Source organism: Pontivivens nitratireducens, from assembly GCF_011290545.1.
GTDB lineage: Bacteria > Pseudomonadota > Alphaproteobacteria > Rhodobacterales > Rhodobacteraceae > Pontivivens > Pontivivens nitratireducens.
On sequence record NZ_CP049811.1, the window covers coordinates 453,836 to 511,506 of the forward strand.

The following is a 57,671-nucleotide window of genomic DNA, read 5'->3' on the forward strand; positions in this document are numbered from 1 at the left end:
GGTCAGGAACTGTGGCAGTACGACGCCCGCCTGCCCGAGGGCATCCTGCCTTGCTGTGACGTGGTGAACCGGGGCGCCGCGATTTATGGCGACAACGTCTATTTCGGCACGCTGGACGCGCGCATCGTGGCGCTGAACCGCATGACCGGCGACGTGGTGTGGAACAAGAAGATCGCGGATTACCGCGCGGGCTACAGCTATACCGCCGCCCCGCTGATCGTGGACGGGCTGATCATCACCGGAAATTCCGGCGGTGAGTTCGGCATCGTCGGAGAGGTGCAGGCCCGCGACGCGGAGACCGGCGATCTGGTCTGGACCCGCCCGGTGATCGAGGGTCACATGGGCACGCTGAACGGCGAAGAAAGCACCATGACAGGTGAGCTGAACGCGACCTGGCCCGGTGACATGTGGCAGACAGGTGGCGGTGCAACCTGGCTGGGCGGCTCCTACGATGCGAGCACGGACACGCTGGTCTTCGGCACGGGCAACCCGGCCCCATGGAACAGCCATCTGCGCAACGCGGGAACCCCGGTCGAGGGCAATGCGGGCGACAACCTGTACGCGGCCTCCCGCCTCGGCATTGATCCGGCAACGGGTGAGATCAAGTGGCATTACCAGACCACCCCGCGTGAGGGATGGGACTATGACGGCGTGAACGAAGTCGTCGCCTATACCGACCGTGAGGGCAACGACCGCTTCGCCACGGCGGATCGGAACGGCTTTTTCTACGTTCTGAACCGTGAGGACGGGGCATTCGTATCCGCCACACCGTTCGTCAAGGACATCACCTGGGCCGAGGGCATCGACGAAACCGGCCGTCCGATCTTCAACGAGGATGCCCGCCCCGGCGATCCGAGCGAGACAGCGGACGGCGCACGGGGCGAGGTCGTCTTCGCCTCCCCGTCCTTCCTGGGCGGCAAGAACTGGATGCCGATGGCGCATTCCCCCTCCACCGGACTGTTCTACGTCCCGTCCAACGAATGGGGCATGGATATCTGGAACGAACCGATCACCTATCGTCAGGGCGCGGCCTATCTCGGCTCCGGCTTCACGATCAAGCCGAACTACGAGGACCATATCGGCAGCCTAAAGGCGATCGACCCGGATACCGGCGAAATCGTCTGGGAATTCCAGAACCCCGCACCGCTATGGGGTGGCGTCATGACCACGGGCGGCGGTCTGGTCTTCACCGGAACGCCCGAGGGTGAGTTCATCGCGTTCGACGATCAAACCGGTGAGGTCCTGTGGTCCTTCCAGACCGGCTCCGGCATCGTCGGCCAGCCGATCACCTGGGAACAGGATGGTGAGCAATATGTCTCAGTCATCTCCGGCTGGGGCGGCGCGGTTCCTCTGTGGGGTGGTGAGGTCGCGCAGACCGTGAACTACCTCAACCAGGGTGGCCTGTTGTGGACGTTCCGTCTGCCCGAGCAACTCGCCGGCAACTGATCTCCCTGGATCAACTGGCTTTTCTGGCGCGCTCCCGATCGGGGGCGCGTCTTTTTTCGTGATTATGACCTTTGGCGGATTGGCAGCGATCCCGCCATGTCGCTAGAGTTGACGCATGGCAGCAAACGCGCAGACTTCGTCAGATCACGACGCCCCGGATCCCCACCACCGGTGGGCGCTGATCATCGACGATCATCCGTTGTTCTGCGACGCGCTGGAGCTGACGCTGCGCGCGACAGGGGAATTCACCGACGTGCGGACCGCAACCAATATCGAGGCCGGCCTGCGCGTTCTGGACCGTGCCCCGCCGCCCGCGCTGATCCTGCTGGACCTGAATCTGCCCGATGTGAAGGGGTTCGAGGGCCTGGTGCGTATCAAGCGTCAGTCGGACCGCTCGCCCGTGCTCGTCGTATCCTCGATGACCGAAAACAACGTCATCACCGGGGCGATTGCCGCCGGGGCTTCGGGGTTCGTGCCAAAACATTCCGGTCGCGCGATCTTCAAGCAGGCGCTGGACGAGATTACCAACGATCGCGTCTACAAACCCGCAGGTTTCGTCGAATCCGAAAGCTCGGAACGCCAGACCCAGATCATCGAACGGCTGTCCTCACTTACCAATCAACAAAGCCGCATCCTGGAACTGATCTGCGAGGGCAAGCTGAACAAGCAGATCGCCTTCGATCTGACCATAGCGGAGGGGACCGTCAAGGCGCATGTCACCGCAATCATGCGCAAGCTTGGCGTTCAGCGCCGCACGCAGGCCGTCCTCGTGGTGCAGGAGGCACGCTATTTCGAGGCACTGCCAAATGCGGAGCAGGCACCCTGACGTTCACAACACGGGGAGGAAGACCTGAATGACCACGCATGACACGTCCCAAACGGGATTGCTGCACAAGGCCCAGGTCCGCGCAAGCACGACCGCGCCGGTCGCGGAACTGAAAGCGCAACTCGGGGATACCCCCCTCAGCCTGCTGATCCTGTTCGTCACACCCCAGACCGACTTTCACGCCGTGGTGGAGGAAGCGGAGCGACTGTATCCCGATACAGATACGGTCGCATGCACGACCGCAGGTGAAATCGGCATGGCGGGTTACGAGGAAGGTCTGATCATCGCCGTGGGCTTTCCCAAATCGGATTTCGCGACCAAGTCTCTGCCAATCAACGATCTGGACCGGTTCCACGCCAAGCCCGAAATCTATCGCATCGCGCGTGAGCGGGTGGCGCTGGAAAGGGCCAACCCCGACATGAAAAGCGGTTTCGTGTTCCTGATTATCGACGGATTGTCCCTGCAGGAGGACACGCTGACGGCCCTGATCTCACCGGCTCTGCGCAACATGCCGCTCTTTGGCGCGTCCGCCGGTGACGGTGCGGATTTTCAGGCCACCTTCGTGGCGATCAACGGAAAGATCCTGCTCAAGGGTGCGGTGCTCAACCTTGTGCAGAGCGTGCATGAGACCAAAGTCTTCAGCCTCGATCACTTTCTGCCTACCGAAACCCGGATGGTCGTGACGGATGCCGATCCCGAACGCCGGATCGTGAAGTCCATAAACGCCGAACCCGCAGGCCGCGAATATGCCCGCATCATCGGCAAGGACCCCAACCAGATGGACCCCTTCACATTCGCGTCGCACCCGGTCGTCGTGCGGATCGGCAGCGACCACCATGTCCGCGCCATCCATCAGGTGAACGAGGCCGGTGAGCTGGTGTTCTTTTCCGCCATAGATGAGGGGATGGTGCTGACCGTGGCCGAGCCGCAGAACATGGCCGAGCATCTGCGCCAGAAATTCGGGGCCCTGACCGCCGGGGCGGCCTTTACCGATATTCTGGGATGCGACTGCATCCTGCGCCGGATCGAGGCGGAGCAGAGCCAGGTTTCCCGCGAAGTCTCCGACGTGCTGTCACAGTTCAACGTCACCGGCTTCTCGACCTATGGCGAACAGATCGGACCGTTGCATGTGAACCAGACGATGACCGGCGTCGCGATCTATCGCAAGAATACGGACCCCACATGTCCCTGATCAATCCCAACGACTCGATCGAGCGGCAGAACGAAAAGCTGTTGCAGATCGCCCAGTCCCTGATGCGGCGGGTCGAACAGAAAAACGATCAATCCGGGCTGGCCTATCAGCAATTCGAACGGGCCGCCCTGCTGGAAACGCAGGTCCGCCAGCGTACGCGGGAACTGGAAAAGACCCTCGACCTGCTGCGAGAGACAAATGCCCGGCTGGAACAGGCCAATGTCGAGACGGAGCAGACCCGATCCAACATCGCGGAGGCTATCGAAACCATCGACGAGGGTTTCGCCCTGTTCGATCCGAACGAGCGGTTGGTGCATTTCAACAGCCGGTTCTGCAGCGATATCGGTGATGTGGCGGACCAGTTGAAGGAGGGGCTGCTGTTTTCGGATTACGTCACGATGATCTCCCACAGCCGTTTCCTGGCCGTCCCGGCGGGACAAACACCCGAGGATTGGGCCAGAATGCGCCTGTCGCATCACAGCCAGGATCACGTCGTGTTCAATGTCAGTCTGGTCTGGAACCGCTGGCTTCAGATCAGTGAGCACCGCACCGCACATGGCGGCACCGTGATCCTGCAGACCGACGTCACCGACATGATGCTGTCCGAGCGCGAAGAGCGTGACAAGATGCTGGGCCAGCAGACGGAGATTCTGCAAGCCACGCTCGACCACCTCAACCAGGGGGTCTGCATCTTCAACAACCAGGGGCAACTGGTCGGCTGGAACAAGATCATGAACCGTATGCTGGCGCTGCCGCCGGAGCGCGGCGTGCTGGGCCTGCCCTTTTCGACGCTGCTGCTGACGCTTGAGAAAGAGACGGTCTTTCATGGCGGGTTCAGTGCGGAGAAGCTGCTCAGGTGGACCCAACGACGTGCCCACCGCCGCCCCATCGCGTTCGAGGTAACGCGCGGCGCGACGCGGACGCTCAGCATCTTTGCCCAGGAAATGCCCGATCGCGGTTTCGTCATCAGCATTACGGACGTGTCTGCCGAACGGAACGCGACGCGTGCCCTCTCCCAAATCAACGAAACACTGGAACAGGGCGTGATCGCGCGGACCGAGGAGTTGGGCGAGGCGCTGGCCGACGCGGTGCGCGCGAACGCGTCCAAATCCCGCTTCGTCGCCGCGGCCAGTCACGACCTGTTGCAGCCCCTGTCCGCAGCGAAGCTGTTCATGTCATCGCTGTCCGATCGACTGGACGAACCCGATGCCCGGCTGGTGTTGAGCAAGGCGGAAAACGCCCTTTTGGGGATGGAGAACATCATCGGCGCGCTGCTCGACATCTCGAAGCTTGACGCAGGAGAGGCGGCCTTCGACAAAAGCGCCGTGTCGCTGTCCCCGATTCTGGCGCTGCTGCGCGATGAGCTGACCCCGATGGCGCAGGACAAGGGCCTGCACCTTACCATCATCGACAGCGGGCTGAGCATTCTGAGCGATGTGGGATATTTGCGGCGGATCCTGCAAAACCTCATCACCAACGCTATCAAATACACGCAGACCGGACGTATTGTCGTGGGTGTGCGCCGCACGGGCAGCACCGCCCGGATCGAGGTCTGGGACACCGGCCCCGGCATTGCCATGGAACACCGCGAAACGATCTTTCAGGAATTCGCCCGCCTCGACCAATTGAACAGCAGTGACGGCCTGGGGCTGGGGCTGGCCATCGTGGAGCGTGCCGCGAAGGGTCTGGGCCATGATTTGACGCTGCAATCCGAAGTCGGAAAGGGCAGTTGTTTCGGCCTGACCGTCAAGATCGCCACCGGCCCGCACGGCAATCGCCTGGGTCTGCCGAAATCCAGCGCCAAATGGGGCAACGCCATCGAGGGCATGGTGGTGCTGCTCGTAGAAAACGACCTCAGGCTCGCCAACGCAATTTCCCTGATGATCGAGACTCATGGCGCAGAGGTTCTGCTGGCGCACAACGCGACCGAGGCGAAAAACCTGCTGGCCGAGATCCAGCTGGTGCCCGATTTCATGTTGCTGGATTATCAACTGGGACCAGACGCCTCGGGAATTCAACTCTACCGCGATCTGATCGACACCTATGGCAGGATCCCGACCGCGATGATTTCAGCCGACCGCAGCGAGGAACTGCACAGAGCCTGTCACACAAACAAGCTGCAACTCCTCTCAAAACCCATAGACAAGGAAAAGCTGCTGGAATTCTTTACCAACGCGCTGCAAGGGCAGAACATCTGATCCAGGGAGATGTGCCGGCATCAGCGCGGCAAATGCGCGATCGAGTTTGCATAATAGGCCAGCAAGGGTTCCTGAGCGGGGTTCAGCCGGTAGCCCTCATCAGTTTCCCGCAGAACCTTGCGTCGCACCAAGGCCCGCAGACCCACATCGACAGCATAATCGAAATCGCCGCGCGGCAGATGGAAATGCGCGCCTTGATCCACCAGACGATCCTTCAGCACCATCGCGCGATCCACGATCTGCGCCCGGCGCAGCGGTGTGCCACTGTCCAGCAGAACCTGCGCAACCAGCGGTACGGGCAGAACGGGCACGACCTTTCCCACCGCGTCGATCAGCTTATGGCCCAATGCCTCCGCGCCGATACGGCCATCGGATGACAGGGAGCGCAGCGTGATCGGCGCCCCGAAACTGACGCTGGCATAGCCGAAGCGGTTCCACTTGCCGATAATGCGCATCCACAGATGCCGCAGGAAAAACCACAATGCAGTGGAGACCTTCGCACGAAAGCGCGGGCGGCCCTTTTCATCCAGCTCCGAGCCGACCAGGATCCGATCCTCCAGCACCCGATCGTAGTTCAGCCCGACGGGAATGAAGACCACATCGCGTGTGCCCGCAGGATCGAACCCTTGCAGGATATAGCTTAGCAAGCCCAGTTTTGCCGGGCGCAGCTTCCCGTCACGGCTCAAGCCGCCTTCGGGGAACACGGCCTGTGTCACACCTGCCTCCGTCGCCATCTGGACGTATCGCGACAGGACCTTGCGATAGAGCGGATTTTCCGACCTGCGCCGGATGAAGAACGCGCCCATCGCTTTGGCCACCTGTTCAAGGGGCCAGATTTGGGCCCACTCACCGGCGGCATAGCTCAGCGATGTTCGCTCGCTCGCCAGATAGGTCACCAACAGGTAATCGAAATTTGATCGGTGGTTCATGACGAAAATCACCGTTGCGTCGGCATGGATCCCTTCCAGTGAGGCGTTCTCATTCGCGCCCAGTCGCACCCGGTACAGTTTCTGCGCGATCCAGCGGCTCAACTTCACGCCGAACAGGAAATAGGTCGCGGCGGAGAAACTCGGCACGATTTCGCGCGCATATCTGGCGGCTTCCTCGGCTGCGACCTCGTTGGGGATGCCACGATGGCGTGCCTCCGCCTCGACCGCAGACATCACAACGGGGTCGTAGGTCAGCCTGTCCACCAGAACCTGCCGTTTGGTCAGGCTGAAAGGCTTGATCGAAAGCTGCAACCGCTCGTTGACACGGCGCAGCGCCCGGTTGATGCGCGCCCGGAAAAACCAGCGGACCGACGGGACCAGCACGCGGTTCAGAACCGCGATGGTCAGTGTTAAACCGCCGAGAAATACAAGCCAGATTGGAATTTCGACAGTTTGAAACATTGCGCGACTTTGCGTCAGCGTGACGGTCACGTCCACCCCGAACGGTGCCGCGGCATTCGCGGAAAGGCAGATAGGCACGTCGGAACTTTCGCGCACTCAGCACATAGGCGAGACGCCAAAATCATCAAATGAACGGAAAGGGACTGTGGTGCAGGATCCTGGTGTCATGCTAGGCGGCACCTTGGGCACTGCGGCCCAAGCCGGGTCCGTGGCTCTCACCATGTTTGACGTAGCAAAGGTCATCGCCTTCGCTATCCGCACTCACACCGTCTAGAGATCAGACTGCGCTCAACCAGCGGGTCTCACTGCTCGCGATCAAGGTCCGGGCAGGCACGAACCCTGTCAGATCGGGGAACAACTCACACACCTCTGCACGCGCCTCCGCCGTCAGTCCGGACAGGGCCTGATCGCCGGGGAACAATGTTTCGGTCCAGACCCCGTCGGCGCGGATCACCTCGTGATTGCGGCACATCAGGTGCAGATAGGTGACAGCCTCCGGCGCGCAACTGACGATCGTATCGCCGTTCACCAGTCCGATCGCGGGGGCCAGAGCCTCGGTCTCACCGGTCATGAGTGCCAGCCTCACTCCCTTGAGCAAGATACGGTGCTGAGGCGAAACGATCATGTCACGGTTCGGGCTGTCCGGTCCCAACGCGCCACGACGGATCAGAACCGGTGCCAGTTGCGGTTTCTGCTCGACCTCCGCCTTTGTCAGCTCACGCCGGCCAACCCAAACCAAGGGGCGCAGGCCATGATCCCGGGTCGCCACCAGATCGCCGATTTGCAGCGTCTCAACCGCACGCCCGCCTGTCGCCGTGACGATAGACGTGCCGGGCGTGAAACAGATGACATTGGTGTTGTCGAATGTCAGATCCTCGGATGAGACACCCGGCAGGCGCAATCCGCCCGCGGAATCCAGTACGCCGTCTGCCGCATCGTCTCTCAGCGCAATGATGGCTTGCGTGAAGTCGGTGCCATTGGCGGAATTGTAGGCTGCCAGCGTGCCGGAATTGTAATAGGCAGACAGGTCCACGAAATCGTTGTTGGCCTGATTGCCATCGTCGATATTCTGACCCGTAGCCGTGTTGAAGTCCGAGATCAGATCGTCCGTGCCATCCGCGACGAAGGTATCGAACCCGTCCCCGCCGGTCAGGGTATCAGTGCCTGCCCCACCGTCCAGCGTATCGTTGCCCGCGCCACCTTCGATGGAATCTGTGCCGTCACCGCCGCTGATCGTGTCGTTTCCGTCCAGGCCATAGATCGTGTCGTTGCCTGCACCGCCGTCGATGCTGTCGCCAGCGCCCGTTCCCGGCGCCGCGATGGGTGAGAAATAGATATCCGTGATGTAAATCGCCTGGTTCGACGTTCCAGCATTTTCATAGTCGATCTCGATCCGGGCGACGGGACCGTTGACCGTGACCTTGATAGACCCCCCGGCATCGATGGCGTCGGTCCCTGTATTTCCCAGCGCGGTGTCCACACCAGTATAGCCATCGCCCGCCCGGTCGCTCAGCGTAGGACCGGCCGTAGCATCCCCGCCGGATTCCAGCGTGACGGCAATGCGGTTTCCATCTGCGTCATAGGCGCGCACGATGACCCGGTCACGAAAACCGTTCGTTCCATTCTGATCGATATCGTTGATGCGAAACTGAACGTTGGAAACGGTATCCTGGTATTCCGACGTGGTGGATGAGAAATTGACGGTCACAACGGACGTGTTCGGATCCGAGCCAGACCGTGATCCAAGCACCTGAGCCGAAGAGTTGCCGTTGACTGCACCCGTACCGCCGGTGTCGATACCGGTCGTATATTGGTCAAGGTCCTGGAAGGTGACGTCCTGCCCGTTCGCTTCCTCATCGTAATCCAGCGAAACGTTGATACCGCCGACATTCTGTGTCGCGAAACCGGTCTCATCCGCTGTGGCGAGGACATCGTTATCGTCGATGGCAGAGTTGTCACCCGATGGATCGGGCAGTTCGGACCACTTGAACGCAAGCCGCGGGATCGAGTCCGAATCGCCGTAGATGACATCGTTGCCATCCCGACCCGAAATTGTGTCGGACCCGGAGCCACCATACAGGGTATCTGCCTGTTGCGATCCGGTAATGTTGTCATTGCCGGCACCGCCCTGAACGACCCGAGGGCCCGCATCGTCGAGTGTTACCGTGTCGTTACCCTGTGCGGTGACGTCGGAATATCCGAATCCGTCCGAGGTGACATCGCTTGCGGACCATGTCGAACCCGCAGTGAAGGTACCCGTGCCGGATTCCGGGATGAAAAACGCATAGGTCGTACCATCGTCAGTGAAGACGCCGTACGTACCCATCAATGTGGTGCCGCCGGAGGTGAAGGTCACGGTGCCGGCCTGTTCCTCGGCCGTATAGTTGCCATCCACGGACGATCCGGTCAGGGAAAAACTCTGCGTCGTATCGTTGGTGTAAGCTGTGTACGTGTTGTCTGTCGCGTTGTCGGTGATCGACACCGTCACGCCCACATCTAGAATCTGATTGTTGTCGACATTCAGGATATAGGCGCCGCCGTAGCGATAATTACTGGCCATTCTCTAACCCTCCACGCAACACGTGTGTTTTCCCGCCTGCCCGAAATGCGGGAATCATTACCAGCCATATAACCAGAAATTCAATCCAAAGGCGAGTGGTTCCAGCTATGCCCCCGATGCGTCCGCCGCCGAATGCTTATATCGGAACGAAGCGCAATTCCCATCGATACCGGAACGGCGTGATCCCCCGACCCAGCCGAACTAGCATGTATTCGTTAACATATTCATACTGGGCGCATTTCAAGAAGAAAGCCACGCGGTGACGCTACGGAACCGCGCAGCTCACGTTTTATTTATACCTTCACTATGCATTTGAGGGCCATAACGTGCAAATTGACACGCTATACACCTCAACCAGAACGGGCAAAATCAATCGACGCGCCTGCCGTCAGCGCGCTGATTGATTGAACCAGCGATCGTCGGTCGATTCGAAAATGCCGGTAAAGATCGCCGATCGTGCCCGTCTGTCCGAAATGCTCGACCCCGTGAGCAATGGTGCGATGACCCGCAACCGCGCCCAGCCAGCTCAACGTTGCGGGATGCCCGTCAATCGCAGTGACCATCGCGCAATCGCGCGGCAATTGTTGCAGCAGCCTTTCCACATGGCTCATCGCGGCGGGGTTTCCGCGCGCGCGGTCCCTTTGCGCAGCGCTCCACCCCGCATGCAGTCGATCGGCGGAGGTCACGGCCAGTACGGCCACGTCGCGACGATGCTCGGCGATCATGCCCGCCGCCGCGATCGCCTCATCCGCCACGGCGCCTTGATAGGCAATGACGACCGAACAGTTCGGGCCGGGCTCGCGCAGCCAGTATGCCCCGTCCACGGCACCCTGACGGAAATCCTCGTTCACGCGGCGCACGGGTTGCTCCAGCGGTTTCGTGGTCAGGCGCAGATAGACGGAGCCGCCCGTCTCATCCCGCAGCCATGTGCGCTCATCCCGGTCGCCCTCACCGTCGCGCTGAATATAGTCGAAGGCCCAGCCCATGATGACGGCCAGTTCATCGACAAAGGCAGGCTCGAACGCGGCCAGCCCGTCCTGGCTCATCCCGATCAGGGGCGCGTTGATGGATTGATGCGCGCCCCCCTCGGGCGCCAGCGTCACGCCGGAGGGCGTGCCGACCAACAGGAACCGGGCGTCCTGATAGCAGGCGTAGTTCAGCGCATCCAGACCGCGCGCCACAAACGGGTCGTAGACTGTGCCGATGGGGATCAGCCGTTTGCCGAACAGGCTATGGCTCAACCCTGCCGCGCCCAACAGCAGCATCAGGTTCATCTCCGCAATGCCCAGTTCGATATGCTGACCTTCGGGGGTGAACTCCCACTTGGCGGTGGAGGGGATTTTCTCGCTGATGAAGGTGTCCGATTGCTGCGTCCGCGCAAACAGCTTACGCCGGTTCACCCACGGGCCGAGGCTGGTCGTGCCCGTCACATCGGGTGAGGTGGTGACGATCCGCGCCGCCAGATCGCTGGAACCCTTTGCCAGATCATCCAGGATCTTGCCAAAGGCCGTTTGGGTGGAGATGTCCCTGTCGCTGGCCATCTCGATATCTGGGACGCTCAGCCGCGCATCGCTGAACCGACGTTGCCCCTTGGCAAAAAACGGCACGGAGTCGAGGAAGCCTTGCAGCGCGTCCGGGTCCGCCACGGTGGCGAATTTCTCCCACTCCTGCCCCTTGGCCACGCCCATATGATCCTGCCATTGGGCAAACTGCGTCTTGTTCATCAGGCCGCCGTGGTTGTCCTTGTGCCCGGCGATGGGCGTGCCCCAGCCCTTGATGGTATAGGCGAGGAAGCAGACCGGCCTGTCGTGGTCGATCCCGGCGAAGACCTCGGCCATCGTTTCCACGCAGTTCCCGCCGAGGTTTTCCATCAGGTCGGCCAGCTCCTTGTCCGAGCGGCGTGCGATCAGCGCGCTGACGTCCCCCTGATCGCCCAGCGCATCCATGAGACGTTCCCGCCAGACAGCGCCCCCCATGAATGTCAGCGCGGAGTAAAGCTGGTTCGGACAGTCGTCGATCCAGGCGCGCAGCTTTTCACCGCCCGGCTCTGCAAAGGCCGCACGTTGCAGTACGCCGTATTTTACCCGAACCACATCCCAGCCGAACGCGTCGAAGATCTTCTCGACCCGGCGGAACAGCCCCTCGCGCACGATACCGTCCAGCGACTGGCGGTTGTAGTCGATGATCCACCACGTGTTGCGCAGGTCGTTCTTCCACCCTTCCTGCAGGCATTCGTAGATGTTGCCCTCGTCCAGTTCCGCATCCCCGACCAGCGCCACCATACGCCCCGGCTGCACGTCATCGCCCCAGGATTTCGCTGTGATGAAATCCTGCACCAGTGACGCAAAGGACGTGATCGCCACCCCCAACCCCACCGATCCGGTCGAGAAATCGACATCGCAGGTGTCCTTGGTCCGCGAGGGATAGGATTGCGCACCGCCCAGGCCCCGAAACGCCTCCATCTTCTCACGCGTCTGGTTGCCCATAAGGTACTGGATCGCATGAAAGATCGGTGAGGCATGAGGCTTGACCGCAACCCTGTCCTCGGGCCGCAGAGCGGAGAAATACAGCGCCGTCATGATCGAGACCATGGAGGCGGAGGAGGCCTGATGCCCGCCGATCTTGATGCCGTCTTCCTTGTCGCGCAGGTGGTTGGCGTTGTGGATCATCCAGTGCGACAGCCACAACAGGCGCTGCTCGACGATTTTCAGGTTCCGGCTCATGTCACGTATCCTCAGGCAATGTGTTTCGGACGACCCTATCAGCGCACTTGCGTTGGTTTCTTGCAATTGCTGGCTGGCGCGCGTCCTATGATAGGTGAATACGCCACGATACGAGGTAGCATGGTGGAAAACCCTACTCTGGATGAAATCGACATCAGAATTCTTCGCGAGCTTACCCTGGATGGGCGGATCAGCGCGGCGGAGCTGAGCCAGCGTGTCGGCCTCAGCGCGACACCCGTCATTCGCCGGTTGAGACGGCTGGAGCAGTCGGGCACCATCGTGGGATATACCGCCTTGATAAACGAGGCCGCGCTCGGCTTCGCGATGTCGGTGTTCGTTTCCGTCAAGCTCGACCGGCAGGTGGATCAGGCGCTCGCCCGCTTCGAATCCGCGATCCTGACCTTTCCCGAGGTCGTGGATTGCTGGCTGATGACCGGCAATCGCGACTACCTGCTGCGCCTTGCCGTGACGGGGTTAAAGGAGTTCGAGGAGTTGATGATCGAACGGTTGGTCAAGATCGACGGCGTCGCCTCCATCGAATCCTCGATCCCGATCCGCCGGGTGAAATCCGGCATATCGCGAAATCCGTGAATTCCTGCGGTGGCTACCGGTGGGTTAGCCGCGCTACCCGGCAACCTGTTGCGGGAGGCATGGAGATGGCTCCATAACCCACGCACCGGCCCCTTTTCAGCGAGCCAGCGTCTTCACGCCAGTTCGCCGGGTTCTTGGCAGTGATGGCTCACATCCGCTTGGCGACCTCTTCCAGCATCACCTCGGAGGCACCTCCACCGATGGCCTGAACGCGGGCATCGCGCGACATGCGCTCCACTGGGGTTTCGCGCATATAGCCCATGCCGCCATGGAACTGCACACAATCATAGAGCACGGAATTCACCAGCTCGCCGCAATATGCCTTGACCATCGAGACTTCCTTCACGCAGTCGAGGCCCGCGGCATCCATCCCTGCGGCATGATAGACCAGCTGACGGCCTGCCGCGATCCGGGTCTGGCAATCGGCCAGACGCTGGCGGATCGCCTGCTTGTCCCACAGCACGCCGCCAAAGGCCTTGCGCTGTTTTACATAGTCCACGGTCATGTCCAGCGCGCTCTGCGCCTCGGCGCAGGCCATTGCGCCCAGCACGATCCGCTCGTTCTGGAAGTTCTTCATGACCGAATAGAAGCCCTTGTTGACCTCACCCAACACGTCTTCGGCAGGGACGCGAACATCCTCGAAGATCAGTTCAGCGGTGTCCGAGCACAGCCAGCCGGTCTTGTTCAACGCACGACCGACCGAGAATCCCGGCGTGCCCTTTTCGATCGCGAACATGGTGATCCCGCGTGAGCCCTTGGCATCGGGATCGGTCTTGGCACCGACGAAATAGATATCGCCATGCACGCCGTTGGTGATGAACATCTTGGTGCCGTTCAGCACCCAGTCGGACCCGTCCTTCACCGCGCGGGTGCGCATACCCGCAACGTCCGACCCGGCACCGGGTTCGGTCACCGCGACGGCGGCGATCTTCTCACCCGAGGTGATCGACGGCATCCAGCGGGCCTTCTGTTCCGGTGTGCCGGCGTTTTCAAGATGCGGCGAGGCCATGTCGGTATGCACCAGAACCGTGGCCGAAAATCCGCCGAAGGTGGAGCGGCCGACCTCTTCGGCCAGAACCACGCTGGACATCACATCCAGCCCGGCACCGCCATATTGCTCATCATAGCGCATTCCCAGCACGCCCAGATCGCCCATCCGGCGCAGCACGTCGCGGGGCACCATGCCCTCTTCTTCCCATGCGTCGGCCTTGGCTGTCACCTCCGTCTCGATGAAGCGGCGCAGCTGGGCGCGGATCATCTCGAGATCTTCGTTGAACGGGCCGTTGGCCGCAGTGATGGTATCCTGGCTGGTCATGTCTTTTCCTCCGGGTCGAGTTTGACGAGTGGTGCGTGCCCGGCGACTGTATCGCCCGGTGCACAATAGATTTCCGTTACGATGCCCGCGACCGGCGCGGGCAGGCTTTGCAGCAGTTTCATGGCTTCGAGCACCACCAGCGTGTCACCGACGGCGACGCGGTCACCGGGTGCGACGCGCACCTCGGCCACGGCACCGGGCATCGGGGCTGTCAGCAGGTCAGCGCCGCTACCCCCGGCCCCGGCGCGGACGAGATGCCGGTCTTCGAGCGTGCGCAGTTCCACCGCGCAGATCCCCGCCGAGGTCTGAAGGTGCACCCGCCAATGATCGCGGGCGCGTTCGACATGCGCGATGCGCGAAAAGGGAACGCCGTCGATGCGTCCGGACAGGCGGTCGCCGGTCAGGGTGACGGACTCGACTGTCGTGCTCTGACCGTCCGGCAGTAGGGCGGCAAGCTCTGCAGGGGTGCCCGATATGCGGATCGGATCATCCTCGGATGTGGTCCAATAGGACGCCGCACCGGGCCGCCCCGCCGCCGCCGTAAGCCGCCATGACCCCAGGCTTTCCCAAGGCGATCCGCCCGTCGGGGCCAGATGCAGATGCAGCGCCATGGCGGCCAGGCCAGTGTCGCGGGCATCGGGTATGGGCTGGGTCCAGCCGCCCGGAAACATCTCGGGCAGTCCCGAGGTGTGGTGCCGGAACGCCTCGAAATCCGCATGGGTCAACAGGGCGCGTTGATAGGACAGATTCAGACCGACGCCACCAACGGCGAAGGCATCAATCGCCGCGACCGCCTGCCGGATCGCCCCGGCCCGGTCGGGCGCATGGACGATCAGCTTCGCCAACATGGAATCGTAATGGTGACCCACGACGGAACCTGCCCCGACTCCGCTGTCCAGCCGCACGCCCGCAGGCGGCGCCCAGAGGGTGATCTGGCCGGTTTCGGGTCGGAAATTCTCGGCCGGATTCTCCGCCGCGATGCGGATCTCGATGGCGTGTCCGTTGAACCGCACATCGGATTGAGCCAGCGACAGCGCCTCGCCCCGGGCGATGCGCAACTGCCATTCAACCAGATCGATGCCGGTAATCGCCTCCGTCACCGGATGCTCCACCTGCAAACGGGTGTTCATTTCGAGGAAGTAATATTCCCCGCGTGCCGGATCGTAGAGGTATTCCACCGTCCCTGCCGAGCGATAGCCGATGGATTGTGCCAGACGGACCGCTGCCGCGCGCATGTCATCGCGCAGGGCATCGGGCAGATCGGCGGCGGGGGCTTCCTCTATCAGCTTCTGGTGGTTGCGTTGCAGCGAACAATCCCGGTCGCCCAGATGCAGCACAGTGCCGTGGCTGTCGCCCAGCACCTGCACCTCGACGTGGCGCGCGCGGGGCGCATAGCGTTCCAGAAACACCGCCGCGTCGCCAAAGGCGCCCTTCGCCTCGGACCGGGCGGAGGTGATGGCCTCGGGCGCATCGGCCAGATCGGTGACGAGACGCATGCCGCGCCCGCCGCCGCCCGCGCTGGCCTTGACCAGAAACGGCGTGCCAAGCGTCTGCGCCTCTTCGAGCAATCGCGCGTCGGACTGGTCCTCGCCGCGATAGCCGGGCAAAACGGGCACGCCTGCCGCCTCGGCTGCGGCCTTGGCCTCGATCTTCGAGCCCATCATTGCGATCGCGTCGGCATCGGGCCCGATGAAAACCAGACCGGCCCCCTCGACCGCGGCGGCGAACCCTGCGTTTTCGGACAGGAAACCATAGCCGGGATGCACGGCACCGGCCCCGGTCACCCGGGCGGCATCCAGTATGGCATCGACGTTCAGATAGCTGTCCGCAGGCGCGGCCCCGCCGATGCACACGGCGTGATCAGCCTCGACCACAAAGGGCGCATCGCGGTCAGCCTCGGAAAAGACCGCGACCGTTTCCACACCCAGCGCGCGGCAGCCCCGCTGGATTCGCCGTGCAATCTCACCCCTGTTGGCGATCAGGACGCGGGTAAAGCTCATTTTATCCGCCATGAAGGAGTACCCTTCTTGAGGAAGCTGTTGATGCCCTCGATCCCCTCGTCGGTTTCCCATGCATCGGCCAGCCGGTCGGCGGTATAGATCATGTTGGTTTCCAGATCGTGCGCCGCGACATAGGCAATCAGCGCCTTGGTATCGGCCACGGCCCCCGGCGCGGCCTGAAGGTGATCGTGCACGACGCCTTCAACGGCGGCGTCCAGTCCATCAGCGGCGACAACCTCGGTCAGCAGGCCGATCCGCGCGGCCCGCGCGCTGTCGAACAGGGCACCCGAGAGCATGGTTTCGCGCGAATGCACCTTGCCGATCCGCGCCACGACATAGGGCGAGATATTGGCGGGCAACAGACCCAGCTTCACCTCCGTCAGGCCAAAGCGCGACCCTTCGGCGCCTATGGTGTAATCGCAGACCGATATCATTCCGACGCCGCCGCCATAAGCCGGCCCGTTGATCCGCCCGATCAGGGGCTTGGGCAAGGTATCGAGGCGGCGCAGCAGATGCGCCAGCGTTGCGCTTTGCTCCACCCGCTCGGCCCGGGATTTTTCGATATTGGAGGCGAACCAGTTGAAGTCACCTCCGGCGCAGAAGCTCTTACCCGCGCCGGTCAGAACCACGATGCGCACCTTGTCATCATTGGCCAGCTTTTCGGCGACGTCGTACAGTTCGGCGATCAGCGTGCCGTTCAGGGCATTGTGCTTGTCCGGGCGGTTCAAGGTTACGGTGGCGACACCGCGTGCGTCGGTGTCAAGCAGGATGGTTTCGTAGGTGGTTGTCATATCAAGGGCCTCACATTCTGAAGACGGGCGTGTGGCGCCCTGCCTCGGGCACCGAAGAGACTATGGACAGGCACAGGCCGAGGATGTCGCGGGTCTGACCCGGTTCGATCAGCCCGTCATCCCAAAGCCGCGAGGTCGCGTAATAGGGATCGGACTGTTCGCCGTATTGAGCGCGCACCTGCGCCTCGATCTGCACCAGATCGGCCTGCATCTTTTCCGGATCACCGCCCTTCTGCCTGCGCAGTTCCAGCATCACGTTGCTGGCGATATCGGCGGACATGGTGGCGAGTTCCGCCGTGGGCCACGCGAAGAGGAAGTTCGGCGCGAACCCCCGCCCGCACATGCCGTAATTTCCAGCGCCATAGGATCCGCCAAGCAGGACCGACAGACGCGGCACCTTAGCCACCGACATGGCATAGACCAGCTTGGCGCTGTCCTTGGCGATGCCGCCGCGCTCCGCCTCCGTGCCGACCATGAAGCCGGAGATGTTGTGCAGGAACAAAAGCGGGATGTTGCGCTGGTCGCACATGGATACGAACTGCGCGCCCTTAAGCGAGCTTTCGGACAAAAGCGCGCCGTTATTGGCCAGGATACCGACGCGAAAACCGTGGATGCGCGCCGTTCCGCAGAGCAGCGTTTCACCCCAGCCCGGCTTGAACTCGCGAAATTCGCCGGCGTCTATCATGCGCAGCAGAACCTCGCGCATGTCATAGGGTTCCTTGCGGTCCGCGCTGATGACGCCCAGCAATTCGGAGGGGTCATGCGCGGGCGGCGCGGGCGGCGTGTCAGGCTGCATCGGGCGCGATTGGCCCAGTTCGGCCACGATGTCGCGCATCAGGGCGAGGGCATGGTATTCATCCTCGGCCAGATGGTCGCAAACACCGGAGACGCTGGTGTGCATTTCGGCCCCGCCCAAGGTTTCGCCATCGACCTCCTCGTTGATCGCCACCTTGACGATCGACGGCCCGCCCAGATGGATGCGGGCATTGCCGCGCACCATGATAAGCTCGTCCGACAGGGCCGGAATATAGGCCCCGCCTGCCGTGCAGCCGCCGAACACGGCGGAGATTTGCGGCAGGCCGCTGGCCGACATATTGGTCTGGCGATAGAAGGAATTGCCGAAATGACGTGCATCGGGAAAGACCCGATCCTGTTCCGGCAGATAGGCCCCGCCGCAATCGACCAGATACAGACAGGGCAACCTGTTCTCAGCCGCGATTTCCTGGGCGCGAATGTGCTTTTGCACTGTCTCATGATAGAAGGAGCCGCCCTTAACCGTCGCATCATTCGCGATGACCACGCACGGCAGCCCATGAACGATACCGATGCCCGTCACGATGCCGGAACCGGGAACCTCCCCACCATATTGACCGTAGGCCGCCAGCGATGACAGCTCCAGAAACGCCGTGCCCGGATCCACCAGCAGGTCGATCCGTTCGCGCACCAGAAGTTTTCCGCGCTTGCGGTGGCGTTCCACCATATCGGGGCGACCGCCCGACGTAGCCTCGGCGATCCGCGTGCGCAGGGTTTCGACGCGTTCGCTTTGCGCCGCGTGATTGCGCGCGAAGGTTTCGGATGCGGTTAGAACCGCTGAGTCAAGACGAGCCATGTATCAGGTATCCTGTCTTTCAAGTATCCCGTTGAGGAACACATCGGCATAGGTGCGTGACAGCGCCTCTGCGCTGCCGCGAGCCGGGTCGAACCAATCGAGCGTGGCGTTCAGCGCGCCGATCAACATCAGGCGCAGGTGGCGAATATCGACGTCGCTCTTCAGCGCGCCCTCCTGCTGAAGCCGGGACAGCAGTGCATCCCATTCGGCCTCATAGGCGCGGCGCGTCGGCAGGTTGGCATCGCGGACGGATTGCGGCACCTGCCCGAAAATACGCACATTGGCCGAAGTATAGTCGCTAACGTCAAGAAGCGCGCGCAGATGGGCCCCGATCGCGGCATGCAGGCTCGCCTCGGCGCCGGTGCCTTCGGGCAGTGCGGAAACGGCCTGACGCATGCTGTCGTGGACGACCTGAATGCCCACGTCCAGAACAGCCGCGACAATCTCGTCCTTGGAGCCGAAATGGTAGTATAGGCTGCCTGCCTTGATCCCGGCGGCTTCGGCGATCTTTCTCAGCGATACAGACCCGTAACCCTGCTCGCGGAAAAGCTTTGCTGCAACGTCCAGCACGCCCTCTCGCCCGACCGGACTGCGGACGCCCTGTGATACCTGTTTCACTGCAAGTTCGGACATGATCGCCCTTCGCGCCACCATAACTAACAACTGTTAGGTAACTGGATCAGCATCATCCGGCAAGCTCTATTTCGTTGGATATGGAAGGTCGGGACAACCCTGTTCGTGCTGTCCCGACCGGCCCGTGTTAAATCACGAAGCCGCCGCCGCAGATGACGTGCTGGCCAGAGATGAAGTTCGATTCCGGCGCACAGAACAGATAGACCGCGCCTGCGGCTTCCTCGGGTGTGCCGACACGACCCAAGGGGATCATGCGCTCCATCTGGGACAGAAGATCGGGGTTCACGCCCACTTTGATCTCCTTCTCCTCGACGGTGATCGTGCTGTCGCCATCCGCGCTGCCCTCGGTCAGGCGGGTGCGGATCGGGCCGAAGGCCACGGCATTGACGTTCACCTTGTAGCGGCCCCATTCCTTGGCCATGGTCCGGGTGACACCCAGGATCCCGGCCTTGGCGGCGGAATAGTTGATCTGACCCGGGTTGCCACCGGTCCCCGCGATGGAGGAGATGTTTACCACCTTGCGGAACACCTCGCGTCCGGCGGCGGCTTCTTCCTTGGCCTTGGCGCTGATCACCGGCTGGGCGGCACGCAGGATCCTGAACGGCGCGGTCATGTGAACGTCGATGATTGCCTGCCACTGCTCGTCCGTCATCTTCTGAACGACGCTGTCCCAGGTATAGCCCGCGTTGTTCACGATGATGTCCAGTCCGCCGAAGCTTTCGACGCCGGTGTTGATGAACCGCTCGGCAAAGCCGTCTTCGGTCACGCTGCCCGCGCAGACCACCGCTTCGCCACCGGCGGCGCGGATTGCTTCGGCTGTTTCGTTGGCTGGATCGGCATCCAGATCGTTGATCACCAGCCGCGCCCCTTCCGAGGCCAGCTTGAGCGCGATTTCGCGTCCGATGCCCCGGCCGGAGCCGGAGACCAGCGCCACGCGCCCGTCAAGTTTATCAGTCATGGCTTATCCTTCCGAATGGCGCTGTCAGACTTTTTCGTAAAGCGTGGTCACACAGGCCCCGCCGAGGCCAAGGTTATGCTGGAGCGCAAGGCGCGCCCCGTCGACCTGACGCGCATCGGCCTGACCGCGAAGCTGCTGGACCAGTTCCGTGCACTGCGCAAGGCCGGTCGCGCCCAGCGGATGCCCCTTGGACAAAAGACCGCCCGACGGGTTGGTCACGAATTTGCCGCCATAGGTATTGTCGCCATCGTCAACGAATTTGGCCGCATCGCCGCGCGCGCAAAGGCCCAGCGCCTCATAGGTGATAAGCTCGTTATGGGCGAAACAGTCGTGCAATTCGACCACGTCCACATCGTCGGGTCCGATGCCCGCCGCCTCATAGACCTGCTCCGCAGCACGCTTGGCCATCGAGAAGCCCACAACCTCACGCATGTCATGCGCGCCGAACGTCTCCGGCCCGTCCGTTGTCATGGCCTGCGCCGAGATCCGAACGGAACTGTCGAGGCCGTGCTTGTCCGCGAACTCCTTGGAACAGATGATTGCCGCCGCCGCACCGCAGGTCGGCGGGCACGCCATCAGCCGTGTCATCACGCCGGGCCACATGACCGGAGCGGCCATGACCTCTTCGGCGGTCATTTCCTGCCGGAACAGGGCGACGGGGTTCTTGGCCGCATGACGGCTGGCCTTGGCGCGGATTTTCGCGAAGGTTTCCATCGAGGTGCCGAACTCATCCATATGCGCCTTGCCCGCGCCACCGAAATAGCGAAGCGCCAGCGGGATCTCGGAGTTGCCCACCAGATCGTCGGTTTCCTCGTCAAACGCCGTGAACGGGCTGATCCGATCAGGGAACATCGCGCCAAGTGCGCCGGGCTGCATCTGCTCGAACCCCAGTGCCAGCGCACATTCCACCGCGCCGCTTTCAACGGCCTGACGGGCCAGGAACAGCGCCGACGACCCGGTCGAGCAGTTGTTGTTCACGTTCACAACCGGAATGCCGGTCATGCCGACATGGTACAGCGCCCGCTGGCCGCTGGTGCTGTCGCCATAGACATAGCCCACATAGGCCTGCTGGACACTGTCGTAATCCAGTCCCGCATCTGCCAGGGCGGAGCGGGTGGCCGTGGCGGCCATCACGTCATAGCTATCGGATTTTCCAGGCTTCTGGAACGGGACCATCCCCACGCCAACCACATAGGCCTTATCTGTCATGTCTCTCTCCCAGGTTCGAGCCGACACCGACGGATCGGGCGGACTCGGATTTTCTACCGTTTGTTAGAAATTACATAGCCACGCTTGGCTCTGTCAACAAAATCGCTTCGTGACGTAGGGTATCGGGTTCGGGGTGCCTGCATATGTTCGGGCATTCGCACCGCGCGGGCCGAAGGACAGCGTGAATGACATATCGTGCCGAATTCGCAGACTTTCTGGCGCTATTCCCCGCAACACGCGCTCAGCGTCGAGTCCCGAACGCGCCACAAAACGACGCGCCCGCCACCCCGAAAGGGTAGCGGGGCGATCCGGGGCGCCGAAGCGCGCCGGTCTTGGCTGTCACAGCCGGAATATGCCGTAATGCGGATCGTCGATCGGCGCGTTCAGCGATGCGGAGATGGACATGCCCAGCGCATTGCGCGTGTCCGCCGGGTCGAGAATGCCATCATCCCACAGCTCGGAGGTAGAGGTATAGGCTTCGACATCGTGGCGGAATTTCTCCAGCACGGGGTCGCGGATGGCGGCGATTTCCTCATCGCTCAGCTTCTTGCCTTCGCGCTCAAGCTGCCGGATCTTGACGTCGGCCATAGTGTTTGCGGCCTGATCCGCGCCCATGACGCCGATCTCAGCCTGCGGCCACATGAACAGCGTACGCGCATCCCAGGCACGCCCGCACATCCCGTAATTGCCCGCCCCGTACGAGGCATTGGCGATCACGGTGAATTTCGGCACGACCGACCCACCCTGCGCCATCAGCATCTTTGCGCCGTCCTTGGCGATGCCGCGTTCCTCATATTCGCGACCCACCATGTAGCCCGTAATGTTCTGGAAGAAGACCAGAGGCGTCCGGTTCTGGTTGCAAAGCTGTATGAAATGCGCGGCCTTGAGCGAACTGTCGTTGAACAGCACCCCGTTATTGGCGAGAATCCCCACCTTGTAGCCCCAGATATGGGCATAACCGCAGATCATCGTGGTGCCGTAATCGGGCTGATATTCGTGAAAGCGCGAACCGTCCACGATCCGGGCCAGAACCTCACGCATGTCGAACTGGGTCTTCCGGTCCTTGGGGATGATCCCGTAAAGCTCTTTCGGGTCGTAATATGGTTCCTCGAACGAGGCGGTCTCGATGATTGTCTTCGGCGTGCGCTTCCATTGGCTGACAATTTCGCGCGCCAGTGAAAAGGCGTGTTCCTCGGTGGCGGCGCGATAGTCGCCGGTGCCCGAGACAGAGGTATGCATGACCGCCCCGCCCAGCTCCTGAACGCCGACCTCCTCGCCTGTGGCCGCCTTGACCAGCGGTGGACCGCCGAGGAAGATCGCGCCGGTGCCTTCGATGATGACGTTGTAATCGCTGAGCGTCGGCACATACGCGCCGCCCGCCGTGCAGTGCCCGCCGACGATGGCGACCTGCGGGATGTTGGCCTGGCTCAGCTTGACCTGATTTCGAAACACCCGCCCCCCCAGATAACGGTCGGGAAAGACACCGTGTTGCAGCGGCAGGAAACCCCCGGCGCTGTCGCAGATGTGGATGACCGGCAAGCGGTTTTCCAGTGCGACATCCAGCAGCCGCACGATTTTCTTGACGGTATGCGGATACCACGCACCGCCCTTGACGCTGGCATCGTTGGCGTGAATGGCAACCTCGCGCCCCTGCACGATGCCGATGCCCGTCACCACGGCGGCACCGGGCACCGCACCGTCATATTCGCGACAGGCGGCGAGCGTCGAGAACTCCAGGAACGGCGTGCCGGGGTCCAGCAGCAGCTTCAGCCGCTCCCGCACGCCCAGCTTGTTCTGGCGGGCGAGGCGGTCGATATCGCGCTGAGGGCGCTCGAAACGCGCCGCGTGCTGGCGGGCGTGGAACTCCTTCAACCGCTCGGTCATGGCCGCATGGTTGGCCTTGAAGTCGGGAGCATTCGTATCAATCTGGCTTTCGATCCGGCGCATGGTCAGTCCTCCTCCGGGGCCAGCTGGGCGAGCGTGGCCTTCAGCCCGAAACTGTCACCTGCGGCAAATGGTATTTCAGCAACCACCCCGTCGCGCGGTGCGGCCAGGCTGGTTTCGAGCTTCATGCTTTCGATGACGAGCAGGATCTGGCCTTCCTTGACCTGATCGCCGGGTTTGGCGTTCACGGCCACGACCACACCGGGCATCGGCGCGATGATGCGATCGTCGGCCGCGCCGCCATCGCTTCCGGCCAGACGTTCTGCGGGATCGACCCGCCCGATGGCATATGCCCGGCCGTTCAGATGCACGAAAGTTGCGTCGGGTCCGACAGCCAGACGCAATTCCTGCACGCGCCCGCGTGCGCGCAGGACATAACCGCCCGGCTCGCTTGTCGGGTCCAACCGGCAGGGAACCGGGCCATCGGGCATGTTTACAATCAGGTTGGTGCCGTCATGCGACAACCAGCATTCGGTCTCTTCGCCGTCGATCTGGAATATCCGCCGCATCAGTTTCTCCACCCGCCCATTTTACGGTGCATCTCAGGTATCTGCATGACTTCGCCCACCAGCCGGTCGTCCGACAGAGCGGTCGCGGCGATCAGCAAGTCTGATATGTCCTCGCCCGGTGCTGTCAGCGTATCCGCCTGTTCGGCCAGAAATCCGGTCGAGATGTCACCCGACGCAAAATCCGGGTGGGCCAGGATCGCATCCAGATAGCCTGTGTTGGTCGTCACCCCGAGGATGACGTAATTCTGCACCGCCTGTCGCGCCCGCACGATGGCCTGTGTACGGTCCGGGGCGTGAACGATCAGCTTGGACAGCATCGGGTCGAAATCGGTGGTGACCTTGCCCCCCCCCAGGATGCCGCTGTCAACTCGCACGCCTGTGCCCTGCGGTTCGTCCAGCAGCAGGATGTCCCCGATGGCGGGGCGGAAATCTTCCGTTGCGTCCTCGGCACAGATGCGCAGCTCGATCGAGTGACCGGACTGCGCAATGTCGTCCTGCGCGGCGCTCAGCCCCTCACCCGCCGCGATGCGCAGCTGTTCGGCGACGAGGTCGAAGCCGGTGACCATCTCCGTCACGGGATGTTCGACCTGTAGGCGGGTGTTCATTTCCAAGAAATAGAAGGACCCGTCCTGCGCATAGATGAACTCGACCGTTCCGGCTCCGCGATAGTTGACCGCGCGCGCGATCCCGGCGGCGGTTTCGCAGATGTCCAGACGCTGCTGCGCCGAGAGCGCCGGAGACGGCGTTTCCTCGATGATCTTCTGAAAGCGGCGCTGGATCGAGCATTCGCGCTCCCAGAAATGAACGACATTGCCCTGCCCGTCACCCATGACCTGCACCTCGATATGGCGCGGGCGTTCGATGTAGCGTTCGACGAACAGACGACCGTCACCGAAATAGCGCTCACCCTCGCGGCGGGCGGTCTCGATCTCCGATTCCAGTGCGCTGTCCTCACGCACGACGCGCATTCCCTTGCCGCCGCCGCCCGCCGAGGGCTTGATCAGCAGCGGATAGCCCACCGCGCGGGAGCGTTCGACGAAGGTGGCGGGGTCGTCATCCTCGATGGCCGATGGCGCAACCGGGAAACCGCGTTCCTCGACGAAGCCGCGGGCGCGCACCTTGTCGCCCATCAGGTCGATGACCTCGGATGTGGGGCCGACGAAGGTCACGCCGGCTTGCTCAAGCGCGGCTACGAAGCCTGCATTTTCCGACAGGAAGCCATAGCCCGGATGCACTGCGTCCGCGCCGATCCTTTTCGCGACCTCGACGATCTGCGGGATGTCGAGATAGGCGGCAACGGGGGTGGGGCCGTCGATGCTGACGACCTCGTCCGCTATCAGATGGGCCGGTCCCTCCTGCTCGGACGGGTGGCGCAACACGGCGGTGGCAAGGCCGCGTGCCTTGGCGGTGCGCAAGACACGTGCAGCGATCTCCCCCCTGTTGGCGACCAGCAGTTTGGAGATACTCATCTTACTTCCTTTCATGCGCTCTCGACGGAATGAAGCCCGTCCCTTGCGGCCAGATCGGCCGGTACGGGAATCTCGATGTCCAGCAGCATCTGCGCAAAGCCCTTGCCCTGCGGGTCGATGCGAACAGAGGCGATGCCGCCGCCGCCCAGTGATTCATGCAGCAGGAAGTTCAGCGCATGGCTTCCCGGCAGGTCGAAACGTTCGACCGCACCGTGGCACAGATGGACGAAATAGTCCTTTACCCTTCCCTCGGTAAGCGAGGAGCGGATGTAGGGCAGATATTCCGGCTTGCGCGCCAGGATGCCGATATTGGCGATATCGCCCTTGTCACCCGACCGACCCCACGCCAGATCGACAAGCCGCACGTTGACGGCGTCAGGCCCGGCCTTGCGGCTTTCCACCTGCGGCCCCGACGACGGATCGAGTGTGACCGCATCTGTCGATACGGTGAGGGGCACCTGCGTTCCGTCCACCTCGACCTCAACGGGGGTGTCAGCCTTGTCCTGCAGGAAGGAGAACAGGCGAACCACCGGCTGCACCTTCGGGCGCCCGGCGAAAAATCCGGTCAGGCCCTGCGCGGTGGAAATGGCCATGGGCGCGATTTCCCCGGCAAAAATGTTGAGCGCGCTGCGATCCTCATGCACCGCGCCGATCTTGAGCACCACCTCGCGAGTCTTGGCGCGAGCGTTGGCGCCATAGGCGGCCTCTGCCCCCAGAACCTCAACGCTGACCTGTCGAAAATCGCCAAGGTTCCTGTCGCGGAAAATCCGGCGGCAGCGGGTCAGGATCGCCTCGGCCACACGCTCGGCCTTCGCCGGGGCGTCAATGGCGGCGAGAGTCAGGGTGGTGACCGCGCGCCAGCCGTCGGCATGGGTGGCCGAGACCTTGTAGCTGTCGGTACGCCCAAGTCCCCTGCCCCCCTTGACCAGCACCTGATCGGGACCGACCTGTTCGAGCGTGACGCCGGACCAGTCGCAGATCACATCCGGCAGCAGATAGGCCCGCGGGTCGCCGATCTCGTAGAGCATCTGTTCGCCGACCGATCCCGGCACAACCAGCCCGCCAGTGTCGGGCGTCTTCGTCATGACGAAGCTGCCATCCTCGGTCACTTCGACGATGGGCATGCCCATATTGTCCCACCCCGGCACGTCGCGCCAGTCGGTGAAGTTGCCCCCGGTGCCCTGCGGACCGCATTCGATCAGATGGCCTGCCAGCGATCCCTGGCTGAGCTTGTCCCAATCCTCATCGCTCCAGCCGAATTCGTGCATGAGCGGGCCCAGCGCCACGGCACTGTCAGCGCAGCGTCCGGTAATCACGATATCGGCCCCCGCATCCAGCGCGGTCGCGATGGGGCGGGCGCCCAGATAGGCATTCATGCTCCAGATATCGTCGGGGAAATCCACGCCGGAGAACATTTCCCGCTGACCGCGGGCGCGAATATCACCGGCCTGCCCTGACAGATCATCGCCCAGAACCACACCGATGGACAGTTCGATTCCAGCCTCGGCGGCGGCCTTGGCCAGCGCATCGCGACAGCCGCGCGGGTTCACACCGCCGGCATTGGCCACGACCTTGATGCCCTTGGCCTTGATTTGCGGAAGCAACGGCACGAGCGCCTTTACGAAATCCGGCGCAAAGCCCGCCTCAGGCGACTTGGCGCGGGCGCGCGCCATCAGGGACATCGTGACTTCCGCCAGATAATCGAACACCAGATAGTCGATCTGTCCGCCGGAAACCAACTGGCCGGCCGCTTCGGGCGTATCGCCCCAGAACCCGGAGGCGCATCCGATGCGCAATTTTCGATCTGACATATTCCCTCCTCACCGCAGTATCAGCGGCCCGTCCATTCAGGTTTGCGTTTCGCGATGAAAGCATCGAAGCCCTCGCGCGCATCTTCTGTCTGTGCCACGCGCGGCAACAGCGTTTCGGCAAAGCGCATCTGCTGCGGATAGGTCATGTCCTGCATCGCGTGACAGGCGTATTTGCCCAGCCGAATGGCAGTGGGCGACTGGGCGGCGATCTGGTCAACCAGCTCCGAAATCTTGTCATCCAGTCCGGCGCCATCCGTCACATAGTTGACCAGATCATAGCGCAGCGATTCCTCGGCGGTCAGGGGGACGCCGGTGATGAACATCTCCATCAATCTGCGCCGTGGCAACACGCGCATCATCGGCGGAACGATGGTCATGGGAAACAGGCCCACCTTTACCTCCGGCGTTCCGATTCTGGCGTGATCCGCCATCACCGCCAGATCGCAGGCACAGACGATTCCTGCGCCCGCGCCGACGGCGACACCATTGATGCGGGCTATTGTCGGCTTTCGGCAGGCCTGAATCGCGTCGAACAACTTGCCGGCAAAATGCTCGGGATCGGCCGGGTCCTGAACGAACGGGCCCCCTTCGGCCCCAGCCTTGAGATCGCCGCCCGCGCAAAAGGCAAGCTCCCCCTCTCCGGTCAATACGATCACCCGGCAATCGACGTCAGCCTCGGCTGCCTGAAGCGCGGCAATCATGCCCTCAGCCACATCGAGGTTCATGGCATTGCGCCGTTCGGGACGGCATATCGTGATGCGCGTTTCATGCCCTCGCGCCTGCGATTGTACGACGTTCTCAGCCATCTCCAGAACCTCCCCGCATTGGCAATTGCCTTGCTTGCAACGTCAGGTCGCGAAAAGCTTGCCTTGATCTATTTTCTAACATGTGTTTGATTTTGGTCAACACTACAGATGTCATTCTGTTCGGGGAGGAACGATAATGACCAGCCAGAACGAGCCTGACATGGCAGCCTTGGAAGCCATCAGGGCCAACTATTCATTGACCGATGAGCAGCGCCAGATCGTCGATCATGTGGACCGCGTTTCGCGCGAGGTGCTGCACCCGCTGCAGGCCCGTATGGACGCGGAGGAATGGTGGCCCGACGATCTGTTCAAACAGATGGGGGAGCTTGGCCTTCTGGGAATCACCGCGCCCGAGAAATTCGGCGGATCGGGCCAGAACGAATTTACGCAGGCGCTGGTGTCCGAAGTGATCTCGAAATGGAATCCGGCCGTGGGGCTGTCGCACGGGGCGCATGACAATCTTTGCCTTAATAACCTGCTGCGCAACGGGTCCGAGGAACAGATAAAGAAGTATGTGCCCGGCCTGTGTTCCGGTGATCTGGTCGGGGCGCTGGGGCTGACCGAGCCCGGTGCCGGGTCCGATGCGCTTGGCTCCATGGCGACCACGGCGCGTCGCGATGGCGACGACTACATCATCAATGGCTCGAAGATCTACATCACGAACGGGCCGATCGCGGACGTGATCCTGCTCTACGCCAAAACCGACAAGTCCAAAGGCGCCAAGGGCATTTCGGCCTTTATCATCGACACCGACAATCCCGGATTCAAGGTGGCGCAAAAGCTCGACAAGATGGGCTTTCGCGGTTCTCCGACCGGGGAACTGGTATTCGAGGATTGCCGGGTGCCGGCCTCCGCAATGCTGGGCGCTGAAAACAGCGGCGTCGCGGTGGTGATGAGCGGGCTGGATCTGGAACGGGCGATGGTCGCCTCGCTCTGCGTTGGCATGGCCGACCGCGCGCTGGAGCTGGGTCTGGAATACGCCAAGATCCGCGAACAATTCGGCAAGCCAATCGCAAGCTTCCAGATGGTGCAGTCGAAACTGGCCGAGATCTATACCGAGGTCGAAACAGCGCGCGCCTTCAGCTATCGCGCGTTGGCTGCCTGTGTCGGCCTGCCCAAGGGTGCCGGTGGGCGTGGTGAGATTCACAAGCTGACCGCCGCGGCCTGCCTTTATGCAGGTGAGGCATTCAACAAGGCCGTCACCGAGGCCTGCCACATCCATGGCGGCTCCGGCTACATGCAGGACACCGAAATCAACCGGCTGTTCCGCGCAAACAAGCTGTTGGAGATCGGTGCGGGCACCAGTGAAGTGCGCAAGATCATCATCGCCGAAGAACTGCTGCGCGCCTGAGGGGGGCAAGATCATGAACAAGCAACTGCGCAACGACATCGACCTTCCGACTCATTTCAAGACGGATGAACAGCAGGCGCTGGCCGATCAGGCCGGCAAGTTCTTCATGTCCGAGTTCCACCACCTGAACGCGGAAATGGACGACACCGACGACCTGCCGCCCTCAGTCTTTCCTAAGCTGGGGGAGATGGGGTATCTCGGCCTGAACGTGCCGCCGGAATTTGGCGGGGCCGGGCTCGATTTTACCTCCGCCTGCATCATCACCGAAGAACTGTCGCGCGCCTCTGCCGCGATTGGGCTGACGCATGTGGCGCATGACAACCTGTGCGTCAACAATATCTACCGCAACGCCAATGACGATCTGCGCCGCAAATATCTGCCGGGGCTGTGCAACGGCACGCTGGTCGGCGCACTGGGCCTGACCGAACCGGGTGCCGGGTCCGACGCGCTCGGCTCAATGCGCACCACGGCCAGGAAGGATGGCGACGACTACATCCTGAACGGGTCAAAGATCTATATCACCAACGGGCCGATTGCCGATCTGGTGCTGGTCTATGCCAAGACCTCTCCCGAAAAGGGCGCCCAGGGGATTTCAGCCTTCATAGTCGAGACGGACACACCCGGTTTCAAGGTGGCGCAGAAGCTCAACAAGATGGGTTTCCGCGGGTCGCCGACAGGGGAACTGGTTTTCGAGGATTGCCGCGTGCCCGCCAAGAACATGGTGGGCAAGCTGGACGGCGGTGTGGCAGTCACGATGTCGGGCCTGGACCTGGAGCGCGCTATCGTCTGCTTCAACGCCCTGGGCATTGCACAGCGGGCGCTGGATATCTCCATCGATTACGCCAAAACGCGCCAGCAGTTCGGCAAGCCGATCGCCAGCTTCCAGATGGTGCAGGCGATGCTGGCCGACATGTACACACAGCTTGAGGCGGCGCGCAGCCTGTCGCTGAAAACCGTCGCGATGTGCGAGGGCCTGAAGGAGGGCGAAGGCGGACGCGGCGAAATTCACAAGCTGACCGCCGCCGCGATCTTCAAGGCCGCCGAGGTCACGTCATTCGTGCTGGACAAGGCCGTCCAGATCCACGGCGGGTCGGGCTACATGCGCGACACGGAAGTGAACCGGCTTTACCGCACGGGCCGTGTTCTGGAGGTTGGCGCGGGCACTCAGGAAGTGCGCAAGCTGATCATTTCCGGCGAACTTCTTAAAAACTGAGAGTGAAAACATGAGCGAGAAAAAGACATCGCGTTATGCACCGGATCTGATGGCGGGCCAGGTGGCCCTTGTCACAGGATCGGGTTCGGGAATGGGCCGGGCAACGGCACTGGAAATGGCCTCCTGCGGGGCCAGACTGGCGCTGTTCGCGCGCCGCGAGGAGCCGCTGGAAGAGACTGCCGAAATGATCCGTGCAGCGGGTGGAGAGGCGTTCGTCGTACCTGGCGACACCCGCGACGAGGACAGCATCGAAACCGCGATGGGCCGCATCAAGGAACATTACGGACAGCTTGACGTGCTGGTGAACAATGCAGGCGGGCAGTACATCGCCGCTGCGCGGGACATCACCAACAAGGGCTTCGAAGCGGTGATCCGCAACAACCTGATCGGGTCATGGCAGATGACCCGCGCAGCCGCCGATCATTTCATGTATGAAAACGGCGGATCGGTCGTGTTCGTCACCGCGATTTCAGGGCGGACCGCACTTACCGGGTTTACCCATACCGTTGCCGCGCGCGCGGGTGTTACCGGCATGATGAAGACGCTTGCCGCCGAATGGGGCGAGTATGGCATTCGCCTCAATTGCGTCGCGCCGGGCACGATCAAGACCGAGGCGCTTGGCCGCTATCCCATCCCGCCCGAGCGGTGGAAACAGCTGAACCGCTCGGTCCTCAACCGGATGGGCATGGCCGAGGATATCGCCGGCACCATCATCTTCCTGGCGTCTGATCTGGGGAACTTCATCACCGGTGAGGACATCTATGTCGATGGCGGCGAAACCCTTCACATGGGTCATGACGCGCGCGATATGATCAACCCCGACATGTTCGACAAACGCGAGCGCGGAGACGGAAAAGATGAGTGAGCCCATTGTCCTTCTGGATATCGCTGACAGGATTGCCACCGTTACGCTGAACGATCCGGAGCGTCGCAATCCGATTACCGGAAACGAAATGATTTCGGCCCTTCTGGATACCTTCGCGAAGGTGCAGGCCGATCCGCAGGTCAGCGTGATGATCCTGACCGGTGCCGGCACGGCATTCTGCGCCGGCGGCGATATCAAGGAAATGAACGATCCCGACGGCATTTTCCGCAAGGAACCGCTGGCCGCCGCCGAAAGCTATGTCAACGGCGTGCAGCGTCTGCCACAGGCGCTCTACAACATGGACATCCCCACCATCGCGGCGGTCAACGGCCCTGCGGTCGGCGCGGGATGCGATCTGACGATGATGTGCGACATGCGCATTGCATCCGAGAAAGCGAAGTTCGGCGAGGTGTTCCTGAACCTGGGTATCATTCCGGGCGATGCGGGCAGTTGGTTCATGCTGCGCCGTCTGGGCCATCAACGGGCCGCCGACCTGACATTCTCGGGCCGTATGGTCGAGGCGAAGGAGGCGCTTGAGATCGGTATGGTGCTGGATGTCGTGCCTCATGAAAATCTCATGGAACGGGCACGCGAACGGGCGTCGGTCATTGCAGCCAAGCCGCCGCGTGCTGTACGGGTTGCCAAGCGCCTGATGCGCAACGCCGAACGGATGGATCTGCCTGATTTCCTGAATTCCGCAGCGGCCTATCAGGCGCTGATGCATCAGACCGAGGACCACCATGAGGCGGTCTCCGCGTTTATGGAAAAACGAAAACCCAGCTTTACCGGGCGCTAAAGGAAAGACCGCATGTCTGACATCAGCAAGACGAAAATGGAACAGATCGCGCAGATGTGGAATGCGCGTGGCAAGGGCCTGATCACCCACATGGCGCTCGATATCGAAGACGTCTCCTCCGAGGGGGTTCGGGTCCGCATGCCGTTCAATCCAGACTTCTGTGTCGACAGCGATCAAACCCTGCTGCATGGCGGCATCCTGACGGCCCTGCTGGACAGTGTCTTCGGGCTGGCGAACTTCGTGTCCATCGAGGGGGTCAGCACCATGGCGACTTTGGACCTCAGAGTTGACTATCTGCGCCCGGCGCGCTCCCGCTCGGATGTCATCGTTCGCGCGCATTGCTTTCGGAAAACCCGGCATATCGCCTTCAATTCCGGCAGCATCTGTTTCGATGGCCATGAAGACGCGGAAATCGCCCGTGGAACCGCCTCGTTTGCATTGACCCGCGGCGACGTCAGCCTGTTTGACGCGATGACAAAAGGAAAAAACCCGTGATTGATTTGCAAACCGTCAATGCCAATGTGTCCCGGGTGCCGTTCTTCAGGTTTCTGAACTTCGAAGTGCAGAGCCTGGACAACCTGCATGCCGAGGCGGAGATGACCTTTGAATCACGCCATATCGGAAATCCGGTCATGGAGCATTACCACGGCGGCATCATCGCCAGCTTCATGGAGGCGACGGCCGCCATCGCCGTCCACCCCGATTTCGCGGACGTTCCGGCCAAGCCGATCAATCTAACGGTGGATTACCTCAGACCGGGTCTGAAGGGGCCGCTATATGCCCGCGCCGATGTCACCCGCAAGGGCAAGCGCATCGCCAGCCTCAGCGTGATTACCTGGCAGATAGAGCGGGAAAAACCGATCGCAGAAGGGCTGTATCACTTCCTTCTCGTGTGATCCGGCTTCTGGTGTGATCCGGCTTCTGCCCTAATCCGCCGTGCCGTGCGGGCCGGCCTCTCGTCTGATCGGGCGGGGGCCGCGCCACGGGCAGCTCTCAGTGGATCTGCACCTGTTCGGTGGGGTCCGCTCTGTTGCAAATCCCTTCGAGCAGCAGCTTGATGAGCATTTCGGAGAATTCGGGAAGGGAAAGGTAGCCGTCCGCGCCCGTCCTGTTGGGATCGAACCACTCCACCGTCCAGTTCAGGGCGCCCAGCATCACCTGCCGCAGGGGAACGATCTTGATATCCGATCTGATCGCGTCGTCCTTTTGCGCGTCTCTGAGTATTCTGTCCCAGAGCCTCCCGTAATCATGCCGGATTTTGCCGTGTCTTTCCCTGAATTGGTTGGGCAGCATCCCATAACTTCTGATATTGGCGGACGTGAATTCGCTCGCCTTGAACAGGAAATCCAGATGCGTCCAGATGGCCGTCGCGATCCTGGCGTAATGGTCGTAAGGTTCGTGAAACTCTTCTACCGCGGCGCTGACACCGGATAGCAAATCGCTCAATCCCGCGTTCAGAACCTCGTCCACTATCTCTTCCTTGGATTTGAAATGATAGTAGACGCTGCCCGCCTGCATGTCCGCTTCTGCAGCGATCTGCCGTAACGTGGTCGCCTTGAAACCATTGTCCCGCAGTACGCGCGCGGCGGCCAGCAGGATATCGGAACGGGTTTTCGCCGCCTTGCCAGTCGCCTCAGGGGCCTTGTAGGCAATATGATTGATCATCTTGGACCCGCCGGTATCCGCGCGGTGACGCGATGACATTCCGTCAAGTATGAGATTGCTCATGCGTTCCGCCAGGACATGCACGGGGTGCCGGTCCACGTCATACCATTCGACGGTCCAGTTCATCGCGCTGAGCACAAACTGGCGAATGGCCGAGACGGAGATGTCCCTCCTCAGAAGGTCCGCTTCCTTGGCTTCTTCGAGAAATTCGCTCCAGACCCGTGCGTAGGAGGCACGCAGATCCCGGTGGGGCGCGCGGGCCTCATCCGACAACATCGGATAATTCCGGATATTGGCCGAGGTATAATCACTTGTCGTCAACAGATAGGTCAGATGCGTTTCGATAAGCTGCGCAAATGTCTCCCGAAACCGCTCCGGATGGCCCTTGTTAGCGCGAATTATACTGCTGACCTGTTCATAGAGCGCGCGAACACCGATATCGAGCACCTCGCTCAATATCTGGTCCTTCGAGTCGAAATGGTAGTAGATGCTGCCCGCTTCGATGCCGGTTTCCTGCGCGATGCTGCGCATCGTGGTCGCATAGTAACCTTCGTGACGGAAAAGGCAGGCAGCCGCTGCGAGAATATCTCCGCGTGTCCTCTCCGACTTGCTCAAATCATCGTCGGTTTGCTTGTCGTCATCAAACTGCCTCACCATTCATAGTCGATACTTGTCAGTGACAAGGCTGTCCATTGCAATAAATCTAACAAGTGTTAGAATACGCGAAAGGACGCTCGAATCAAGTTCTTTGTAATGACGCCAGCGAAAGAGGAGGACCTCCATATGCGAGGATTGAGTGGAAAACGTGTAATCGTGACCGGCGGTGGTAGCGGCATCGGGCGCGCTGTCTGCGAACGGTTCGGCGACGAAGGTGCCGAGGTTGCTGTTTTCGATATGAACGAGGATGGAGCACGCGAAACGGCACAACTGATCGTTGATGCCGGTGGAAAGGCGTCCGCCTTCAAGGCCGACATCACCGACCGCGCACAGGTCGACAAGGCAGTTGCGGAGTTCGAGGCTAGCGGCCCGATCGACGTGCTGGTGAACAATGCCGGCTGGGATCTGATCAAGCCGTTCCTGGATACCGATGAGGATCTCTGGAAAAAGATCATCGACATCAATCTTTACGGCCCCCTGAACATGCACCACGCGGTGCTACCGGGCATGGTCAAGAATGGTGGCGGCCGTGTGGTCAACATCGCCTCGGATGCGGGCCGTGTCGGCTCGTCGGGTGAGGCTGTGTATTCCGCTTGCAAGGGCGGCATCATCTCGTTCACGAAAACCGTTGCGCGTGAGCTCGCCCGCAAGGGTATCCAGCTGAACGCAGTCGCACCGGGACCGACCGATACGCCGCTGTTCGCCCAGGTTGCACAGGGCGAAGCCGGCCAGAAGATCGCGGAGGGCCTGAAGCGGGCCATTCCGATGAAGCGTCTGGCGCAGCCCACGGATTATCCCGGGGTCATCTGCTTCCTGTCGTCCGATGACGCCGGATTCATCACCGGCCAGGTGATTTCGGTTTCGGGCGGTCTGTCCATGCACGGATGATCGCTGGCGGCCATGCTTGTCACTGGGCATGGCCGCCGATCCGTGTACAAAGTTACCTCCCTAACTGGCCGCGCCACCGGTGCGGCCCTTTTTCGTTGAAGAAAGGTGACACATGTTCCAGCCAGATTCTGACATTCAGCGTTCAAGCACGCTCGCAGCTTTCCTGAAGGATTGCGGCGCGGACAGTTATGAAGACCTTGCCCAACGGGCGAATGCTGAACCGGATTGGTTCTGGGACCGCGTAATCAATTTTGCCGGCATAAGGTTCAGCCGCCCCTACACCCAGTTGAGGGATATGTCCGATGGGCCGGAGTCGATCCGGTGGGCCGTGGGCGGCACCTTGAACCTGACGGAAACCTGTCTGGACGCTCACATCGAAAACGGTCTGGGAGACAAGATCGCGATCGACTGGGTGGGTGAGGACGGAAGCCAGCGCAGCTGGACCTATTCCGATCTCGCCGCCGAAACCGCGCGCGTGGCCTCCGCGCTGGCGCAGCGTGGCGTGAAGCCCGGACAGGCTGTGGGCATCTACATGCCCATGATACCCGAAATCGAGGCCGCGCTGCTGGGGATCGCCCGGCTGGGCGCCGTGGCAGTGCCGCTGTTTTCCGGATTCGCGCCACCGGCCATCGTCTCCCGACTGAACGATTCAGGTGCCGTGGCGGTGCTCACGGCGGATGCCACGCCCCGGCGCGGCACGCCCGTCTGGATGGAGGCCAAACTGGCCGAGGCCCTTCAGGACGTGCCATCGGTCCATACCGTGATCAGCCTGCGACGCTTCGGCGGCGAAGTGGCCGATCCGGCCCGAGATCTGGACTGGCAGCAGAGCATCGGAAAGGCGGATCCGACCTATCCCGCCCATCCCGTGGACGCGGACGCCGCGCTGATGATCGCCTATACCTCGGGCACGACCGGGCGGCCCAAGGGTGTGGTGCACACCCATCTGGGCGTGCAGGCCAAGGCCGCCTCGGATTTCCTGCTTGGCCTCGACATGAAGCATGACGACCGACATCTGTGGATGACCGATATGGGCTGGGTCATGGGGCCGCTCACGCTTTTGTCGGTATTGCTGTCGGGGGCCACACTGGTTCTGGCGGAGGGTGCGCCGTCGATGCCCGGCGATCCCTTCCGGCTGCTGCGCATCGCCGCGGAGATGAAGGTGACACACATGGGCGTCGCGCCGACCCTGGTGCGGCAGTTCATGACGCAGGATCCGGCCCCTCTTTCAAGCTACGATCTTTCGCCTCTTCGCATCGTCGCCTCGACCGGGGAACCCTGGACCGACGACGCCTGGATGTGGCAACTCGACCATATCTGCCGCCGCCGCGCGGTGCCGCTCAACATCTCCGGCGGGACCGAGCTTTTCGGCGCGATCCTGACCTCGACCGTGCTGCACGAGGTTCGTCCCGGCGGATTTTCCGCACAGGCGCTGGGTGTCGGGGCCAAGGTCCTGCGTCAGGACGGCAGCGAGGCCGCGCCTGGCGAAGTGGGTGAACTGGTCGTCACCCAGCCGCCCCTGGGCCTGACCCCGGCCATCCGCGGCGACCGTGAACGCTACCTTGAAACCTACTGGTCCACCTATCCCGGCATCTGGCGGCATGGCGACTGGGTGCGCTGCGATCCTGACGGCACGTGGTATATCCTTGGCCGTTCGGACGATACGCTCAACATCGCCGGCAAACGCATCGGCCCGCCCGAGATCGAGGGCGCTCTGACCGAAACCGGGGAAGTCGTGGACGCCGCCGCCATTGCAGCACCCGATGATATCAAGGGCGTGGCCGTGGTCTGCGTATGCGTCGCGGCACCGGGTGTGGTGCCCGACGCGGATCTGGTCGAGCGGCTCAAGAACCGTGTGGGTGAAGTCGTCTCGAAACCCTTCCGCCCGCGTGAGATTCACTTTGTCGAGGCCCTGCCCAAGACCCGCAGCATGAAGACAATGCGCCGGATCGTGCGCGCGGCCTTCCTCGATGAAGACCCCGGCGACCTGGCATCGGTCAGCAATCCCGAAACCATCCAGCCCATCGCACTGCTGAGAAAGGAAACGTCATGATCACCGTCTTCGGAGCCACCGGAACCACCGGTGCACCTCTTGTCGATACTCTTCTGACCAAGGGCGCCAAGGTGCGCGCCGTGACCAGCGATCCAGCCAAGCTTGACGGGCTAAAAGCCAAGGGATGCGAGGCTGTCACCGCAAGTTTCGACGATCAGTCCGCACTGGAACAGGCATGTTCCGGGGCGGACAGGATTTATCTGGTGACACCCGCGCATCTGGACATGCGTCAGTGGAAGGCCAACGCGATCGCGGCGGCCAAGAAGACAGGCGTGCAGCATGTCGTTCTGGCCACCGGGCTTGGCGCCTCACCAAAGGCGGGGCTGACCTTCGGCAAGTGGCATTCCGAAAGTCAGGAATTGCTCAAGGAAAGCGGCCTCGACTGGACCTTCGTTCAGCCAACCTATTTCATGCAAAACCTGCTGTGGCAGGCTGACAGCATCGCCAAGGACGGGGTCTATTATGACGATATGGGCGGTCCCGTCTCATGGATCGACGCCCGCGACATTGCCGATGTCGCAGCGGAGGCCCTGACCGGTTCGGGCCACGCGGGCAAGGGATATGGCGTGACCGGCCCCGAGGCCCTGACCGGAGAAGAGATCGCCGCTGTCCTGTCCGAGGAAACCGGCCGTGCCGTCACCTGCGTGCACCTCTCGGCGGATGAGGCCAAGGCGGCCATGATCTCCGGCGGAATGCAGAGCGAGGTCGCCGCAGCGATGGTGGAACTGGCCTCCATCGCGCCCAAGGGCTACCTGGGGGGTATCGAGACCACGGTCAGTGACGTTCTGGGCCGCCCGGCGCGGCGGTTCCGTGATTTCGTAGTCGAGAATCGGGATGCTTTCGTCCAGTGAGCGAACGGTCGCGCCGCTTTATCTTGAGCTGGCACCGGCTGCGGATGCTGTGGCGCAGATCGACCATCTTTTCGTGTTCCGCGACACGGGTACGTTGAGCGGTGGCGGCAGCGGTCGTTTCGCCACCGATCTGTTCACCCTTTCGGTGGCACCGGGCGGGCGCACGGACGGTGGCGGCGATCCGCATATCTCGCTCACGCTGCCCCGCGCGGGCTTCGCTCACCGTCGCGCGCCGTTTTGCGGCATCGTCGCCGGTCTGCGGCTGTCGGCGCGACCGGAGAGTTTGCCCGAGCGCGCGGCGGTGGAGCAGTTGGCCGTGGCACTTCAGCGGGCACAACGGTTCGACGACGATTTGCCCGCTCTGGTGGCTGCGCTGGACAATCTGGGCCGGGAGTTGAGCTTCGCCGCTTCGCCACATGCCGTCAGCGACCGTACCGGGCGTCGCAGAGCGCTGGCCGACACCGGTGTGTCGAGACGACGGCTCGCCGCCATTCGGCGCTTTCGCCAGATGCTCAAGCGACTTGCGAGCCGGAATACCCCGTCATTGAGCGATCTTGCGCTGGACGCCGGGTATTACGATCAAGCGCATATGTCGGCGTTCTGCCGATCCTTCGCCGGCCGTTCGCCCGGGGCCCTCCGCTCACAGGCGGCAAGACGCCCTTTTGACCTTTCGTTACAAGATACGCATTTCAGGGATCGGGTAAGCTTGGTCATCATGAATGAAAAACAGGAGTAAAATCACACCATGGTGCAATTCGAGCCGAAGAACCCTGACTATGACGCGCGTGTGCGCAGCAGTTTCGATCGCCAGAACGTCATGCGCACGATGGGGATCAGCATTGCCGACCTGTCGCCCGGCCATATCGTTCTGGAGATGGCGCACAATGACGCGCTGACCCAGCAGCATGGTTTCCTGCATGCCGGGATCGTATCCACCGCGCTGGACAGTGCCTGCGGATATGCAGGCTTTTCCCTGATGCCCCCCGAAGCGGCGGTTCTGACGGCGGAATTCAAGATCAACCTGCTGAACCCCGCCGATGGGGAGCGGTTTCGTTTCGTCGCCGACGTGGTGAAACCCGGTAGAACACTGACCATCTGCGAGGCGCGTGCCTATGCGGTGAAGGGTCAGAAAGAAAAGGTGGTCGCCACGATGACCGCCACGCTGATGGCGCTGGTGGGCCGGGCAGGCGTTACCGACTGACAGGGTACGCGCGCCTGCCGATTTTACGCGGCGGGTCGGCGGTGCAGGCAGGCCATATGGCGAACTGCCTGCACCTTGCTCAGATCGACCGCCCCTATCAGAGACTTTGCGCCAGCCGGATCCCCTCATCAATCGCACGCAGCGCGTCGAGCTCGGCGGCCTCCTTCGCGCCGCCGATCATCGTGACGGCGACGTTGCGCGCGGTCAGCTCGTGCGCCAGGTCGCGTTCGGGTTCCTGACCGGTACAAAGCACGATCGTATCGGCGGCGATCACACTTGGCTTTCCATCCATGAAAATATGCAGTCCCGCGTCGTCGATACGTTCGTAGCCCACGCCGCCCATGACCTCGACACCGTGCTTTCGCAGGGCATTGCGCAGGATCCAACCTGTCGAGACGCCAAGCCCCGCACCCGGTTTCGAGGTTTTCCGCTGAAGCATGATCACCTTGCGCGGCGATGATTTCGGTGCCAGCGGATCGCCCGCCAGCGCGCCGGACATTGCGAATTCCGGGTCCACGCCCCAGGTCTGACAGAACGCATCGGCGTTCTGGGCCTCCGCCGGTTCGGTCACCAGGAACTCGGCCACGTCATGACCGATGCCCCCTGCCCCCATCACCACCACGGTGTCGCCCGCCACACGCTCACCCGAGAGGACCTCGGCATAGGTCGCGACACTGGGATGGTCGATGCCCGGCAGATCGGGAATGCGCGGCGTCACTCCGGTGGAGATCACCACATGGTCAAAGCCGTTCAGATCGTCCAGACCGGCCCGCTGCCCCAGATGCAGCTTGACGCCATGCTTTTCCAACTGCCCGGAATAATACCGGATGGTTTCGTCGAACTCGTCCTTGCCCGGCGCCGCGCGCGCCAGATTCAACTGGCCGCCCAGCTTTGCCTGTGCCTCGAACAAGGTGACGTCATGGCCCAGACGCGCCGCCTCGGCAGCCGTGGCCATGCCTGCTGCGCCGCCGCCGATTACGGCCACCTTCCGGGGTGAGTCCGTGGGCGTGTCGCGAAACTCGGTTTCGCGCCCGGCCCGTGGGTTGACCAGGCACCCGACAGGACGGTCGGAAAAGATGAAATCGAGGCAGGCCTGGTTGCAGGCAATACAGGTATTGATTTCGTCGGCATGGCCCTCGCGCGCCTTCTTCACGAAATGCGGATCCGCCAGAAAGGGCCGTGCCATCGAGATCATGTCCGCCTCGCCGGAAGACAGGATATCCTCCGCCAGTTGGGGCGTGTTGATCCGATTGGAGGCCACCACCGGGATCGAAACGGCGGCCTTCACATTCGCCGCGGCCTGACGCCAGGCGCCACGGGGCACCGTATAGGCGATGGTCGGCACGCGGGCCTCATGCCAGCCGATGCCGGTGTTGAGGATATCGGCGCCTGCGGCCTCGATCTTGCGCGCCAGATCGGTGATTTCAGCGGTGGGTGCGCCCCCCTCAACCAGATCGGCGGCGGAAATCCGATAGATGACAAGGAAATCAGGCCCGCAATGCTCACGCACGGCGCGCACGATCTCAACCGGGAAACGGTGGCGATTCTCGGCGCTGCCCCCCCATTCGTCCTCACGCTTGTTGGTGTGAACGACGGTGAATTCGTTGAGAAGATATCCCTCGGAGCCCATGATCTCCACGCCATCGAAGCCTGCAGCCTGCGCATTTTCGGCAGCCTTGGCGAAATCCTCGATGGTGCGGCGAATGTCCGCGTCGGTCATTTCGCGCGGAATGAAGCGATTGATCGGCGCGCGAATCGGGCTTGGCGCGACGCATCCCTCGATCTTTGCGTAGCGTCCGGCATGCAGAAGCTGCGCGCAAAGCAGGCTGCCCTCGGCCTGCACCGCCTCGCAGATCGGGCGCAGGCTTTCCGCCTCCGCCGCGTCGTCGATACGCGGGCCTTCGGGGTCGAATACGCCCTCCGCATTGGGTGAGAACCCGCCGGTGACCAGAATCGCCGCCTCCCCCCGCGCCCTTTCCGCGTAGAAGGCGATCTGTTTGGCGATGCCGTCGGGCTCGGTTTCCAACCGCGTGTGCATCGACCCCATGATGACTCGATTTCGTAGCGTGTGCTGCCCCGCGCGGATCGGCGAAAGCATGGTCGCGAAGTTGTCCTTCTGCGTGTTTTTCATTCTGGTCATCCTCCTCAAAACTTCCCTTGATCTGTATTCTAACATTTGTTAGATTTTAGGGAAGAAGATAATTTCGGTCATGGGGAGTAGCACCGATGCAATTCCAGGCAACAGAAGATCAAAAGGCGTTCCGCGAAACCGCGAAGCGATTCGCCACGGAAAAATTGGCGTCCAGCTATCTCAAACGCGCCAGCGGGCACGTCTTTGATCGCGCGCTGATCAAGGAAATGGGCGCACTGGGCCTGATCGGCGCCGATCTGCCCGAGGAATTCGGCGGTCTTGGCGAAAGCTCGGTCACGTCCGGGCTGATCGTCGAGGAGATCGCCTATGCCGATTTCAACGCAAGCTATGTGCAGCTTCTCGGCTCCCTCATGGGGGGTATGGTGGCCAAGCACGCGTCGAAGGACATCGCTTCGGAATGGGTGCCCAAGGTTGTTTCCGGCGACGCCGTTATCGGGCTGGGCCTGACCGAACCACGCGGCGGATCGGATGCTGCGAACCTGATCCTGAAGGCCGAGAAATCCGGCAACGGATGGCGGCTGAACGGTGAGAAGACCTCCATGAGCTTTGCCAGCCAGGCCGATGCGGCCGTGGTCTTCGCCCGCACCGGCGATCAGGACGGCGGCGCGCGCGGGGTCAGCGCCTTTTTCGTCGATCTGAATCAGGAGGGCGTCAAGCGCACCCATTTCGACGACATCGGCACCAAGCCGGTCGGGCGCGGATCCGTGTTTTTTGACGACGTTTTCGTGCCGGCCGAAAACATGATGGCCGAACAGGATCGCGCCTTTGGCACGATCATGGCGGGCTTTGACTATTCACGCGCGCTGATCGGGCTGGAATGCCTGGGCGCCGCGCAGGCATCGGTGGATGAGACTTGGGCCTATGTTCAGGAGCGTGAGGCATTCGGCGCGCCCATCGTCCAGTATCAGGGTGTAAGCTTCCCGCTGGCCGAGGCGGAAACCCAACTGACCATGATGCGTCAGCTTTGCTACTATACGTTGGATCTGCGCGACCAGGGCCTGCCCCACACCTCGCAAGCGGCGATGTGCAAATGGTATCTGCCCAAGACGGCTTGCGAGATTCTGCACCAGTGTCTGATCCTGCACGGGCACTACGGCTATACCACCGACCTGCCGCATCACCAGCGCTACAACGACGTTCTCGGCCTGCAGATCGGGGACGGCACCGCGCAAATCCAGAAACTGGTGATCGCGCGTGAAAAAGTAGGCCGGATGGCGCTGCAATACGACAAGCGGGCGAAGGGAGGTTCGAAATGAGCGACCCTGTCATCGCCAGCATCGAGGGTACCACCGGTATCATCGATCTGGCCCGCCCCGAGAAATTCAATTGCCTGTCACTGGACGTGCACCAGCGCATAACTGCCGCGCGGGCGGAATTCGAGGCGAACCCGGATATCCGGGCGATCCTTATCCGCGCGCAGGGCAAGCACTTTTGCACCGGTGCCGATCTGACTGAAGTGAAAGGTAAATTGAACGATCCCGTCGAGTTGGACCATTTCATCGCCTTTGGCATGAAAAACCTCCGTGCGCTCGAAGTCTCCCCTCTTCCTGTCGTAGTGGCCGTACAGGGGTTGTGTCTGGCCGGCGGGATCGAACTGATGCTGGCATGTGATGTATGTTTCGCGGCCGAAACCGCCCAGTTTGGCGATCAGCACGCGCAGTTCGGGCTGATCCCCGGCTGGGGCGGCTCGCAACGGCTGACGCGCCTGATGGGTCAGCGCCGGGCGCTCGATCTGATGTTCTCGGCCCGCTGGCTCAAGGCGGATGAGGCTAAGGAAAGCGGTCTGGTCAACTACATCGTACCGGACGCGGATCTGCATAAGGCCGCCCTGGAATATTGCCAGAAGATTGCCACACGGTCCCGCCCGGGTATCGCTGAAATGAAGCGGTTGGCGCGGGAGGGTGCCGATCTCGGCATCGACCAGCAGATGCGGCTTGAGCGCGACGCAGCCGTCCGCGCGCTGCCCAGTGACGACGTCGCCGAAGGGCTCGATGCCTTCGAGAACCGTCGCAAACCTGAATTCAAGGGCTGAGGAAGAACCATGGATTTTACCCTGAACGACGAACAGCGCCAAATCTACGAATATGGCGATCAGCTGGCACAGAAATACGACAATTCCTATTGGCTGGAGCACGCGCGCAAGCACGAATTCCCCAAAGAGATGTTCCAGAAAATTGCCGATGACGGCTTCCTGGGCATCATGGTGCCCGAGGAATACGGCGGTGCCGGACTGGGCATGACAGAAATGTCGCTGTTCATGGAAGGCACCGCCAATAATGGCATTCCGCTTCTGATGATGGTGGTCGGGCCGACCATGTCGTTGGCTCACCTCGCCAGTCACGGGTCCGAGTTCCACAAGAAGGAACTGCTGCCGGCAGCCTGCCGCGGCGATATCCAGTTCTGCTTCGCGATCACGGAACCGGGTGCCGGCTCCAACACGATGAAGGCCACCACGCTGGCCAAGCGCCGGGGCAACCGGTTCAGCCTGTCGGGCGAAAAGACCTTCATCACCGGCGCCGAGGTATCGGATTATTGCCTGGTGGTGGCACGGACCAAGCCGCACACGGAGGTCAGCCGCAAGACGGACGGCTTCACCCTGTTCGCCGTGGACCTGAAGAAAAAGGGCGTCGACAAGCAGCGGGTGAAGATCTCGATCCCCCTGCCCGAGGAACAGTGGACTCTGTTCTTCGACGAGGTCGATCTGGGCCCCGAGGACGTGGTGGGTGAAGTGGACGAGGGGTTCTCGATCCTGTTCGACAGCCTCAACCCCGAGCGTATCATCCTGTCCGCGCTGTGCTGCGGCATCGGCCGTTTCGCGCTGAACAAGGGCGTGGCCTACGCGTCCGAGCGCAATGTCTTCGGCCAGCCTATCGGGGCGCATCAGGGTGTGCAGCACCCGATGGCCAAGGCGCATACCGCCGTGGAAATGGCCAGTCTGATGACCCGTCGCGCGGCGTGGGAGTTTGATAACAAACTGCCCGCCGGTGCCTCATCGAACATGGCCAAATACGCAGCGGCGGAGGCCGGGATCGAAGCCGTGGACGCCGCACTTCAGGCTCATGGCGGATCCGGTTTTACCGAGGATACCGGACTGTACGAAATGTACCCGCTGGTACGCCTGCTGCGCACGGCACCCGTGAACCGCGAACTATGCCTCAGCTTTATCGGTGAAAAGGTCATGGGCCTGCCGCGATCCTATTGATCGCGCGGCCCGGAAGGGAGGACGACATGCAATTTGGAATGCGCTTCCGGCGGCAAGACGCCGCCGATAAGGTGAACGACCGCTTCTGGCACGAGATCGAGGGCATGCCCCTCGACGAGGTGCGCAGCATTCAGGAGGAGCGGCTGCGCGCGCAGATGGCCTATCTCAAGGCGAACTCCACCTTCTATCAGGAGAAGCTGGCCGAGACGGGTGTGGATTTCGACGACATCCGCACCATCGAGGATCTGCAAAAGCTGCCCTTCACCTACAAGACCGAGATCCGCGAAAGCCTGGCCGCGGAGCCGCCCTTCGGCAAGCACCGCGCGGCCCCGATGGCGGACATCATCCAGATGCAGGCCTCGTCAGGTACGACCGGCAGCCCGTCCTACGTCGCGCTGACCGAGGCCGATACCGAGATGTGGCACGAAATGACCGCGCGTTGTTTCTTTGCAAACGGTGTGCGCCCCGGCGACATGGTGCTGCATGCATTCGCATTGGCCAAGGGCTTTGTCGGCGGCATCCCCGTGATGCAGGGCTTGCAATACATGGGAACGATCGACGTGCCGGTCGGGGCGGATGGCGGCGCGGAACGGCTGCTGCGCGCCTGCGCCGACACGCGCCCGCGCTGCATCGTCGGTGCCCCGAATTTCGTTCTGCACCTGGCGGAGAAAGCGCCCGAGATCCTCGGCTGCAAGGCCAGCGAGCTGGGCGTCGAGCAGGTAATCGTCGGCGGTGAACCCGGCGGCGGCATTCCGGCAATTCGCGCAAAAATTGAAGAAGCCTGGGGCGCGAAATGCTGCGAAATGCTGGGCGGCACCGATCTGGGCGTTACGTATTGGGCCGAATGCGAGGCTCAGTCAGGGATGCATATGGTCAACATGGACTATATCATTACAGAGCTGCTCGACCCCGAAAGCGGCAAGATCATTCCCTGGGAAAAGGGCGCCGAGGGCGAAATGATCTATACCGCGATCGGCCGCGAGGCGAGCCCGGTGGTGCGGTTCCGGTCCGGCGACTACATCGAAGTCATCGATACGGAATGCACCTGCGGGCGCACCGGACCGAAAATTCGCTGCACCGGTCGAACCGACGACATGCTGATCGTACGCGGCGCCAATGTCTTCCCTTCGGCCGTCAACAGCGTGGTCACGGAAATGGTGCCGGAAACCAACGGCGTCATGCGGATCGTGGCCGATTTCCAGGGTCACACCACACAGGGCGCGCTGACGGTCATTGTCGAACGCGGTCCTGACCGTGACGCCAAGGATGATGCAGCGCTCAAGAAGAAGATCGAACAGCGACTGCGCGACGCCCTTGTCTTCAAGGCCGACGTTCATCTCGTCGCGCCCGACACCTTTGAAAAGCCCGGCGCTGCGAAGGTAGCCTTTGTCCTAAGAGAATATCCCGACCTGTCATGACAAAAATGAAATCCCTCCTCGACACCGGGTCCGACGGCTTCCGGGAAAATGATGCGCAGTATCGCCAGAAGATCGACGATCTGCATGCTCTGCGGCTGACGCAGCGTGTCGGCGGTCCTGAAAAGGCACGTGAACGGCACGAATCGAAAGGCAAGATACTGCCGCGTGAGCGTATCGAACGCCTGATCGACCCTGGTACGCCCTTTCTGGAGCTTGGCGAACTGGCCGGGCTGAACATGCACAAGGGCGTTCCGCCCGGCGCCGGCATCATCACCGGTATCGGTGTGATCGAAGGCCGCCAGTGCATGATCATCGCCAATGATGCCACCGTTAAGGGCGGCACCTATTTCGGCATCACGTGCCGCAAGCACGTGCGCGCGCAGAAAATCGCCTGGAAAAACCGTCTTCCGGTCATCACGCTTGTGGATTCGGGCGGCGCGTTCCTTCCTGATCAAGCGAATCTCTTCCCTGATGAGGGGCAGTTCGGCTCAATCTTTCATCAGCAGATCGGCATGTCGGGTGACGGCGTGCCGCAGATCGCAGTGGTCATGGGCCCCTGCACCGCAGGCGGCGCCTATATTCCCGCGCTTTGCGACGAGGTGGTGATCGTGCGCGGTCAGGGCTTCATGTATCTGGGTGGCCCGGAACTGACCTTTGCTGCTACAGGTGAGAAGGTCGATGCCGAGTCGCTGGGCGGTGGCAAGATGCACTCGTCCGTCTCGGGCGTAACCGACCATCTGGCCGAGGATGACGCACACGCGCTGGCCATCACGCGCGATATCGTCAGCCATCTGGGCGAAAAGCCCGTGCCCCGCAAGACACCCCATGAACCGCGGGAGCCCGCCTATCCGACCGAGGAAATCTACGGCATCGTCAGCCGAGATCCCAAGGTGCCGACGGACAACCGGGAGATCATCGCCCGGCTGGTGGACGACAGTGACTTTCACGAGTTCAAGCCGCTCTACGGCGATACCATCATGACCGGCTGGGGCCGGATCCACGGCCACGAAGTCGGGATTATCGCCAATACCGGTGTGCTGTTCGTTGAGGCCGCGTTGAAGGCCACCCATTTCATCAACCTTTGTGTCCAGCGCGATATTCCATTGCTGTTCCTGGCCGATGTGAATGGCTTCATGGTCGGCCGCGAGGTCGAGCAGATGGGCATTGCCAAGGCCGGCGCGAAAATGATTACGGCCATGTCCTCCGCGCGGGTGCCGAAATTTACCATCATCACCGGCGGCTCCTACGGGGCCGGCTATCTGGCCATGCTGGGCCGTCCTTTCCAGCCGGACGCGATGTTCGCTTGGCCGACGGGCCGTTCCGCCATCATGGGGCCGGAGCAGGCCGCCAGCGTGCTGGCGCAGGTCCGCGCCCAGATCAACGAGCGTGAGGGCAAGAGCTGGACCCCCGAGGAGGAGGAAGCCTTCAAGGCCCCGATCCGCAAGGAATACGAGGAGTTTCAAGGTGCCTACAATTTTGCCTCCAACCTGTGGATCGACAGCGTGATCGAACCTTGTGAAACCCGGAATGTCATGGCGCTGATGCTGGATGTGACATCGCGCAGACCTAAGGTCGAAACCAATTTCGGCGTGTTCAGGATGTGAGGGGCGAACCATGAAAATCAAAACGCTTCTTATCGCCAATCGCGGCGAAATTGCCTGCCGGATCGCGCGCACCGCGCGGGCCAGCGGTATCACCCCTGTCGGCGTGCATTCGCAGGCCGACGCAAATGCCCTTCACGTTCGGGAGATCGGACACTCCGTCTGCATCGGCGCCGGACCCGCATCCGAAAGCTATCTGAAGATTGACGCGGTGATTGCCGCCGCGAAGTCGGTCGGCGCGGATGCGATCCATCCCGGCTATGGCTTTCTGGCGGAGAATCCCGATTTTGCCCGTGCGGTCGAAGCCGCCGGCATGATCTTCATGGGGCCGACGCCGGAAACGCTTGAACGTTTCGGCGACAAGGCCAGCGCCAAGGATGCCGCGGTGGCCGCCAGTGTTCCAGTGATTTCCGGCGCGCAAGGCGCGCGATCCAACCCGCAGGAGATTGCCAGGGAAGTGCGCGAGATGGGCCTGCCCGTCCTGCTCAAGGCCGTCGGCGGTGGCGGCGGTCGCGGCCAACGGCTTGTGACCGATGAGACCACTCTGGAGGAGGACATCGAAGGCGCGCTGCGGGAGGCAAAATCCACATTTGGCTCCGAAGGGCTGTTGCTGGAACGCTTCCTGCCCGAGGCCCGCCACGTCGAAGTGCAGATCGCAGGCGACGGAAACGGGCACGTTGTGCACCTGTTCGAGCGCGACTGTACATTGCAACGGCGCCATCAGAAGGTCATCGAGGAGGCCCCGGCCTGGGGTTTGCCGCGCGCTCTGCTGGACCGGATCGCGCAGGACGCGGTGCGTCTGGGCGAAACGCTGGCCTATCGCGGTCTGGGCACCGTGGAATTTCTGGTCGCGGGCGAGGAATACTTCTTTCTTGAGGTGAACCCCCGCATCCAGGTCGAACACCCCGTCACCGAGGCGATTACCGGGCTGGATCTGGTCGCGCTGCATCTGCGCATTGCCGAAGGTGCGGGCCTTGGTCTGGTTCAGGATGACCTTGCGATCAACGGCCACGCGGTTGAGGCGCGGCTTTATGCCGAAGATCCGGCGATGCAGTTCGCCCCTTCGACAGGCACATTGACCACGCTGAGCCTGCCCGAGGGCCTGCGCATCGACAGCGGCGTCGAAGCGGGCGACACGGTCACACCTTACTATGACCCGATGATCGCCAAGCTGATCGTGCACGCACCCGACCGGGAAACGGCATTGGCGCGGCTGGCGACGGCGCTGGATCATGTCGCGGTGGAGGGTGTGGAGACCAACCGCGCATTCCTCACGGCACTGGCACGCAATCCGGAATTCGAACGGATGCAGGTTCACACCCGCTGGATCGACGGCAGGTTGGACGAACTGACCAAGGACAGCGTCTTGTCCCGTCCCGAGCTGTGGAAGGCCGCAGCGGCCATTCTTTTCATGGCCACCTCTCGGCAGGATGGGGAAACCGATCCCTGGATCAACCGCGACACCTTCACCGGTTGGCGGCTGGGCCTGGGCGGCGACACGATGGAGGCAGGGCAGCGCGTGACGCTCACGGACGCCTCGGGAGCTTCGCAGGAATTCCGCGTCGGACCCGTCAAATCCGGTGACAGCTACACCGTGCTGTCGGAAAACGACGATGTCGCCACCCTGACCATGCGTGAGGTCGTGCCTGGTCGCTGGCGTCTGGGCCATGGCGACGCCGTCTTCCTGATCGACGCGCGTATTCAGGCCGGGGTGATTGAGATGGATACGCCCGAAGGGCGTCTTGTCTTCCGCCCTGCCGCACCTCTGGACTTCGCAGGTGGCGATGCGGCGGCGGATCGTGCCGTGGCTTCTCCGCTGACCGGCATGATCGTCGAGATCAAGGTGGCAGAAGGTCAGCAGGTGGCAGAGGGCGATGTGATCGCGGTCATGGAATCCATGAAGCTTGAAATCTCGATCCGCGCTGCCGCAGCCGGGATCGCCAGCAACATATCCGTCTCGACTGGGGACATGGTCGATCGCGGCCAAGTCATTGCCGAGATACTGCCATCCGAGGAGCAACAAGATGAGTGACTTTCCAAAATTCGTCGAATTTCGCGAAGAAGGCCCGCGTGAGGGCTTTCAGATCGAGAAGAAAATCTATCCGATCGAAGACCGGATCGAACTGATCGACATGCTCAGCGAGACGGGGTTGAAGCGCATTCAGGTCGGCAGCTTTGTCAGCCCGAAATACGTGCCGCAAATGGCAGATACCGGCGAGCTGTTCCAGCGCATCAAGCGCAAGCCCGGCGTGAACTACACATCGCTGTGGCTGAACGACAAGGGTTTTCGCAAGGCCCTGACCGCCCATGAGGTCGACATCGACCCGCGTCTTCTGTTCTATCCGTCCGAATCCTTTGCGCAGGCGAACAATAATTGCTCGTCGTTGGAAATGCGTGAAAAACAGCGCGAGTGGGTCCGGCTCTACAAGGAAGAAGGCTACACGGTCGATGCGGCCTATGTGATGACGGCTTTTGGCTGCAACTTCGAAGGCCCCATGCCGCAGGAGCGCATCCTGGACGATTTCCGCTTTATCCTGCAGCTTTGCGAGGAGGAGCAGATTCCCGTTCCGATCCTGGTGGTCGCGGATACAATGGGCTGGGGCAACCCGGAGGCAGTCAAGCGCATGATCGGTGCGCTGCGTGAACTGGCGCCGGATGCGCGCATCGGCATGCACATTCACGACACGCGCGGGCTTGGCATCGCCAATGTTTATGCCGCCCTGTCGATGGGTGTAGACATGTTCGAAAGCTCGGTCGCGGGCCTTGGCGGCTGTCCTTTCGCAGGCCACGGCCACGCACGTGCCGCCGGCAATGTCTGCACGGAGGATGCGGTTTTCCTGTGCCACGAGCTTGGCATCGAAACCGGCATCGACCTGGACAAGCTGATCGCAGCCGCGGTCAAGGCGGAAGACATTATCGACGCGCCGCTCATGGGCCGCGTCATGCATACTGGCGGTCTGGACAAGTACCGCAAGGCAAGCTGAGGGAGGATGAAAATGGCTAAGGCACTTGACGGAAAGGTGGTTCTCGTCACCGGAGCGGGTGGCGGAATCGGCCGCGATATCGCCCTGATGGCAGCGTCCGAAGGCGCGGCTGTGGTGGTCAACGACCTGGGCGCGTCGCTGAAGGGAACCGGTCAAACGGAAACCGCAGCGCAAAACGTGGTGGATGAAATCAAGGCCGCTGGCGGCGATGCGATCGTCGATGGCGGCAATGTCACCGATCCCGACGCCGCCCGCGCGATGATCGAGGCGGGCGTCAAGGAATTCGGCCGCATCGACGCTGTCGTAAACAACGCCGGCATCCTGCGCGACGGTTTCTTTCACAAGATGACCTATGAAGATTTCGACGCGGTGGTGAAGGTACATCTTTACGGTGCGTTCAACACCAGCCGCGCCGCCGCCGACTATTTCCGTGAGCAGGAGGGCGGCGCGCTGGTGCACATGACCTCCACCTCGGGTTTGATCGGCAATCTGGCTCAGGCGAACTATTCCGCCGCCAAGCTGGGCATCGCCGCCTTCTCGAAATCCGTGGCGCTCGACCTCAAGCGGTGGAACGTCCGCTCGAACTGCATCGCGCCCTTCGCGTGGAGCCGGATGATCTCCTCGATCAAGACCGACACGCCGGAACAGCAGGCCCGCGTTGCGAAAATCAAGGAAATGACACCGGCCAAAGTCGCGCCGATGGCCTGTTTCCTGATGAGCGACCGTGCGGCGGACGTGTCCGGGCAGATCTTCGCGGTGCGCAAGAACGAGATATTCCTGTTCAACCAGCCCCGTCCGGTGCGCTCCGTCCATTCAGGCGAGGGCTGGACCGCCGATGAAATCGCCGAGCGCGCCATTCCCGCGCTCAAATCGCAGTTCACGCCGCTCGAAGTTTCGGCGGACGTCTTCTCATGGGATCCCGTCTGATGGCCAAGCGCAAGGATAAGATCAGCTCCGACATCGGCTGGAGCACACCCGACAAGATCACCGTTCGCGGGCTGGACCTGCCGAACGAGATTCTGGGCCACATGAACCTGGGCGATCTCGCCTTCCTGCAACTGACGGGCCGCAAGGCCACGCCGGAGGAAAGCAAAGTCTTCAACGCCATCGTGATTACCCTGGTGGAACACGGCATTACCCCGTCCGCCCTGGCCGCGCGCATGACCTATATGGGCGCACCGGAATCGCTACAGGCGGCGGTCGCGGCCGGTTTGTGTGGACTGGGCACGGTCTTCGTCGGCTCGATGGAGGGCGCGTCGAAGATGCTATACGAGGCGCTGCCCGAGGATAAGCTCGGCACCGGCGCCGATCTGGACGCAATCGCGCTGGAAACGGTCGAGAAATTCCGCGCCAGAAAGGCCATCGTACCCGGTCTGGGCCATCCGGTTCACAAGCCGATCGACCCGCGCACGCCGCGCCTGTTCCAGATTGCCGCCGAGAACGGAAAATCGGGCGAGTACATCGCACTGATCCAGAAGATTCAGGCCGTCGCGGAGGAGAAGGCCGGCAAGATGCTGCCAATCAACGCCACCGGCGCCATCGGCGCGATCTGCTGCGAATTCGGCTTCCCGTGGAAGATCGTTCGCGGATTTGGCGTCATGGCGCGGTCCATCGGGCTGGTCGGGCACATCCTTGAGGAAAGCGAAAACCCGATTTCCTATGAAATCTGGCAGCGTGCCGAGGAGGAAATCCTCGAAACCTCCGGTCCCGGGAAAGCCTGAGCGTTGCGCGCTCTTTGCGCGCAGTTCCCACCGGAATACCATCGCAAGCACGGTGAGGCCGCCCCCTATCCCGAGAGTTCGTCGATGCACTGACCCGCGAGGGTTGGCGCGTCGCGATGATCCCCGAGGAATATGGCGGATCGGGCCTTGGCCTGACCGAGGCTTCGATCATCATGGAGGAGGTGAACCGCAACGGTGGCAACGCGTGTCACTGCCCGCCCCCGAGAATGTGCCTGAAGAGCCCCAGATCGAGACCGCCCCGATGCCCAGCAACCCTCGCCAGAACCGCGATTCCGAGGTCGATTCCCGGGGCGAGAAGCGCTCTAACATCACTCATGCCTCGACCACCGATCCGGACGCACGGCTCTACAGGAAATCGCCCGGCACCGGTGCGATGCTGTGCTTTATTGTCCATGCTCTGATGGAGAATCGCTGCGGCGTGATTATGCAGGGCAACCTGACCGAAGCGGACGGCCATGCCGAACGGCGTGCTGCCTTGGATATGGTGCATCGCGAGTCCCCCGGCTGCTGGCCACAATGAAGCCGAAAGCAGGCGTCACGCGCGCAGAACATTCGCGTCGACGGGCATTACGTTCAAGACGGCAACCCAAATAACGGAAAACAATTTCGCTTCGGCTATTTCAGCACCCTGCCAGAGCTTCGACCGGGCAAGGCCGCTGCAACACCGGGGGCGGCCTGGTGCGACCCCGGCTACCTGACAAAGGGCGCGATCCCTGCCAGGGCGATGGCACGGTACATGTCGTCGTCCAACATCAGCGCCGTGGCGATGGCACCCTTCGTATCGCCGGTGCCGGCCTGTGCAAGCACGATGGCGACCATAATCTCGTCTCGGTCACGTGGGTCCGTCACATCACTGGCAAGGTCGAGCGCGCTCTCAACTTCGCCAGCTGCTGCCAAGAGCTCAGCCATCCTATATTGTATGTCAAGGCGGCTGCGCGCCTCCGGGCTGCGCGTCACGATGGCCAGGGCCTCATCCGGCCGCTGGTTTCGGACCAGCGCTTCGGCGATGGCGACGATGGCGGCGATGCGGTTTTCCCGGGTGTCGATTTCCGCAACAGTAGCAAGGCCCGCCTCCGGCTGACCCAGAAGAACCTGCTGCTGCGCGACCGCGGCAAAGGCCGAGGTATCGCCGTAATGTCGGGCAAGGTCGCGCGAGATCCCGAGGGCGGCGTCGATCTCGCCGTTGGCGGCCCTGCGTTCGGCGATCGCGACCATCGCGTCGAGGTCGCCGTAGGGCGCCTCTATGCGCGATGCGATGTCGAGCGCCTTGTCGATCTGTCCCTGTCTGGCCTCGAACGCGGCGATCCGCGAGATCGCGCGCGACCGGCCGCCGACATCGGGTATCGAAGCCGCGGTTGCGAGAGCGCCAGCAAGGTCGCCCGCTTCCGCCTGGATCTGCGCAATCGTCGCGAGCGCCTCGTAGAACCAGAAGTGATCGAACTCTCCGGACCGCGAGACCAGACCGGAGGCGATCTTGAACTGGTGCTGTTCCGAGGTGAACCAGTAATTGGTTGCAATGCGGCTTGCCGCGAGGATCGCGCCGCGGATGTCGCCGCTGCGCGCAACCGAGATCGCAATGGCCGCCTCTGCCTCCGAGCGGCGGTAAGGGTTGTCGATTGCCAATACCGTGTCGAAGGCGGCGTCGATGTCGCCGGCAGCGGCCTGTTGAACGGCCACCGATTCAAGCGCGGCGATGCGCGAGGAGCCGATCCGCGCGTCGGCGATTTCAAGCGCGATGACCTGTGCCTGCTCGACCGCTCCCGCCCGTGCCCCGGATTTTGCGATTTCTCCCATGGCCTCGGCCACGGTGCGCGGATTGGCGATCTGGCGCGCGGTTTCGACCGACTGGTCAATCCGATCCATCCGCGCCAACGCCACCGCTATGGCAAAGAGAATCTCGTCGCGCTGCCTGGGGCGCGACACCTCGTCGGCGGCGCGGCGCGCATCCTTGAGCAGGCACTCCGGCAGGGTTTCCACGCAGTCTTGCAGAGCCGGCTGTGCCTGCGCGGATCCGAGCGTCAACAGCAGCGCGAGTAGGGCCGGGATCAATCGAAGGTCCGTCATGTGAAGGGTTTGTCCGCAGTTGCCCATGCAAAAGACCGCAACGCGGGTGCAATGGCAACCGCTGCGCCTTCCCGCCGGTCTGCCGCGAAGTCGACTCGTCACCGGCAAGGGTGAGGTGCTATCGTTTCATACCCAAGGCTGAGGAGACGAATGACGATGAAGAAGAGCGCATTGATGGCCATTCTCGTGCTGGCTCCCATGGCCGCAGCGGCATGGGAGCCCGAGGCAATGACCCGGCTGAAGGAGACCGGAGATTGTCCCGGCTGCGATCTGAGCGACGCCAACCTGAGATGGGCAAACGTCTATGAAGCCGAACTGGCTGGCGCCCCGAATCTGGTGGGCGCGGCGCTGAGCGATGCCGACCTTTCCGGCGCGGATCTTTACGGAGCGAACCTGGAGGGGGCAGACCTGCGCCGCAGCAACCTGTCGGGGGCCAAACTGTCCTGGGCGACCCTGAAAGGCGCCGATCTGACGGGGGCCGATCTGACGAATGCCACGGTTGATGGTGTGTCCTTTTGCAACACGACCATGCCGGACGGGCGTATCGACGATACCAATTGCTGAGTTTTGGCAGTTTCGGCTCACACTTTCGCAAGGTGCGTCGATCATCGACTGGTTCGCCTATGGGTTCGCAGCCCGCACCGTGAAGGGCGCGAACGAGACCTTCGACACCGGTGATGTGCGCGGAGTGATCGCGGCGGAAAGCGCCAACAACGCTACGACAAGCGCCGCGCTGGTGTCGACCATCGCCTTTGGCGTGCCGGGCAGCACCAGCATGGCGTTCCTGCTCGGCGCTTTTCTGATCCCCGGTCTGCAACCGGGTCCCTGACTATCGGCCTGCAACGCACTGTGATTCCTGCGCTGACCGAGACAGAGTTCGGTGTCGTTCAGCGCTCGATAACCGTCATCTTCGCCTTCATAGTCTCTTTCGGTATCGTGAAGGGCGTGATGAACTTCGTTTCTGGCCGCCTGTCGGAGCGAGTCGGGCGGCGCAGGTCGTCGCGATCGACGAGCCCCGCACCGTCGACCGGCAAGGTATTGTCAGGTTGTTGATGTTGTCTGGGTTCATGCGTGGCGATCGCTCATGATCAGCCAAGTTTCACAGTCTGTCACATCCCAGAAGGTAGTATGGCTGTTTTTTAAACAGCTCCGGCTTCATTTTGTGCCAGTCTTTCATCGCCTGCAATGGCGTCTTGCTGCCCAAGGCTGATTGCGGGAGCTGCTGGTTGTAGAGCCAGACATACCGGTGCAGCGTCGTCTCCAATTCTTCGCCTGATCGGAAATGGTGGCTTTGCAGCACCTCTTCGATGCGGCCGTTGAACCGCTCGACCATGCCGTTGGTCTGGGGTGACTTTGGCGGTGTCAGGCGATGATCGATGTCGAGGGCTGAGCAGAGCTGGTCGAACTCGTGCGCGCCCGTGGCCGCGCGCTTGCGCAGGCCGAAGAGGCGGTCGGTGAACTCCTTGCCGTTGTCCGTAAGAATGGTGCGGATACGCAGGGGGCAAGCGCGTTCCAGATCGCGTAGGAAGCGACGCGCGTTGGCGGCGGTCTTGGCCCTGAACACACGGATGAAGACCCAGCGGGTCGCTCGGTCGATTGCCACGAAGAGATAGCGCCGCGAGACCTCATCTTCCATTTTCGGCAGGTATTTCACATCGATATGGATGTATCCGGGCTCGTAGGCCTTGAAGGTGCTGTGCTTCGGCTTCTGGTCCTGAGCCTTGAGATCGCGGAGGTTTCCCACACCATGCCGTCGCAGGCAACGGTCCAAACCGGAGCGCGAGACGTTCGGGTTCAGGAACTCCCTGACCACGGAAAGCAGATCATCGAGCGAAACCAAAAGCGTCCGGCGCAAGGCAACCGCGACCGCTTCCTGCGCGGGCGTCAACGTTGTCTGAAGCCGATGCGGCGTGTGGCTGCGATCCTCGACGCTATCCCGGTGCCGCCATTTATAGACCGTCTGCTCCGTGACCCCGAAACGCTCGGCCAGTACTGGCGCAGGCTCCGTGCTCGCTTGTATCGCGGCCCGAACCTTCGGCGTCGTTGTGGCTTGCTTGTGAAGGTGGATCAACATGGTCGCGCCCCGTCCCGAACTTCCCTGAGGACCGATCTTGCCATGAAAAGCGCCGATCGCCGAGGGCTTATGTGATCATCCGGGATGGAACAGATATCCTCGTGCAGCATCAGCGCAATGCCAAGGCCGCACGACGTTTCCTAAAGCGACTGATCGCACGGTTTGGCGAGCCCCCGGGTCATTGTGACGGACAAGTTGCGCCGCCATTTCAAGCCTATCCGCGATCTCGCACCGAACGCGGATCATCGCGCACACAAGGGTTTGAACAATCGTATTGAGCGCTCGAACAGGTCTACACGAAGGCGCGAGAAAGTGATGGGCCGGTTCAAATCGCCTCGACAGGCACAGAGGTTTCTCGCCTCGCACGATCAGACAAACACGATCTTCCGCCCCCGACGTTATTGGATCTCCGCAATCTCTTAGCGGCACGCCAGGGCCGACGCTTTCGATCTCTGGAATACCTATGCAGCGCAAATGGCCGAACCCGGGGGCGCTCCTCTCAATCACGCGACAACAAGTTGGCAATGCTCAAAGCGCTGTCAGCTTTCTTAGGGAGATCGGCGCTATTGCCATAGGCGACGCGGGTATAAGAGGTCATCTTGTCGCAAAACGCCTTGAAGGGCTTGAGGCTCATCAGGTGCTTTGGCGTCACAAGGACAACGTCTCGCCTGTATTCTCCTAGTTCGACAATCTTGATCCTGCTGCGCACCGACTCCGGCAAGTTACTAATGAGTGAGACGGGGGTGTGACAGGTTGCCAGTCCGGCCGCCACGATATCGACAGCCGTCGGAAGCGCCATGCAACCGAAAAACGGTGTCGCGAAAGGCAAACGATGTCGGAACCAGTTCTCGCTCCACTCGCTCCAGATCAGTTCTTCGGTGAGGTCGACGTACCTCGAAAGAGCCTTCGGGCTTGA

The 57,671-nt window shown here is 62.0% G+C and carries 48 protein-coding genes and 3 pseudogenes (2 of these 51 running past the window's edge); 30 read left to right on the top strand and 21 right to left on the bottom strand.

Annotated elements, in window-relative coordinates:
• From G8E03_RS02220 to G8E03_RS02235, 4 genes are all read left to right on the top strand, one after another.
• Positions 1 to 1,446: the 3' portion of a PQQ-dependent methanol/ethanol family dehydrogenase gene (locus tag G8E03_RS02220; RefSeq protein WP_166188192.1), read on the top strand. It extends 318 nt beyond the left edge of the window; only the last 1,446 of its 1,764 coding nucleotides appear in the window; the start codon falls outside the window, past its left edge; the stop codon is at positions 1,444 to 1,446.
• 115 nt (positions 1,447 to 1,561) lie between these two features.
• The gene (locus G8E03_RS02225) at positions 1,562 to 2,272 is read left to right on the top strand and encodes a response regulator (RefSeq protein ID WP_166188195.1); all 711 of its coding nucleotides are present in this window, start codon (positions 1,562 to 1,564) and stop codon (positions 2,270 to 2,272) included.
• A 28-nt stretch (positions 2,273 to 2,300) separates the two neighbouring features.
• A complete protein-coding gene (locus G8E03_RS02230; protein WP_166188197.1) occupies positions 2,301 to 3,464 on the top strand; it encodes an FIST N-terminal domain-containing protein in 1,164 nt (387 codons plus the stop codon).
• Positions 3,455 to 5,662, top strand: coding sequence for a PAS-domain containing protein (locus tag G8E03_RS02235; protein ID WP_166188199.1), 2,208 nt, complete (start codon positions 3,455 to 3,457; stop codon positions 5,660 to 5,662). Before G8E03_RS02230 ends, G8E03_RS02235 begins: the two co-directional genes overlap by 10 nt.
• A gap of 20 nt (positions 5,663 to 5,682) precedes the next feature.
• Here the strand turns inward: G8E03_RS02235 and G8E03_RS02240 are convergent, their stop codons facing one another.
• The 3 genes from G8E03_RS02240 to G8E03_RS02250 form a co-directional block, all read right to left on the bottom strand.
• Complete coding sequence (locus G8E03_RS02240) at positions 5,683 to 7,131, bottom strand: 1-acyl-sn-glycerol-3-phosphate acyltransferase (RefSeq protein ID WP_240910389.1); 1,449 nt, start codon at positions 7,129 to 7,131, stop codon at positions 5,683 to 5,685.
• 199 nt (positions 7,132 to 7,330) lie between these two features.
• Positions 7,331 to 9,613, bottom strand: coding sequence for a Hint domain-containing protein (locus tag G8E03_RS02245; RefSeq protein ID WP_166188201.1), 2,283 nt, complete (start codon positions 9,611 to 9,613; stop codon positions 7,331 to 7,333).
• Between the two features lie 350 nt (positions 9,614 to 9,963).
• Complete coding sequence (locus G8E03_RS02250; RefSeq protein WP_166188203.1) at positions 9,964 to 12,336, bottom strand: transketolase-like TK C-terminal-containing protein; 2,373 nt, start codon at positions 12,334 to 12,336, stop codon at positions 9,964 to 9,966.
• A gap of 120 nt (positions 12,337 to 12,456) precedes the next feature.
• Here G8E03_RS02250 and G8E03_RS02255 point away from each other — a divergent pair, with 120 nt between their 5' ends.
• Entirely contained in the window at positions 12,457 to 12,927 is a 471-nt protein-coding gene (locus tag G8E03_RS02255) for an Lrp/AsnC family transcriptional regulator (protein WP_166188205.1), read from the top strand.
• 148 nt (positions 12,928 to 13,075) lie between these two features.
• Here the strand turns inward: G8E03_RS02255 and G8E03_RS02260 are convergent, their stop codons facing one another.
• The 12 genes from G8E03_RS02260 to G8E03_RS02315 all read right to left on the bottom strand — a co-directional run bounded on the left by G8E03_RS02260 (position 13,076) and on the right by G8E03_RS02315 (position 27,981).
• A complete protein-coding gene (locus G8E03_RS02260) occupies positions 13,076 to 14,242 on the bottom strand; it encodes an acyl-CoA dehydrogenase family protein (protein WP_166188207.1) in 1,167 nt (388 codons plus the stop codon).
• The gene (locus tag G8E03_RS02265) at positions 14,239 to 16,254 is read right to left on the bottom strand and encodes an ATP-binding protein (RefSeq protein ID WP_166188210.1); all 2,016 of its coding nucleotides are present in this window, start codon (positions 16,252 to 16,254) and stop codon (positions 14,239 to 14,241) included. The genes G8E03_RS02260 and G8E03_RS02265 overlap by 4 nt, the downstream gene beginning before the upstream one ends.
• On the bottom strand, positions 16,239 to 17,033 hold the full coding sequence (locus G8E03_RS02270) for a crotonase/enoyl-CoA hydratase family protein (protein WP_166188212.1): 795 nt from the start codon (positions 17,031 to 17,033) through the stop codon (positions 16,239 to 16,241). The genes G8E03_RS02265 and G8E03_RS02270 overlap by 16 nt, the downstream gene beginning before the upstream one ends.
• Before the next feature lie 10 nt (positions 17,034 to 17,043).
• Positions 17,044 to 18,642 carry an acyl-CoA carboxylase subunit beta gene (locus tag G8E03_RS02275; protein WP_166188214.1) on the bottom strand — a complete coding sequence of 533 codons (1,599 nt, stop codon included), beginning with the start codon at positions 18,640 to 18,642 and terminating at the stop codon, positions 17,044 to 17,046.
• A gap of 3 nt (positions 18,643 to 18,645) precedes the next feature.
• A complete protein-coding gene (locus G8E03_RS02280) occupies positions 18,646 to 19,275 on the bottom strand; it encodes a TetR/AcrR family transcriptional regulator (protein ID WP_166188216.1) in 630 nt (209 codons plus the stop codon).
• A 127-nt stretch (positions 19,276 to 19,402) separates the two neighbouring features.
• Positions 19,403 to 20,233 carry an SDR family NAD(P)-dependent oxidoreductase gene (locus G8E03_RS02285; RefSeq protein WP_166188218.1) on the bottom strand — a complete coding sequence of 277 codons (831 nt, stop codon included), beginning with the start codon at positions 20,231 to 20,233 and terminating at the stop codon, positions 19,403 to 19,405.
• A gap of 24 nt (positions 20,234 to 20,257) precedes the next feature.
• Positions 20,258 to 21,442: a lipid-transfer protein gene (locus G8E03_RS02290; RefSeq protein WP_166188221.1), complete on the bottom strand. Its 1,185-nt coding sequence runs from the start codon at positions 21,440 to 21,442 to the stop codon at positions 20,258 to 20,260.
• A gap of 339 nt (positions 21,443 to 21,781) precedes the next feature.
• Positions 21,782 to 23,389, bottom strand: a complete 1,608-nt coding sequence (locus tag G8E03_RS02295; protein WP_166188223.1) for an acyl-CoA carboxylase subunit beta — start codon at positions 23,387 to 23,389, stop codon at positions 21,782 to 21,784.
• A 2-nt stretch (positions 23,390 to 23,391) separates the two neighbouring features.
• Positions 23,392 to 23,895, bottom strand: coding sequence for an acyl-CoA carboxylase biotin carboxyl carrier protein subunit (locus tag G8E03_RS02300; protein WP_240910390.1), 504 nt, complete (start codon positions 23,893 to 23,895; stop codon positions 23,392 to 23,394).
• A complete protein-coding gene (locus G8E03_RS02305; protein WP_166188227.1) occupies positions 23,895 to 25,364 on the bottom strand; it encodes an acetyl-CoA carboxylase biotin carboxylase subunit in 1,470 nt (489 codons plus the stop codon). Before G8E03_RS02305 ends, G8E03_RS02300 begins: the two co-directional genes overlap by 1 nt.
• 11 nt (positions 25,365 to 25,375) lie before the next feature.
• Positions 25,376 to 27,175, bottom strand: coding sequence for an acyclic terpene utilization AtuA family protein (locus tag G8E03_RS02310; RefSeq protein WP_166188229.1), 1,800 nt, complete (start codon positions 27,173 to 27,175; stop codon positions 25,376 to 25,378).
• A gap of 20 nt (positions 27,176 to 27,195) precedes the next feature.
• Complete coding sequence (locus tag G8E03_RS02315) at positions 27,196 to 27,981, bottom strand: enoyl-CoA hydratase-related protein (protein ID WP_166188231.1); 786 nt, start codon at positions 27,979 to 27,981, stop codon at positions 27,196 to 27,198.
• Between the two features lie 136 nt (positions 27,982 to 28,117).
• On the opposite strand from G8E03_RS02315, the gene G8E03_RS02320 reads away from it, so the two are divergent.
• From G8E03_RS02320 to G8E03_RS02345, 6 genes are read left to right on the top strand one after another with little or no spacing between them, the layout of a single operon-like run.
• On the top strand, positions 28,118 to 29,332 hold the full coding sequence (locus G8E03_RS02320; RefSeq protein WP_166188233.1) for an acyl-CoA dehydrogenase family protein: 1,215 nt from the start codon (positions 28,118 to 28,120) through the stop codon (positions 29,330 to 29,332).
• Between the two features lie 13 nt (positions 29,333 to 29,345).
• Positions 29,346 to 30,545: an acyl-CoA dehydrogenase family protein gene (locus G8E03_RS02325; protein ID WP_166188236.1), complete on the top strand. Its 1,200-nt coding sequence runs from the start codon at positions 29,346 to 29,348 to the stop codon at positions 30,543 to 30,545.
• A gap of 10 nt (positions 30,546 to 30,555) precedes the next feature.
• On the top strand, positions 30,556 to 31,410 hold the full coding sequence (locus G8E03_RS02330) for an SDR family NAD(P)-dependent oxidoreductase (protein ID WP_166188238.1): 855 nt from the start codon (positions 30,556 to 30,558) through the stop codon (positions 31,408 to 31,410).
• Positions 31,403 to 32,206, top strand: a complete 804-nt coding sequence (locus G8E03_RS02335; protein ID WP_166188240.1) for an enoyl-CoA hydratase-related protein — start codon at positions 31,403 to 31,405, stop codon at positions 32,204 to 32,206. The genes G8E03_RS02330 and G8E03_RS02335 overlap by 8 nt, the downstream gene beginning before the upstream one ends.
• Positions 32,207 to 32,218: 12 nt before the next feature.
• Positions 32,219 to 32,701 carry a PaaI family thioesterase gene (locus G8E03_RS02340; RefSeq protein WP_166188242.1) on the top strand — a complete coding sequence of 161 codons (483 nt, stop codon included), beginning with the start codon at positions 32,219 to 32,221 and terminating at the stop codon, positions 32,699 to 32,701.
• A complete protein-coding gene (locus G8E03_RS02345; protein ID WP_240910391.1) occupies positions 32,698 to 33,102 on the top strand; it encodes a PaaI family thioesterase in 405 nt (134 codons plus the stop codon). The genes G8E03_RS02340 and G8E03_RS02345 overlap by 4 nt, the downstream gene beginning before the upstream one ends.
• Positions 33,103 to 33,199: 97 nt before the next feature.
• On the opposite strand, the gene G8E03_RS02350 is transcribed toward G8E03_RS02345, so the two are convergent.
• Entirely contained in the window at positions 33,200 to 34,528 is a 1,329-nt protein-coding gene (locus tag G8E03_RS02350) for a TetR/AcrR family transcriptional regulator (protein ID WP_166188245.1), read from the bottom strand.
• Between the two features lie 126 nt (positions 34,529 to 34,654).
• Between G8E03_RS02350 and G8E03_RS02355 the strand changes: the two genes are divergently transcribed.
• The 5 genes from G8E03_RS02355 to G8E03_RS02375 all read left to right on the top strand — a co-directional run bounded on the left by G8E03_RS02355 (position 34,655) and on the right by G8E03_RS02375 (position 39,518).
• Complete coding sequence (locus G8E03_RS02355; protein ID WP_166188247.1) at positions 34,655 to 35,416, top strand: glucose 1-dehydrogenase; 762 nt, start codon at positions 34,655 to 34,657, stop codon at positions 35,414 to 35,416.
• A gap of 112 nt (positions 35,417 to 35,528) precedes the next feature.
• Positions 35,529 to 37,466, top strand: a complete 1,938-nt coding sequence (locus G8E03_RS02360) for an AMP-binding protein (RefSeq protein ID WP_166188249.1) — start codon at positions 35,529 to 35,531, stop codon at positions 37,464 to 37,466.
• On the top strand, positions 37,463 to 38,317 hold the full coding sequence (locus tag G8E03_RS02365; protein WP_166188251.1) for an NmrA family NAD(P)-binding protein: 855 nt from the start codon (positions 37,463 to 37,465) through the stop codon (positions 38,315 to 38,317). The genes G8E03_RS02360 and G8E03_RS02365 overlap by 4 nt, the downstream gene beginning before the upstream one ends.
• On the top strand, positions 38,301 to 39,053 hold the full coding sequence (locus tag G8E03_RS02370) for an AraC family transcriptional regulator (RefSeq protein ID WP_166188253.1): 753 nt from the start codon (positions 38,301 to 38,303) through the stop codon (positions 39,051 to 39,053). The genes G8E03_RS02365 and G8E03_RS02370 overlap by 17 nt, the downstream gene beginning before the upstream one ends.
• A 9-nt stretch (positions 39,054 to 39,062) precedes the next feature.
• Entirely contained in the window at positions 39,063 to 39,518 is a 456-nt protein-coding gene (locus tag G8E03_RS02375; protein WP_166188256.1) for a PaaI family thioesterase, read from the top strand.
• Between the two features lie 97 nt (positions 39,519 to 39,615).
• Here the strand turns inward: G8E03_RS02375 and G8E03_RS02380 are convergent, their stop codons facing one another.
• The gene (locus tag G8E03_RS02380) at positions 39,616 to 41,649 is read right to left on the bottom strand and encodes an NADPH-dependent 2,4-dienoyl-CoA reductase (RefSeq protein WP_166188258.1); all 2,034 of its coding nucleotides are present in this window, start codon (positions 41,647 to 41,649) and stop codon (positions 39,616 to 39,618) included.
• Between the two features lie 95 nt (positions 41,650 to 41,744).
• On the opposite strand from G8E03_RS02380, the gene G8E03_RS02385 reads away from it, so the two are divergent.
• From G8E03_RS02385 to G8E03_RS02435, 11 genes and pseudogenes are all read left to right on the top strand, one after another.
• The gene (locus G8E03_RS02385; protein WP_166188260.1) at positions 41,745 to 42,926 is read left to right on the top strand and encodes an acyl-CoA dehydrogenase family protein; all 1,182 of its coding nucleotides are present in this window, start codon (positions 41,745 to 41,747) and stop codon (positions 42,924 to 42,926) included.
• Positions 42,923 to 43,702: an enoyl-CoA hydratase/isomerase family protein gene (locus G8E03_RS02390; protein ID WP_166188262.1), complete on the top strand. Its 780-nt coding sequence runs from the start codon at positions 42,923 to 42,925 to the stop codon at positions 43,700 to 43,702. The genes G8E03_RS02385 and G8E03_RS02390 overlap by 4 nt, the downstream gene beginning before the upstream one ends.
• 9 nt (positions 43,703 to 43,711) lie before the next feature.
• Positions 43,712 to 44,872, top strand: a complete 1,161-nt coding sequence (locus G8E03_RS02395; protein ID WP_166188264.1) for an acyl-CoA dehydrogenase family protein — start codon at positions 43,712 to 43,714, stop codon at positions 44,870 to 44,872.
• Positions 44,873 to 44,898: 26 nt separating this feature from the next.
• Positions 44,899 to 46,290 (top strand): phenylacetate--CoA ligase family protein, encoded by a 1,392-nt coding sequence (locus G8E03_RS02400; RefSeq protein WP_166188290.1) that lies wholly within the window; start codon positions 44,899 to 44,901, stop codon positions 46,288 to 46,290.
• Positions 46,287 to 47,894, top strand: a complete 1,608-nt coding sequence (locus G8E03_RS02405; protein ID WP_166188292.1) for an acyl-CoA carboxylase subunit beta — start codon at positions 46,287 to 46,289, stop codon at positions 47,892 to 47,894. The genes G8E03_RS02400 and G8E03_RS02405 overlap by 4 nt, the downstream gene beginning before the upstream one ends.
• A gap of 10 nt (positions 47,895 to 47,904) precedes the next feature.
• Positions 47,905 to 49,923 (top strand): acetyl/propionyl/methylcrotonyl-CoA carboxylase subunit alpha, encoded by a 2,019-nt coding sequence (locus tag G8E03_RS02410; protein ID WP_166188295.1) that lies wholly within the window; start codon positions 47,905 to 47,907, stop codon positions 49,921 to 49,923.
• The gene (locus G8E03_RS02415) at positions 49,916 to 50,875 is read left to right on the top strand and encodes a hydroxymethylglutaryl-CoA lyase (RefSeq protein ID WP_166188297.1); all 960 of its coding nucleotides are present in this window, start codon (positions 49,916 to 49,918) and stop codon (positions 50,873 to 50,875) included. Before G8E03_RS02410 ends, G8E03_RS02415 begins: the two co-directional genes overlap by 8 nt.
• A gap of 12 nt (positions 50,876 to 50,887) precedes the next feature.
• Positions 50,888 to 51,802, top strand: a complete 915-nt coding sequence (locus G8E03_RS02420; RefSeq protein ID WP_166188299.1) for an SDR family NAD(P)-dependent oxidoreductase — start codon at positions 50,888 to 50,890, stop codon at positions 51,800 to 51,802.
• Positions 51,802 to 52,596 (top strand): citryl-CoA lyase, encoded by a 795-nt coding sequence (locus G8E03_RS02425; RefSeq protein ID WP_166188301.1) that lies wholly within the window; start codon positions 51,802 to 51,804, stop codon positions 52,594 to 52,596. The genes G8E03_RS02420 and G8E03_RS02425 overlap by 1 nt, the downstream gene beginning before the upstream one ends.
• 3 nt (positions 52,597 to 52,599) lie before the next feature.
• A pseudogene (locus G8E03_RS02430) lies at positions 52,600 to 52,808 on the top strand (acyl-CoA dehydrogenase family protein); the annotation flags it as partial.
• Positions 52,809 to 52,879: 71 nt separating this feature from the next.
• Positions 52,880 to 53,122: pseudogene (locus G8E03_RS02435) on the top strand (IS5/IS1182 family transposase); the annotation flags it as partial.
• 185 nt (positions 53,123 to 53,307) lie between these two features.
• On the opposite strand, the gene G8E03_RS02440 reads toward G8E03_RS02435, so the two are convergent.
• Entirely contained in the window at positions 53,308 to 54,681 is a 1,374-nt protein-coding gene (locus tag G8E03_RS02440) for a tetratricopeptide repeat protein (protein ID WP_166188303.1), read from the bottom strand.
• A gap of 156 nt (positions 54,682 to 54,837) precedes the next feature.
• Between G8E03_RS02440 and G8E03_RS17565 the strand changes: the two genes are divergently transcribed.
• The gene (locus tag G8E03_RS17565) at positions 54,838 to 55,245 is read left to right on the top strand and encodes a pentapeptide repeat-containing protein (RefSeq protein WP_283811447.1); all 408 of its coding nucleotides are present in this window, start codon (positions 54,838 to 54,840) and stop codon (positions 55,243 to 55,245) included.
• A gap of 79 nt (positions 55,246 to 55,324) precedes the next feature.
• Complete coding sequence (locus tag G8E03_RS17395) at positions 55,325 to 55,510, top strand: tripartite tricarboxylate transporter permease (protein ID WP_240910392.1); 186 nt, start codon at positions 55,325 to 55,327, stop codon at positions 55,508 to 55,510.
• Between the two features lie 58 nt (positions 55,511 to 55,568).
• On the opposite strand, the gene G8E03_RS17275 is transcribed toward G8E03_RS17395, so the two are convergent.
• A complete protein-coding gene (locus G8E03_RS17275) occupies positions 55,569 to 55,715 on the bottom strand; it encodes a hypothetical protein (RefSeq protein WP_205793191.1) in 147 nt (48 codons plus the stop codon).
• A 65-nt stretch (positions 55,716 to 55,780) separates the two neighbouring features.
• Positions 55,781 to 56,755, bottom strand: a complete 975-nt coding sequence (locus tag G8E03_RS02455; RefSeq protein WP_166188310.1) for an IS481 family transposase — start codon at positions 56,753 to 56,755, stop codon at positions 55,781 to 55,783.
• 92 nt (positions 56,756 to 56,847) lie between these two features.
• Here G8E03_RS02455 and G8E03_RS02460 point away from each other — a divergent pair.
• A pseudogene (locus tag G8E03_RS02460) lies at positions 56,848 to 57,178 on the top strand (DDE-type integrase/transposase/recombinase); the annotation flags it as partial.
• Positions 57,179 to 57,254: 76 nt separating this feature from the next.
• Here G8E03_RS02460 and G8E03_RS02465 read toward each other — a convergent pair.
• Positions 57,255 to 57,671, bottom strand: the end of a protein-coding gene (locus tag G8E03_RS02465; RefSeq protein WP_205793193.1) for a LysR family transcriptional regulator. It continues 576 nt past the right edge of the window; only the last 417 of its 993 coding nucleotides appear in the window; its start codon lies beyond the right edge, outside the window — the gene reads right to left on this strand; it ends in the stop codon at positions 57,255 to 57,257.

Coding starts and splice junctions, on each gene's coding strand:
- G8E03_RS02350 (WP_166188245.1), bottom strand. CDS start 34,528: ATGGTGAGGCAGTTTGATGACGACAAGCAAACCGACGATGATTTGAGC.
- G8E03_RS02440 (WP_166188303.1), bottom strand. CDS start 54,681: ATGACGGACCTTCGATTGATCCCGGCCCTACTCGCGCTGCTGTTGACG.
- G8E03_RS02250 (WP_166188203.1), bottom strand. CDS start 12,336: ATGAGCCGGAACCTGAAAATCGTCGAGCAGCGCCTGTTGTGGCTGTCG.
- G8E03_RS02380 (WP_166188258.1), bottom strand. CDS start 41,649: ATGAAAAACACGCAGAAGGACAACTTCGCGACCATGCTTTCGCCGATC.
- G8E03_RS02395 (WP_166188264.1), top strand. CDS start 43,712: ATGGATTTTACCCTGAACGACGAACAGCGCCAAATCTACGAATATGGC.
- G8E03_RS02405 (WP_166188292.1), top strand. CDS start 46,287: ATGACAAAAATGAAATCCCTCCTCGACACCGGGTCCGACGGCTTCCGG.
- G8E03_RS02245 (WP_166188201.1), bottom strand. CDS start 9,613: ATGGCCAGTAATTATCGCTACGGCGGCGCCTATATCCTGAATGTCGAC.
- G8E03_RS02335 (WP_166188240.1), top strand. CDS start 31,403: ATGAGTGAGCCCATTGTCCTTCTGGATATCGCTGACAGGATTGCCACC.
- G8E03_RS02360 (WP_166188249.1), top strand. CDS start 35,529: ATGTTCCAGCCAGATTCTGACATTCAGCGTTCAAGCACGCTCGCAGCT.
- G8E03_RS02305 (WP_166188227.1), bottom strand. CDS start 25,364: ATGAGTATCTCCAAACTGCTGGTCGCCAACAGGGGGGAGATCGCTGCA.
- G8E03_RS02310 (WP_166188229.1), bottom strand. CDS start 27,175: ATGTCAGATCGAAAATTGCGCATCGGATGCGCCTCCGGGTTCTGGGGC.
- G8E03_RS02225 (WP_166188195.1), top strand. CDS start 1,562: ATGGCAGCAAACGCGCAGACTTCGTCAGATCACGACGCCCCGGATCCC.
- G8E03_RS02340 (WP_166188242.1), top strand. CDS start 32,219: ATGTCTGACATCAGCAAGACGAAAATGGAACAGATCGCGCAGATGTGG.
- G8E03_RS02390 (WP_166188262.1), top strand. CDS start 42,923: ATGAGCGACCCTGTCATCGCCAGCATCGAGGGTACCACCGGTATCATC.
- G8E03_RS02280 (WP_166188216.1), bottom strand. CDS start 19,275: ATGTCCGAACTTGCAGTGAAACAGGTATCACAGGGCGTCCGCAGTCCG.
- G8E03_RS02270 (WP_166188212.1), bottom strand. CDS start 17,033: ATGACAACCACCTACGAAACCATCCTGCTTGACACCGACGCACGCGGT.
- G8E03_RS02425 (WP_166188301.1), top strand. CDS start 51,802: ATGGCCAAGCGCAAGGATAAGATCAGCTCCGACATCGGCTGGAGCACA.
- G8E03_RS02365 (WP_166188251.1), top strand. CDS start 37,463: ATGATCACCGTCTTCGGAGCCACCGGAACCACCGGTGCACCTCTTGTC.
- G8E03_RS17565 (WP_283811447.1), top strand. CDS start 54,838: ATGAAGAAGAGCGCATTGATGGCCATTCTCGTGCTGGCTCCCATGGCC.
- G8E03_RS02260 (WP_166188207.1), bottom strand. CDS start 14,242: ATGACCAGCCAGGATACCATCACTGCGGCCAACGGCCCGTTCAACGAA.
- G8E03_RS02285 (WP_166188218.1), bottom strand. CDS start 20,233: ATGACTGATAAACTTGACGGGCGCGTGGCGCTGGTCTCCGGCTCCGGC.
- G8E03_RS02370 (WP_166188253.1), top strand. CDS start 38,301: ATGCTTTCGTCCAGTGAGCGAACGGTCGCGCCGCTTTATCTTGAGCTG.
- G8E03_RS02320 (WP_166188233.1), top strand. CDS start 28,118: ATGACCAGCCAGAACGAGCCTGACATGGCAGCCTTGGAAGCCATCAGG.
- G8E03_RS02385 (WP_166188260.1), top strand. CDS start 41,745: ATGCAATTCCAGGCAACAGAAGATCAAAAGGCGTTCCGCGAAACCGCG.
- G8E03_RS02300 (WP_240910390.1), bottom strand. CDS start 23,895: ATGCGGCGGATATTCCAGATCGACGGCGAAGAGACCGAATGCTGGTTG.
- G8E03_RS02230 (WP_166188197.1), top strand. CDS start 2,301: ATGACCACGCATGACACGTCCCAAACGGGATTGCTGCACAAGGCCCAG.
- G8E03_RS02290 (WP_166188221.1), bottom strand. CDS start 21,442: ATGACAGATAAGGCCTATGTGGTTGGCGTGGGGATGGTCCCGTTCCAG.
- G8E03_RS02355 (WP_166188247.1), top strand. CDS start 34,655: ATGCGAGGATTGAGTGGAAAACGTGTAATCGTGACCGGCGGTGGTAGC.
- G8E03_RS02375 (WP_166188256.1), top strand. CDS start 39,063: ATGGTGCAATTCGAGCCGAAGAACCCTGACTATGACGCGCGTGTGCGC.
- G8E03_RS02295 (WP_166188223.1), bottom strand. CDS start 23,389: ATGCGCCGGATCGAAAGCCAGATTGATACGAATGCTCCCGACTTCAAG.
- G8E03_RS02315 (WP_166188231.1), bottom strand. CDS start 27,981: ATGGCTGAGAACGTCGTACAATCGCAGGCGCGAGGGCATGAAACGCGC.
- G8E03_RS02235 (WP_166188199.1), top strand. CDS start 3,455: ATGTCCCTGATCAATCCCAACGACTCGATCGAGCGGCAGAACGAAAAG.
- G8E03_RS02400 (WP_166188290.1), top strand. CDS start 44,899: ATGCAATTTGGAATGCGCTTCCGGCGGCAAGACGCCGCCGATAAGGTG.
- G8E03_RS02415 (WP_166188297.1), top strand. CDS start 49,916: ATGAGTGACTTTCCAAAATTCGTCGAATTTCGCGAAGAAGGCCCGCGT.
- G8E03_RS02455 (WP_166188310.1), bottom strand. CDS start 56,755: ATGTTGATCCACCTTCACAAGCAAGCCACAACGACGCCGAAGGTTCGG.
- G8E03_RS02325 (WP_166188236.1), top strand. CDS start 29,346: ATGAACAAGCAACTGCGCAACGACATCGACCTTCCGACTCATTTCAAG.
- G8E03_RS02410 (WP_166188295.1), top strand. CDS start 47,905: ATGAAAATCAAAACGCTTCTTATCGCCAATCGCGGCGAAATTGCCTGC.
- G8E03_RS02330 (WP_166188238.1), top strand. CDS start 30,556: ATGAGCGAGAAAAAGACATCGCGTTATGCACCGGATCTGATGGCGGGC.
- G8E03_RS02275 (WP_166188214.1), bottom strand. CDS start 18,642: ATGGCTCGTCTTGACTCAGCGGTTCTAACCGCATCCGAAACCTTCGCG.
- G8E03_RS02420 (WP_166188299.1), top strand. CDS start 50,888: ATGGCTAAGGCACTTGACGGAAAGGTGGTTCTCGTCACCGGAGCGGGT.
- G8E03_RS02255 (WP_166188205.1), top strand. CDS start 12,457: ATGGTGGAAAACCCTACTCTGGATGAAATCGACATCAGAATTCTTCGC.
- G8E03_RS02265 (WP_166188210.1), bottom strand. CDS start 16,254: ATGGCGGATAAAATGAGCTTTACCCGCGTCCTGATCGCCAACAGGGGT.